Source organism: Microbacterium sp. MEC084, assembly GCF_004514465.2.
Taxonomy (GTDB): Bacteria; Actinomycetota; Actinomycetes; order Actinomycetales; family Microbacteriaceae; genus Microbacterium.
The window spans coordinates 1-50,547 of the sequence record NZ_MYFP02000017.1 but is presented as its reverse complement, the minus strand read 5'-3'; the positions used below and the strand labels follow the sequence as shown (position 1 = coordinate 50,547).

Below are 50,547 nucleotides of genomic sequence, written 5' to 3'. Positions count from 1 at the left end.
GCATCACGCCCAAGCGGACCCGTCCTTACCGCCCCCAGACGAACGGGAAGATCGAGCGATTCCATCGCACCATGGCCGACGGTTGGGCCTACGTGAAGCACTACAACAGCGAATCAGCCCGCCGAGCAGCCCTGCCGGCCTGGCTGCACTTCTACAATCACCACAGGCCCCACACCGCGATCGGGAAGCTCCCGCCCATCAGCCGGATCTCAAACAACCTGGCTGGGCAGTACAGCTAGGGCGTGTCTGGCAAATAGTTCGGCGGCGCGCTGAGAGCCTGTGATCGTGACGCGGTTTCAGGTGCTCTCGGATGCTCAGTGGTCGTTGCTCGAGGAGATGCTGCCGCGCCCGACCGGGCGCAAGGGGCGGCCGTTCGCGGACGCCAGGCTGATGGTCGAGGGCATCGTCTACCGGTATCGGTGCGGCATCGCGTGGCGGGATCTTCCCGACGTGTTCGGGCCGTGGCAGACGGTATGGACCTGGCATCACCGCCTGGCAATTGAGGGAACGTGGGACAAGGTGCTCGCCAAGCTCACCGCCGCTGCCGACGCGGCCGGGCTGGTGGACTGGTCGCTGTCGGTGGACTCCACGATCGCCCGCGCGCATCAGCACGCGACGAACACGAAGCGCCTCACAGGGGGCTGGATCGAATCACACGAATCCGGCCGACGAGCCGCCTGATCACGCGGTCGGCCGCTCCCGCGGCGGGCTCTCGACGAAGATCCACCAGCTCGTCGACGGCCACGGGCTCCCGCTGGTCGCGCTGCTCACGGCGGGTCAGGCCGGCGACTCGCCCATGTTCCTGCCGCTGATGGGACACCTGCGCGTCGCCCGTCCCCTCGGCCGGCCCCGCACTCGTCCGGACGCCGTCCGCGGCGACAAGGCGTACTCATCCCGCGCGATCCGCGGACACTTGCGCTCGCGCGGCATCAAGGCCGTGATCCCCGAACCGTCCGACCAGCAAGGACACCGCAAGCGCCGCGGCTCACGCGGCGGCCGCCCCGTCGGCCTCGACGCCGCCGACTACCGCAACCGCAATGTCATCGAGCGCCGCTACTGCCACATCAAGCAATGGCGCGGCCTCGCCACCCGCTACGACAAGCTCGCCGTCGTCTACCGCGCCGCCGTGATCCTCAACGCCGTCATCGCCTGGACCCGACAATTGTCAGACACGCCCTAGGCGGCCAGGTGCAGGCTGCCGCGGCGATCGGTCGCGGCGTGGCCGCCCGCCGGGATGGACTCGTCGTCGCCGATCTTGGCGTTCTTGGCGACGCGCGCACCGGCACCGACGCGCGTCCGCACGCCGATGTGCGCCCGCGCGCCGATGGTCGCCTTCGGGCCCACGTGCGCGTTGGCGTCGATGTAGGCGTCGGGTCCGATCAGCGCGTCCGACTCGACCCACGCGCCGCGAGCGACCGTGGCGCCGGCGGCGACCTGCGCGCCCGGCTCGATGTAGGCCCCGGCTTCCACGCGCGCGTCAGGATGCACCTTCGCGCCGTGCGCCACCAGGCCGCGTCCGTTGACGTGCTTCCGGTAACGCAGAGTCTCGCCGTGCTCGTTCTCGATGTCGACGTAGTTCTTGCCCACGATGCCTTCCCTCGGCCCCGGTCGAGGCCGGACATCGGGATCAACGGAGTGCGGTGACGGCTTATTCCCGGATCGGGGCGGGATTCCCGCTGTCCGGGCGTGTCGGATGAAACGGTTCGATGCGCCCCGTTTCCGTCCACCGGAGCGCCCCGGATTTGAGCAATCTGCACGCCGGATGAGGGGTCGCGTTCTCGTATCGTTGAGGCATGGCGAACGATGCGGCCGACCGCACCCCGGTCTTCGACTGGGAGCAGGCCCGGCACACGGTGGCGGACGACGTGCAGGGCATAGTGGTCGGCACGTTCGTCGCCGCGCTCGGGCTCTACCTGCTCAAGGCCAGCGGCGCCGTGACGGGCGGCACGGCCGGGCTCGCGCTGCTGCTCGACCAGGCGACGGACTGGCCGTTCTGGCTCATCTTCATCCTGGTGAACCTGCCGTTCGCCGTCCTCGCGTTCTGGAAGAGGGGCGCGCGGTTCACGATCCTCACCGCCGTCTGCATCGGCGGCGTCGCTGGCCTCTCCGTGCTCGACGGCGTGCTGCTGCCCGTGCACGACCTGAACCCGGTCTACGGCGTCTTCGCGGGCAACCTCCTCGCCGGCGTGGGGCTGCTCATCCTGTTCCGGCACGGCGCGAGCGTCGGCGGGGTCAACATCATCGCCCTGCTGCTGCAGGAGCGGACCGGTTTCCGGGCGGGCTGGACCCAGATGACGCTGGACGTCGTCGTGATCGTGTGCGCCCTGCTCGTGCTGCCCTGGTACATCGTGCTGCTGAGCGCGGCTGGCGCCGTGGTGATGAGCCTGGTGCTCGCCATGAACCACCGCGAGGGCCGCTACATCGGCCGCTGAGCCTCACCCCGCGGGCTGGCAGCGCGGGCACCAGTAGACCACGCGCTCGCGCGTCGGGTCGGCGCCCAGCGCGCCGCGCAGGATCGGCGTGCCGCAGCGGCGGCACGGCCGGTTCTCGCGCCCGTACACCCAGCGCTCGAAGCCCCGGCGGCTGTCGCCCGTGAAGACGCGCACCGGCAGTTCGACGTTGCGGCGGATCGTCCGCACACCGAGCTCCAGCAGCGCGGGCACGTCGGCGTCGGCCGCCGGACGCTCCGGATGCACTCCGCGCAGGAACAGCAGCTCGCTCGCGTACTCGTTGCCGAAGCCCGCGACGTTCCGCTGATCCTGCAACGCGACGTGGATGGCCCGGGTGTCGGCCGCCACGCGCCGGCTCGCCTCGGCGAGATCCCAGTCGGCGCCCAGGGGATCGGGGCCCAGGTGGCCCACGACCCGCGACTCGTCGCGCGTGGGCAGCACCTCGACCATCGCGAGGTCGAACCCGACGGTCTCCCACCCGCGGGCGCCGACGATCGCGCGGGCCTTGAACGCCGGCTTCCGCCAGCGCTCGCCGGTGCGGTACGCATGCCACTCGCCCTCCATCTTCAGGTGGGAGTGCAGGGTGCGGTCGCCGATCCGGTGCAGCAGGTGCTTGCCGCGCGCCGCGACCTCGTGGACGACCTCGCCGCGCAGGTCGGCGGTCGCGCTGCCCGGCACGCGGATCTCGAACCGCGTCACCACCTGCCCCGCGAGCGCCGCGGTGAGGCGCCGGGCGGTGCGGTGGACGGTGTCGCCCTCAGGCACGTGCCGCCCCCGCGACGGCCTTGCGCAGCGTGAGCCCCTTGGGCGACTCGACGAACCCCGCCTCGCGCAGCGCGCGCCCGACAGCCGTGCCGTAGACGAACTCGCCGTTGACCTGCTCGACCGTGAGCGTCTCGAGGCGCCGGGCACGCGCGGTGCCGGCGAGGTCATCGGCGGCGGCCCCGAGCACCTGCTCGTCGTCCGTGAACGCGAGCGCCGTGCGCCCGCCGCGCTCGAGGTACAGCACGAGCGCGCCGTCGACCAGCACGACCACGCCCCCGGCCTTGCGGCCGGGCCGGTGCCGCACGGCGTCGAGCGCGGGCCAGGGCAGGGCCGCGCCGTAGGGGTTCGCGGGGTCGGTCGCGGCGAGCGTCACGGCGCGCAGCGGCGCCGGATCCGGCAGGCCCGAGAAACGGCGCAGCCGGTCGATCGTGGGCGACGTCGCGAACTGGGCCGCGCCGAGCTTCTCGATCAGGTAGCCGCGGCGGCAGTGGCCCGCCTGCTCGAGGCCCGCCAGCACGCGGTACGCCTGCGCGAACCCGCCCGGAACGCCCTCGTTCTGCACCGCACCGCGCGTCACCACGCCGTAGCGGTCGAGCAGCAGCGACGCCGTCGCGGCGTGCCGCAGGGCGGCATCCGGCTCGGGCCGGGGCAGCAGCGACCAGCGCCCGCCCGACGCCTGCGGGCGCGGTGCGTTCGCCGCGAAGCTCGGTCGCGCGAGCGAGGCGCCCCGGTACATCCGCGCGCGGGGCGTGCGCCGGGCGGACCGGTGGGCCTGCGACCCCGCGCCGAGCAGCGAGCGGATCGGCGCGAACGTGTCGTTCGTGACGCGTCCCGCCCACACGAGGTTCCACAGCGCCTCGACGGTCGACGCCTCGTTCTCGGCCTGTGCGAGCTCGCGCAGCTGCGACGAGAAGTAGGCGCCGCCGCCGGCGAGCGCCGCGAGGATCCGCGCCTCGAGCGAGTCGGGGGCGATCTCGACCTCCGGCTCGGGGATGGTCAGCGGCGCCGCGTCCGAGGGGTGGAGGGCGATCCAGCCGTCGCGCCCGGGCAGCGAGCCGTGCCCCGACCACACCACCTCTCCGGTCGACGTGAGCTCGTCGAGCATCGCGGGCCCGTAGTCGCCGACGCGCGACGGCAGGATGAGCGACTCCCACGCGCTCGCGGGGATCGGCACGCCCGCGAGCTGGTCGACCACCGCGAGCACGCCGTCGACGCCCTCGAGCGGCCGGGTGACGTGCTGCCAGTCGGGAAGGAACCGCGCGTACGCATCGGGGGAGACGGGTTCGACGCTGCCGCGCAGGGCCGCGAGCGAGCGCATCCGGATGCGGCGCAGAGCCTCGGCGTCGCACCACTCCGGCTCGTCGCTCACCCCCGCGTCGGCCAGGTAGAAGCCGCTGACCAGCCGGCCCTGACCCTCGAGCCGCTGCAGCGCGTGGCGCGCGACGGCGGGGCCGATGCCGAGCCGCTCGGCCACGGCGGCGGTCGTGAACGGGCCGTGCGTGCGGGCGTACCGGGAGACCACGTCGCCGAGAGGATCGGGCAGCGGCTCCAGGAACGCCACGGGCACGCCCACGGGCAGCGCGACGCCGAGCGCGTCCCGCAGGCGCCCCGCATCCTCGATCGCGGCGTAGCGGTCCTGCCCCGCGATCGACACCCGGATGGCGCGGCGCGCGTCGACCAGCGCGTCGAGGTGGGCCTGCGCGCCGGCGGCCTCGGGGTCGGGCTCGAGCCGCTCGGCCACCTCCTCTGCCGACAGCGGCCCGAGCACGCGGAGCAGATCCGCCACGCCCTCCACGCCGCGCGCGCGCCGGTCGGGCGCGAGGCGCTGGGCCTCGGCCTCGAACTGCGCGATCACCTCGGGGTCGAGCAGCTCGCGCATCTCGACCTTGCCCAGCAGCTCGCTCAGCAGCGCCGGATCCACCGAGAGGGCGGCCGCGCGGCGTTCGGCCAGCGGCGAGTCGCCCTCGTACATGAACGCACCGACATATCCGAACAGCAGGTCGCGCGCGTAGGGCGAGGGCTGCGCGGGCTCGGTCTCGATCAGCCGGATGCGGCGCTCCCCGATGCTCCGCGCGATCCGCAGCAGCGCGGGGAGGTCGTAGACGTCCTGCAGCACCTCGCGCAGGGTCTCGAGGATGATCGGGAACGTCGGATGCCGCCGGGCGACCTCGAGCAGCTGCGCCGACCGCTGGCGCTGCTGCCACAGCGGGCTGCGCTTGCCGGGGTTCTGGCGCGGCATCAGCAGCGCGCGTGCGGCGCACTCGCGGAACCGCGAGGCGAACAGCGCCGACCCGCCGACCTCATCGGTCACGATGCGCTCGAGCTCATCCGGATCGAACACGAACAGCTCGGCGCCCGGAGGCTCCGATTCGGCGTCGGGGATGCGCGCGATGATGCCGTCGTCGCTCGCGACCGCCGACCCCTCGACGCCCAGGCGCTCCCGGATGCGCGCGTTGACCGCCAGGGCCCAGGGCGCGTGCACGTGCATGCCGTACGGGGAATGCAGGATGATCCGCCAGTCGCCCACCTCGTCGCGGCCGCGCTCGACGGTCAGCGTGCGGTCGGTGGGCAGCGTGCCGGTGGTCTCGCGCTGCTCGGCGAGGTAGCCGAGCAGGTTGCCGCGGGCGTTGTCGTCGAGCCCGGCCTCGCGCAGGCGCTGCTCGGCCTCCTCGGGCGCGGCCGACGTGAGCTCGCGCGCGAACCGGCCGAGGGCCTCGCCCAGCTCGGCGGGACGTCCGAGCCCGTCGCCGTGCCAGAACGGCACCTTGCCCGGCTGCCCGAACGCCGGCACGACGTTGACGCGGTCGTGCGTGATCTCGACGATCTTCCAGCTCGTGGTCCCCAGCGTGAACACGTCGTTCACGCGCGACTCGTAGACCATCTCCTCGTCGAGCTCGCCCACGCGCGCGTTCCGCGTCTCGCCCGCGATGAACACGCCGAACAGGCCCCGGTCGGGGATGGTGCCGCCGCTCGTCACGGCGAGCCGCTGCGCGCCCGGACGGCCGGCGATCGTGCCGGCGTCGCGATCCCACACCAGGCGCGGCCGCAGCTCGGCGAACTCGTCGGACGGGTAACGTCCCGCGAGCAGGTCGAGAGTGGCCTCGAACGCGCTGCGGGGGAGCGAGCGGAACGGCGCGCTGCGGCGCACGGTTTCGAACCAGTGCTCCACCTCGACCGCGCCGAGCGCCGTGGCGGCCACGGTCTGCTGCGCCAGGATGTCGAGCGGGTTCTGCGGCACCGCGATCGACTCGATCTGCCCGGCGAGCATCCGCTCGGTTACGATCGCCGTGTGCAGCACGTCGCTGCGGTGCTTGGGGAACAGCGCGGCCTTCGAGATCTCGCCCACCTGGTGACCGGCGCGGCCGACCCGCTGCAGGCCGCTGGCCGCGCTCGGCGGCGCCTCGACCTGGATCACCAGGTCGACCGCGCCCATGTCGATGCCGAGCTCGAGGCTGCTGGTGGCGACCACGCAGCGCAGGGCGCCCGACTTGAGCTCCTCCTCGACGATCGCCCGCTGCTCCTTGGACACCGACCCGTGGTGGGCCTTCGCGAGCACGGGATCGGCCCCGGCGGTCTGCCCCGCCTGCGCCTCCCTGGCGGCGGGGACCGCCGGCTCCGGGAGGTCGAGCCCCAGCCGCTCGCTGTAGATCTCGTTCAGCCGCGCCGTGAGCCGCTCGGCCAGGCGCCGGGAGTTGGCGAACACGATCGTGGACCGGTGCGCCAGGATCCGGTCGACGATCGCCTCCTCCACGTGAGGCCAGATCGATCCGGTCATCTCCGTCTGCTCGGGTTGAAACCACTCGCCGTCGTCGCCCGTCTCGGCCGCCGGGGTCGCGCCCGCCGCGGGCGGCGGATTCTGCATGTCGGCGATCGGCACGGTGACGCTCAGCTCGAACGTCTTCGACGCGCGGGGCGCGACGATGTCGACGGGCGCGGTGCCGCCCAGGAACCGCGCGACCTCGTCGATCGGGCGGACCGTGGCCGAGAGCCCGATGCGCTGCGCGGGCTTCTCGAGCAGGTCGTCGAGCCGCTCGAGGCTCACCGCGAGGTGGGCGCCGCGCTTGCTCGCCGCGACCGCGTGGACCTCGTCGACGATCACGGTGTGCACCTCGCGCAACGTCTCGCGCGCCTGGCTCGTGAGCATCAGGTACAGCGACTCGGGGGTCGTGATCAGGATGTCCGGCGGGTGGCGCACCAGGCGCTGGCGGTCGGACGACGGGGTGTCGCCCGAGCGCACGCCGACCGAGACATCCGGAGCTTCCACGCCCAGGCGGCGTGCGGCCTGCGAGATCCCGACGAGCGGCGACCGCAGGTTCCGCTCGACGTCGACGCCGAGGGCCTTCAGCGGCGAGACGTACAGGATGCGCGTGCGCTCCGAGCCCGGCTCCTTCTCGCGGAAGATCCGGTCGATGGCCCACAGGAACGCCGACAGCGTCTTGCCCGATCCGGTCGGCGCCACGACGAGCGCGTGCCGGCCCTGCGAGATCGCGTCCCACGCGCCCTCCTGGGCGCTGGTCGGCGCCCGGAAGGCGCCGCGGAACCACTCCCGCGTCGCGGGCGCGAACCGGTCGAGCACATCCATCGCCCTATCCTCCCGCGCACCACGGACATCGCGGCCACCCCTTGACGGCAATTGCCGTCTGCCCCGTGCTCGTTGAGCGAGCGAAGCGAGTCGAAACGTCCTGAAGCCTGCCCACCCGTCCGATCCCCCACCATGGATCCATGGACTCCGCCACGCGCGACGCGCTCGCCCGCATCCTCGCCGATGAGCGCGCCCGCACGGAGGCCGCCCTGCGGGCGCACGACGCGGCGCTCGAGGGCCTCGGCGCCGCGCGCGGCGACGCGACGGCCGACGACGAGCACGACCCCGAGGGCGCCACGCTCGCCGACGAGTGGTCGCGCCTCACCGGCCTCCGCGCCGCCGCCGTCCGCGAGCTCGAGGAGCTGGACGCGGCCCGGGCCCGCCTCGCCGACGGCACCTACGGCGTGTGCGAGGTGTGCGGCCGTGCCATCCCGCTCGGGCGGCTCGAGGTCCGCCCGACGGCCACCCGGTGCGTCGCCTGCGCGTCCTGACTACCGCGCCCCGTCCGCGGCACCCTCCAGCTGCTTCTCGAGGAAGACCCGGATGTCGGCGAGCTCCTGCTCCGAGACCGCGTGCCGCAGCATCGGGTAGATCCGGCCCACGAGGTCGCTGTGGCCCGGCAGCCAGTCGGTCGTGTGCAGCACGAGCCACGAGGGGATGACGTCGTCCATCGCGCCGCGGCCCCAGAACACGGGCGGGCGGCGCTCGGCGAGCGCGGCGTCGCCGGGCAGCTCGCCGGGCGTGACGTAGCCCGACAGGTTCACGACGAACGAGAACCGCTCGGGATCGAGCCGGAGGGCCTGCAGCGCGACCGCGCCACCCTGCGAGAAGCCCAGCAGAGCGACGCTCGACGCCTCGCCCGCAACCGCGTCGAGCCACTCGATCAGCCGCTCGGCGGCACGCGTCACATGTGCGGCATCGCGGCTCTCGAGCCCCTCGATCGGGTACCAGGAGCGACCCGGCGTGGGGAACGGCGGCTCGAGCGGCGCGCGGACCGCGGCGACCGCGAACGCCTCGGGCAGGTGCGGCGCGAGTGCGAACAGGTCGCGCTCGTCGGCGCCGTAGCCGTGCAGCAGCACGAGCAGCGGCCTTCCGGCGGGCTCGCCCGACCAGAGCACAGCGGATTCGTCGAGGACGGGGATCTCAGGCACGGGTCCATCTTGCCGCGGCGCGGATCAATGCGCGCAGCGCGTTGATGCGCGTCGCGGCAAGGTTGAGCGAGGGAGCGAAGCGAGCGAGCCGAAACCTGCCCCGATCCGGGGACATCCGTCGTCCGTTCCCGGTGGGTGCGGGTATACAGGAGACATGGCCGTTCGCACCCCCGACCCCGACCCGAACGAGAGCTCGGACGACGAAGACTTCGCCGCCGTGGGCGCGGCGGGCTTCGGCGGCGTGCCCGGCGGGTCGTCCAACCCGGCGTGGCTGACCGACATCGAGCTGGCCGAGATCCGGCGCCGGCTGCCGATGCTCTACGTCGAGGCGGTGCCGGTCCGTACCGACGGCACGGGCGCCGTGACCCAGGTCGGCATCCTGCTGCGCGCGACCCCGATGGGCGAGATCACGCGCACGATCGTGTCGGGCCGCGTGCGCTACGGCGAGACCGTGCGCGACGCGCTGTTCCGCCACCTCGAGAACGATCTCGGGCCCATGGCGTTCCCCCTGCTGCCGCCGTCGCCCGTGCCGTTCACGGTCGCCGAGTACTTCCCGATCCCCGGCGTGAGCGCGTACCACGACGACCGCCAGCACGCGGTGTCGCTCGCGTTCGTCGTGCCGGTCACGGGCACGTGCGAGCCGCGCCAGGACGCGCTCGAGGTGACCTGGATGTCGCCGGAGGAGGCGTGCTCCGACTCGCTCGCGGCCGAGATGGAGGGCGGCCGCTCGACGCTCGTCCGCACCGCGCTGGCCAGCGTCGGCGCGCTGCGCTGATCAGCCGCGCGTGGTCTCGGCCGCGATCGCGGCGACGAACGCGTCGACGTCGGCCTCGGTCGTGTCCCAGCTCGTGAGCCAGCGGACCTCGCCCGTGGCCTCGTCCCAGTCGTAGAAGCGGAAGCGCTCGCGCAGTCGGTCGGCGACGCCGGGCGGCAGCGTCGCGAAGACGCCGTTGGCCTGCGTCGGCTGCGTGAAGGCGACGCCCTGGATGGAGCCCGCGGCCAGTCCGGCCTCGACGCCCGCGCGCAGGCGGGCCGCCATCGCGTTGGCGTGCGCGCCGCTGCGCAGCCACAGGTCGTCCTCGAGCAGCGCGACGAGCTGCGCCGACACGAACCGCATCTTGGACGCGAGCTGCATGGCGCTCTTGCGCAGGTACGGGATGCCGTCCACGGCATCCGGGTCCAGGACGACGACCGCCTCGGCGCCGATCGCGCCGTTCTTGGTGCCGCCGAAGCTCAGCACGTCGACGCCCACGTCGCGCGTGAATGCCCGCAGCGGCATGTCGAGCGCGGCGGCCGCGTTCGCGATCCGGGCGCCGTCCATGTGCACGGTCAGGCCGAGCGCGTGGGCGCGATCCGCGATCGCGGCGATCTCGTCGACCGAGTACAGCGTGCCGAGCTCGGTCGACTGCGTGATCGAGACGACCTGCGGCACGGCCTGGTGCACCCCGCGGGATCCCGCCACCGCCTCGACCAGGTCGGGCGTGAGCTTGGCGTCCGGCGTCGCGACCGGGACGATCTTGAAGCCGCCCACCTTCTCCGGCGCCCCGCCCTCGTCGGTGTTGACGTGCGCGACGGCCGGCGCGATCACCGCGCCCCACCGGGTGACCATCGACTGCAGCGCGACCACGTTGGCGCCCGTGCCGTTGAACACCGGGAACGCCTCGACACCCTCGCCGAGCAGCTCCGAGAACAGCTCCTGCAGGCGCGCGGTCCAGGCGTCGTCCCCGTACGAGACCTCGTGGCCCCCGTTCGCCGCCGCGATGGCGGCGATCACCTCCGGATGGGCGCCGGCGTAGTTGTCCGAGGCGAAGCCGCGGCGGTCCGGATCGTGCAGGGCATCCACCCGATCAGCCTACGGGTGGCGTCAGGGGCCACACGGATACATCCCGCGACGGATGTGACCGTCGCCCCGGGACCGTACGGTGAGACGGATGGATGCGCGCGCGACGACCGAGGGGCTCCGGATGCCCCGGGGCTGGATCCGGGACGTCTCGCCCGGGCAGTGGCTCATCGACTCCGTGCTCGGCGCGGTCTTCGCGCTCGCGTCCCTCGCATGGCGCGGGCTGTACGGCGACATGTCGCCCGCGTGGTTCTTCCTCGTGGTCGCGTCGATGGTCGCCGCGCTCATGCTGAGCCGGGTGTCGCCACCGCTCGCCCTCGCGGTCGCGTGGGGCGGCGCGATCCTGCAGATGCTCGCGGGCCTGCAGCCGACGTTCGCGAACACGGCGATCTTCGTGGTGCTGTTCGCGACCGCGGCCTACGGCACGAGGGCCGTGTACTGGGCCGGCTTCGCCTCGGCGTTCGTCGGCGCCTTCACGATCGTCGCCTACCTGTACGGGGTCGCGTGGACGTCCCCGGACGTGCCGGGCCTGCTGTGGGACCGCCTCACCGCGGGCGTGCTGATGTTCGTGGCCGCGCTGTTCGCGCTGCTGCTGTCGTGGACGCTCGGCGCCCTCTACCGCTCGGTCGTGCGGGCGCGCGAGGGGCGCCTCGCCCAGCGCCATGCCGAGGAGCGCGCCGCCGCCGAGGAGGAGCGGGGCCGCATCGCGCGCGACATGCACGACGTCGTGGCGCACTCGCTCGCGGTCGTGATCGCGCAGGCCGACGGTGCGCGCTACGCGGCCGCGTCCGATCCGGATGCGGCGACGGCCGCGCTCGGCACCATCAGCCAGACGGCGCGGGCCGCGCTGTCGGACGTGCGGCTGCTGCTGACCCAGCTGCGCCACGGTCAGTTCGGGTCGGGCGGCGAGGCGGAGGGGCCGCAGCCGACGCTCGCCGACCTCGAGGGCCTGTACGCGCAGGTGCGCGCGGCCGGCGTGGACCTGCGCGTCGACGTCGATCCGGCGCCGCCCGGCACGCCGCCCGCGTCGGCGCAGCTCGCGGTGTACCGCATCCTGCAGGAGGCGCTCACGAACGCGCTGCGCCACGGCGACGGCGGGCCGGTCGACGTCGCGCTCGCGTGGCTCCCGGACCGCGTCGAGCTGATGGTCCGCAACGGCGTCCGCCCGGACGCGCGCCCGTCCGAGCCCGGCGGGCACGGCCTGATCGGCATGCGCGAGCGCGCGCAGCTGGTCGGCGGACGTCTCGACGCCGGCGCCGACGCCGGCGTCTTCACCGTGCGGGCCGTGCTTCCCGTGGAGAGGAGATCGGCATGATCCGCGTCGTGCTCGTGGACGACCAGGCGCTGTTCCGCGCCGGCATCCGGATGCTGGTCGCGTCGCAGCCCGACCTCGAGGTCGTGGGCGAGGCGGGGGACGGGCGCGAGGCGCTCGCCGTCGTCCGCGCGTCGCGTCCCGACGTGATCCTCATGGACATCCGGATGCCCGTCATGGACGGCCTCGCCGCGACCGCGGAGCTGCTGAAGGACCCGGATCCGGCGAAGGTCGTGATGCTCACGACGTTCGACCTGGACGAGGCGGCCGCCCGCGCCATCCGGCAGGGCGCATCCGGGTTCCTGCTCAAGGACGCCGAGCCGGAGTTCCTGCTCGCGGCGATCCGCACGGTCCACGCCGGCTCGAGCGTGATCGCCGCCGCCGCGACCCGCGACCTGTTCGCCCACTTCGCGGAGGCGCCGCGCCCCGTGCCTCCGGCCTACGGCGACCTGACCGAGCGCGAGCGGGAGATCTTCGCGCTCGCCGCGCGCGGCCTCAGCAACGCCGAGATCGCGGCACGCGAGTTCCTCAGCGAGGCCACGGTCAAGACCCACATCAGCCGCATCCTCACCAAGCTCGCCCTCCGCGACCGCGTGCAGCTCGTCGTCTTCGCCTTCGAGCACGGGCTCGCCTGAAAACGACGAAGCCGCCCCCTCGGATGAGGGAGCGGCTCCGTGTGAGGAGGGTTACTTCTTGAGGTCGAAGCGGTCGTTCTCCATGACCTTGACCCAGGCGGCGACGAAGTCCTGGACGAACTTCTCCTTCGCGTCGTCCGAGGCGTAGACCTCGGCGAGCGCGCGCAGCTCCGAGTTGGCGCCGAACACCAGGTCGACGCGCGAGCCGGTCAGGCCCGTGTTCGACGTGAAGGTCTGGGCGTCCTCCGACGGGGTCCACTCGATGCCGAGCTCGAGCAGGTTGACGAAGAAGTCGTTCGTCAGCGCGCCCGGGCGGTCGGTGAAGACGCCGAGGTCCGAGCCGTCCCAGTTGTTGCCGAGCACGCGCAGGCCGCCGACCAGCACGGTCATCTGCGGCGCCGAGACGCCCAGGTGGTTGGCGCGGTCGAGCAGCAGGTACTCGCTCGGCAGCTTCAGGAAGCCGCTGTCGTAGTTGCGGAAGCCGTCGGCCACCGGCTCGAGCCACGCGAACTGCTCGGGGTCGGTCTGCTCCTGCGTCGCGTCGACGCGGCCGGGGGTGAAGGGCACCTCGACCTCGACGCCGCCGGCCTGCGCGGCCTGCTCGACTCCCACGTTGCCCGCGAGCACGACCACGTCGGCGAACGACAGGCCGGACTCCGCCGCGACGCCCTCGAGGACGGTCAGCACGGGCTTCAGCTGCTCGGGGCGGTTGACCTTCCAGTTCACCTGCGGCTCGAGGCGAATGCGGCCGCCGTTCGCGCCGCCGCGCTTGTCGGAGCTGCGGAACGTCGCAGCCGCCTTCCACGCGGTCGAGACGAGCTCCTGCACGCTGAGGCCCGACTCCAGGATGAGCTGCTTCGCCTTGGCGATGTCGGCCGGCAGGGTCGAGCCGCCGTTCGCGGGCAGCGGGTCCTGCCAGATGAGGTCCTCGGCGGGCACCTCGGGGCCGAGGTAGCGCGCCTTGGGGCCCATGTCGCGGTGGGTCAGCTTGAACCACGCGCGGGCGAACGCGTCGGTGAACGCGGCCTGGTCGTCCTTGAAGCGGCGCGAGATCTTCTCGTACTCCGGGTCGAAGCGCAGGGCCAGGTCGCTCGTGAGCATGCGCGGCTCGCGCTTGCCGTCCGAGTGCGCCATCGGCACCATGTCGGCGCCCGCGCCGTCCTTCGGCCTCCACTGCTTGGCGCCGGCGGGCGACTCCATGAGCTCCCACTCGTACGCGAACAGGATGTGGAAGAACTCGTTGTCCCAGCGCGTCGGGTGGTAGGTCCACGTCACCTCGAGGCCCGACGTGACCGTGTCGTCGCCCTTGCCGGTGCCGTAGCCGTTCTTCCAGCCGAGGCCCTGGTTCTCGAGCGGGGCGGCTTCGGGGTCCGGGCCGAGCTTGTCGTCCGGGTGGGCGCCGTGCGTCTTGCCGAACGTGTGGCCGCCGGCGATCAGCGCGACGGTCTCCTCGTCGTTCATGCCCATGCGGCGGAACGTCTCGCGGATGTCGCGGGCCGACGCGAGCGGGTCGGGGTTGCCGTTGGGGCCCTCCGGGTTGACGTAGATGAGGCCCATCTGCACGGCCGCGAGCGGCGCCTCGAGCTCACGGTCGCCCGTGTAGCGCTCGTCGTCCAGCCAGACCTTCTCGGGGCCCCAGTACACGTCGTCGTCGGCCTCCCAGACGTCCGGGCGTCCGCCGGCGAAGCCGAAGGTGGGGAAGCCCATGGTCTCGAGCGCGACGTTGCCGGCCAGGATGAACAGGTCGGCCCACGAGATCTTCTGGCCGTACTTCTTCTTGACGGGCCACAGCAGGCGGCGCGCCTTGTCGAGGTTGCCGTTGTCGGGCCACGAGTTCAGCGGGGCGAAGCGCTGCTGGCCGGCGCCGGCGCCGCCGCGGCCGTCGTGCGAGCGGTAGGTGCCCGCCGCATGCCAGGCCATGCGGATCATGAACGGGCCGTAGTGGCCGAAGTCCGCGGGCCACCAGTCCTTCGACTCGGTCATGACCGCCGCGAGGTCGGCCTTCACGGCCGCCAGGTCGAGGCTGTTGAACGCCTCGGCGTAGTCGAAGTCCTCGCCCAGCGGGTTCGCCACGGCGGGGTTCTTCGCGAGGATCTTGAGGTTCAGCTTCTCGGGCCACCACTCGGCGTTGGCGGAGCCCATGGTCGGGTGGACGCGCTTGCCGGGGACGTCGGTCGCGCTGGGGCCGGTGCCCGGGAGGGCGGGTTCGCTGTCGACGGCCGCGGGCTGGACGGTGCCGGCGGGAGCCGATCCGGAGGATCCGCTGTCGTAGCCGAAGGGGCAGGAGCCGGTGCTCTCGGTCATTGTCGCCTTTCGTGGTGGATGGGACGGAACGGGTCAGGGGAGATCTGCGGACTCCGGGGGCGCGGCCTGGCATGACGCGCACAGCCCCCAGAAGATGAACTCGGCCTCGTCGATCGCGAAGCCGTGGTCGTCGGCCGGCACGGCGCACGGCGCGGAGCCGACCGCGCAGTCGACGTCGACGATGAGGCCGCACGAGCGGCACACGAGGTGGTGGTGGTTGTCGCCGACGCGGGACTCGTAGCGCGCGACCATGCCGTGCGGCTGGATGCGGCGCACCAGGCCCGCGCGGGTGAGCGCGTGCAGCGAGTCGTAGACGGCCTGGTGCGACACGGCGGGGAGCTTCTCGCGCACGACCCGGATGACCGTGTCGGTGTCGGCGTGCGCCGCCGTCTGCACGGCCTCGAGCGTCGCGAGCCGCGGCGCCGTGACGCGCAGGGAGGCCGCGCGGAGGGCCTCCTCCGGGGTGGCGTGCGCATGCATCACGGGATCACCGCCTTCCAGTCTTGAATGATTCAAAACTAGCTGCGGACGGGCGCCCTGTAAACCGCGCGGCGTGTCCCGGCGTGTCGCCGCGCGCCCGCCATCCGGACACAACGCAGGACCTGTCGCGCCTCCCGGGCGTGTCGACCGCGGAAATCCGCGCCCGGCGCACCGGACGCCGCGATCCGCTCCTGCGTTGTGTCGACGGAGGGGGCCCCGAGGATCATCCCCGCGATGTACGCGGATGCCCCCGCCGGCCGATCCGCCGCCCCCGTCCCGCTCCGTAGCGTCGCCGGTATGGAGATCACGACCACGGACCTCGGCCTCGCCGCCCGCGTCCAGAACCTCAGCAAGACCTACGGCGCGGGCGACGGCGTGGTGCGCGCCCTCGACGACGTCAGCGTCGGCATCCGGCGCGGTCAGTTCACCGCGATCATGGGCCCCAGCGGCTCGGGCAAGTCGACCCTGATGCACATCATGGCGGGCCTGGATGCGCCCAGCGCCGGCCGCGCCTGGATCGGCGACACCGAGATCACGGTCCTGCGCGACACCGAGCTGACGCTGCTGCGCCGCCGCCGCGTCGGCTTCGTGTTCCAGTCGTTCAACCTCGTTCCGACGCTCGACGTGCGCGGCAACATCCTGCTGCCGTTCGACCTCGACGGGCGGCGGCCTTCGCCCGCGGAGCGGGCCCGGATCGACGGGCTGATCGAGTCGCTGGGCCTCGGCCCGCGCCTCGGCCACCGGCCGCACGAGCTCAGCGGCGGCCAGCAGCAGCGCGTGGCGATCGCCCGCGCCCTCGCCACGGCGCCCGACCTGGTGTTCGCGGACGAGCCCACGGGCAACCTCGACTCCCGCACCGGCCGCGAGGTGCTCGCGCTGCTGGCGACCGCGAGCCGCGAGCACGGGCAGAGCATCGCGATGGTCACGCACGACCCGATCGCCGCGAGCCACGCCGACCGCGTGCTGTTCCTCGCGGACGGCCGCATCGCGGCCGACAAGCCCCGCCAGACCGCCGAGCAGATCTCGGCCCACATGCTCTCGGCCGAGGCGGCCCCCGTCGCGGCGGCGGTGCCGGCGGTTGCGTCGGCGGTGGCGCGATGAGCGCCGCGATCGCCACCGTCGTCCCGGACACCTCGGCCACGGCTCCGCGCGCCGCCGGCCTGGCGTTCCTGCGCGAGCGGGGCATGGGGGCGAGCATCCTGGTCGCGGCGCTGTCGAGCGCGTTCGGAGTGCTGCTCCTCAGCGCGACCGGATTCCTCGGCGCCCTGCTCGCGACCGACCCGTACATCGGCGATTCCGAGACGCTGCTCATCGTGATCGCGATCCTCAGCGGGATCCTGCTTCTGCTGGCGCTGTACGTGGCCGCGATCGTGACGGCCAACACGTTCTCGACGATCGTCGCGGGCCGCACGCGGCGGATCGCCCTGATGCGGTTGATCGGCGCGACCGCGCGCTCGCAGCGCGTGGAGGTCGCCCGCCAGGGCCTGGTCGTGGGCGCGATCGGCGCGGCGCTCGGCCTCGCCGTCGGCGTCGCGCTCGCCGCGGGCGGCGTCGCGGTGGCGACCGCGGTCATCCGAGACACCGGATACGAGGTCGCGCAGGCGTGGCTGCTTGTGCCGGCCGCGATCGTGACGCTCACGACGTGGGCCGCCGCGTGGGTGGGCTCGCGCCGCGTGCTCACGGTGACGCCGCTGCAGGCGCTCGGCGGATCGGTCGAGCGCGCGCACGACGAGTTCTCGCGGCCCGCGCGCAACGTCCCGGCGGCGGTGCTGGTCGGCGCCGGCACGCTGCTGCTCGTCGGCGGCGTCGTGCTCGGCGCCGTGACGCCCCTCGGCGTGCTCCCGGCGTTCCTCGGCGGCCTGCTGTCGTTCACGGGCCTGGTGGTCGGATCCACCGTCGTGATGCCGCCCGTGCTGCGGCTCGTGGGGCGGGCGTTCGGCGACTCGGCCGTCGCCCGGCTCGCGGCCGACAACGCGCTGCGGTACCCCGGGCGCACCAGCCGGATGGGCATCGGCGTCACGGTCGGCGTGACCCTCGTGACGATGTTCGCCGTGGCGGCGGAGAGCGCGCAGGCCGTGCTCGCGGCCAACTCGCAGGGGCTCGACCTCGGCCGCATCCCGGTGCTCGACCAGTTCGCCGCCGTGATGATGGTGCTCGTCGGCGTCTCGGCCGTGATCGCCGCCGTGGGTCTGGTGAACCTGCTCACGATCGGCGTCGTCCAGCGCCGCCGCGAGCTGGGCCTGCTGCGCGCTCTCGGCCTGTCCAACGCGCAGATCCGACGGATGGTGCTGCTCGAGGCCACGCACATCACGCTCGCGTCGGTCGCGCTCGGGCTCGTGCTCGGGGTGTTCTACGGCTGGGTGGGCGCGCAGTCCGTGCTCGGCTCCGTGTCGCTGGTCGTGGGCGCGCCGGGCGGCGCGATCGTGATGCCCGCCGTGCCGTGGCTGTTCGTGGCGGCGGTGGTCGTCGCGGCGGCCGCGCTCACACTCGTGGCGGCGGTCGTCCCGACGCGCCTCGCGACCCGCGTGGTCCCGGTCGAGGCGCTGCACGCCGAGTGAGGCTCCGCGCGCCGGATGCGTCGGGCATCCGGCGCGCGGCCGTCACTGTCTCCGACACAACGCAGGACTTCTCGCGCATCCCGGGCGTGTTCGGCCTGTTCTCGGGCCCGACACGCCGTCACCCCCGCCCAGGTCCTGCGTTGTGTCGCACGGACGGGCGCGTGACCGCTCAGATGCCGCGGACCATCCGGAGCTCGTGCAGCGTGACGCCGCCGACCTCGTCGTCCTTGCGGGCGCCGTCCAGCGCGAAGCCGATCTTCTCGTAGAACCGGATGGCGCGGGCGTTGCCCTCGAGCGCCCACAGGAACGCGGGCAGCTCGCCGAGGGCCGCGTCGGCCAGCAGTGCACCGGCGCCTGAGCCGTGCCGCTTCGGGTGCACGTACAGGGCCCACAGCTCGAGCGGCCAGGGCGGGTCGTCGCCCCGCGCCGGTCCCGACGAGCTGAAGCCGATCACCTCGTCGCCCTCGATGGCAACCCACGTCCGCCCCTGCTGGTCGAGGCCCTCCAGGATGGCGCGCCAGCGCGTGGTGCGGGCCGCGATGTCGAGCGAGTCCAGCACCGCCTGCTGCACGAGCCCCGCGTACGCGATCTGCCAGGTGCGGACGTGCACCCTCGCCAGGCCCTCGGCGTCGTCCGGCAGCGCCCGCCGGACGGCGATCTCACTCATCCGCGGCGTCCGGCTCGACCGGCTCCCCGTCGTACGCCCAGGTCGGGGCGAGGCGCTTCAGGCGCGCGCCGCGCCACTGCCACACGGCCCACAGGGCCGGCCACAGGAGCGGCGCGACCGCCCCGCGGATCACGAGGCGCTCGCGCCACAGCGTGCGCGACGGGTCGCCGGGCAGCGGCGCGACGGCCATCTGGTGGTCCCACGCGTCGAGGCCGGCGAGCGGGCCCGTCAGTGGGATGCCGGCGTCGCGCAGGATCCGCACGGGGCCGTTCGCGTCGGTCTTCGTCCGGTCGCGCATCGAGATCAGGTGCGCGCCGAGCCCGAGGCCCGCGGTCGAGTAGCGCACCGGGGCGTCCGAGCCGTGCTCCCACCGGACCGGCAGGCCGTCGGCCGCCATCGCCTCCACCCGCAGCAGGGGGCCGTAGAGCTCGGCGAGCGCGGCCGGCGAGTGCAGCGCGCGCCACGCTGCATCCGCATCGATGTCGAGCACCAGCTTCTGCAGGATCCGCATGCCGCCACTCTGGCATCCGCCCCCGCGTCGCGTCATCCCCGAATCCATGTCTCACTTCAACGCGGAATCCGGCCCCGATTCCGCGCCGAAGTGAGACACGGGTGCGGATGACGCCCCGCGACACACGGGATCGGCCGGCTTCGGATGCGCCCTACGCTGGGATCCGTGAGCTCGCCGTTCGATCAGTCCAGCTACCAGGTCCGCCTCGACTGGGGCCTCGAGGGGCTCCGTCGCCTCGCGCCCGCCGACGTGTACGTCGTCGTGGACGTCATCCGGTTCGCCTCCAACGCGGCCGCGACCGTCGCCGAGGGCGGCGAGGTCGTCGTCGCCGAGTCGCGGTGCCCCAACGGCGGCGCGATCTCGCGGGAGCTGGCCGAGCTGCCGCCGCGCGAGGACGGCGAGCGCCCGCTCGTCCTGGCGGCCGCGCTGCGCAACACCTCGGCCGTCGCGCGCGCGATCAAGGCCGAGCAGGAGCGCCGCAGCGCCCGCACCAGCATCGCGGTCATCGCCGCCGGCGAGCGCACGCCCGAGGGCGACCTGCGCTTCGCGGTCGAGGACCACCTCGGCGCGGGCGCCGTGATCGACGCGCTCACCCCGCTCGGGATCGACCATTCGTCGCCCGAGGCCGTGGCCGCCGCGGAGTCGTTCGCCGCGCTGCGCCGCGCCGTCAAGCACCTGCTCACGGCGAGCGGCTCCGGCCGCGAGCTCGAGGGCGACCCGCGGCACGAGCAGGTCCGCGCCGCAGCCAAGGTCGACGACCTCGACGCGGTCCCGGTCCTGCGCGACGGGGTGTATCGGGCGCTCTGAGGCCCCCGCCGTGCTCGTTGAGCGACGAGCGCCAGCGAGGAGTCGAAACGCGGCCGAGCTTCCCGACCGGTCGGGAGCCGCGGCGCCGTTTCGACTCGCTTCGCTCCACGCTCGCTGCGCTCGCACGACGGTCGACCTCCTCATACATGCCGATGGCGGCGGTCCCCCCGGACCGCCGCCATCGTCCCCCTCGCGTCGGATCAGCGCCGCGACGCCCCCGTGGGGATGGGCGCCGAGATGGGCGACGGGCCCTGGCCGTCCTCCGGCAGCTCCAGCAGCGAGTCCTCGATCCGGCCCTCGGGCACCTCGCCGTGGCCGTCGCCGACCATGGTGCGCTCGTCGAACGGCAGGTCGCCGCGCAGCACCTCGAGCGCGCGGTCGCGGTCGAACTCCTTGGTCCATGCGCCGATCACCACGGCGGCCACGGCGTTGCCGGTGAAGTTGGTCAGCGCGCGGGCCTCCGACATGAAGCGGTCGATGCCCGTGATCATGCCGACGCCGTCGACCAGGTCGGGGCGGTAGGTCTGCAGGCCGCCGGCCAGCGTCGCCAGGCCCGCGCCGGTCACGCCCGCGGCGCCCTTCGACGCGATGATCATGAAGACCAGCAGGCCGATCTGCTCGGGCACCGTGAGCGGCGTGCCCATCGCGGTCGCGATGAACAGCGACGCCATGGTCAGGTAGATCGCCGTGCCGTCGAGGTTGAACGAGTAGCCGGTCGGCACCGTGATGCCGGCCACGGGCTTCGAGACGCCGACGTGCTCCATCTTGGCGATCAGGCGCGGCAGCGCCGACTCGCTCGACGAGGTGCTCACGATCAGCAGGTACTCGCGGCCGAGGTACTTCATGAGCGAGAAGATGTTGATCCGCGCCGCGAACCACAGCACCGCCGCCAGCACGACGCCGATGAACAGGATGCACGTCACGTAGAAGCCGACCATCAGGGTCGCGAGCGAGACGACCGCGCCCCATCCGGTCGCGCCGACGACGCCGGCGATCGCTCCGAACGCGCCGATCGGGGCCACCCACAGCACCATCGTCAGCACGCGGAAGACCACGGTCTGGAACGACCGGATGGCGTCGAGCACCGGCTCGCCGCGCGAGCCCAGCTGCTGCAGCGCGAAGCCGACCAGGAGCGACACGAACAGCACCTGCAGCACCGACTCGCCCACGAGCGGCGACACCAGCGTGGTCGGGATGATGCCCAGGATGAAGTCGGTCGTCGACTGCGCCTCGCCCTCGACCTCGTATCCCGTGTTGCCGAGCTGCAGGCCCTCGCCCGGGTGCAGGATGTTGCCGACCACCAGGCCGATCAGCAGGGCGAAGGTCGACATCACCAGGAAGTAGGCCAGCGCGAGCCCGCCGACCTTGCCGACCGTGGCGGCCTTGGCGATCGAGCCGATGCCGAGCACGATCGTGCAGAAGATCACCGGCGCGATCATCATCTTGATGAGCGCGACGAAGCCCTTGCCGATCCAGGCCAGCGAGGCGCCGAGCTCGGGCCAGATCAGGCCCACCGCGATGCCGGCCACGACGGCGACGATCACCGCGATGTAGAGCCAGTGCTGCTTGTCGATGCCGCGTGTGCTCTTCGCGGCCGTTGGCGTCATTGCCATGGGGGTCTCCTCGGGTCGGGGCGCCCGCTCCGCCCGGATGGGGCGGATGCACAGCGCCGTCGGCGTGCGCCCCGATCCTCTCGGGACGGCCGCCGCCGTGGATATTTGCGTGCATAGTGTTCTCGGCCGGCACCGGCGCCGACCGGGCGGGGCGGCCGGCGGGCGGTCACAATGGGGAGCATGTCCCGACGCGGCGATCCGGCGGAGGCGGCGCGGCCCATCCGGGAGCGCCGCCGCAGCATCGCGCGCCGGTTCCTGATCGAGTTCGCGCTCGTGCTGCTCGCGGGGGCGGCCGTGGTGTTCGCGGGGCTCGCGTACGACGCCCACACATCGGCCCACGAGCGCGCGGCCGAGACGAGCGCGGATCTCGCCACGACGCTCGCGATCGACCCCACCGTGATCGAGGCGGTCGCCGCGGCGCACGAGCGCGCGGCGAGCGACCGCGACGGCTCGGTCGCCGCGGCGTCGTCCGTGCTGCAGCCGTACGTCGAGGGCATCCTGCGCGCGACCGACGTCGACTACGTCACGATCATGGACACCGACCGCACGCGCTACACGCACGCGAACCCGGAACGGATCGGCGGGCGGTTCCTCGGCACCATCGAGCCCGCTCTGGCGGGCGAGACGTTCACCGAGGTCTACGAGGGCACGCTCGGTCCCTCCGTGCGCGCGGTCACGCCGGTGCGCTCGGGCGGCGACATCGTCGGACTCGTGTCGGCCGGCGTCACGCTGCAGAACGTGACCGACGCGATCCTCGTGCGGCTGCAGCTGGTCGGGCTGTTCACGGTCGTGGTGGTCGGGCTCGGCGCGCTCGCCGCGTGGGGCCTGTTCCGGCGGCTCGACCGCGTGACCGACGGCCGCGACGCCGACGAGCTCGCCCGGCTGTTCGCGGCGCACGAGGCCGTGCTGCACTCGCTCGAGGAGGGGCTGCTCCTGATCGAGCGCCGCCCGGGGGAGCCGCCGCGCGTCGTGCTCGCCAACGACCAGGCGACCCGGATGCTCGACCTCGCGCGCACGCCGCCCTTCGCGGTCGACGACCCCGGGCTGCCGGATGGCGTCCGCGACCTGCTGACGGGCGCCGACCGCGAGGAGGTCGTGCGGCTCGCCGGCCGCGACCTGCTCGTCGCGCGCGACGGGACCGAGCTCGCGGGCCGCGACGCCGACATCCTGACCCTGCGCGACCGCACCGAGCTGCGGCGCGTGACGGGCGAGCTGTCGAGCGTGCGGACGATCTCGGATGCGCTGCGCGCTCAGGCGCACGAGTTCGACAACCGCCTCCACACGATCGCGTCGCTCATCGAGCTCGGCCGGCCCGACGAGGCGCTGCGGTTCGCCGCGTCCGAGCGCGACCTCGGCCAGCGGCTGGCCGACCGGGTGCTGCACGCCGTCGACGAGCCGGTCATCGCGGCGCTCATGCTCGGCAAGGCCGCGCAGGCGCACGAGCGCGCGGTCGAGATGCACTTCGAGACCCACCTCGCCCCGGGCACGCAGGGCCTGCAGCCGGCCGACGTCGTGACCATCCTGGGCAACCTGATCGACAACGCGATCGACGCCGCCGCGCGCCGCGCCGCCCGCACCGGGCAGACCGATGCGTGGGTCGAGGTGTACCTCGCGAGCGCGGACGACGGGTCGCTGGTGTTCCAGGTGACCGACAGCGGCGACGGCGTGCCCGAGGAGGAGCGCGAGCGGATCTTCCGTCGCGGGTACTCGACGAAGGACGCCGAGTCGCAGGCCCACGGCTACGGGCTCACGCTCGTGCGCCAGGTGGTCGAGGGCCTCGGCGGTACGATCGAGGTGACCTCGGCGCCGGGCGGCGGCGCCGTGTTCACGGCGATCCTGCCGGCGCCCGGGGCGCCCGCGATCGGGCCCGTCGCGCAGCCCACGGGGGTCGCGCGATGATCCGCGTGCTGGTGGTCGAGGACGATCCGCGCACCGCCGCCGCGCACGGCGAGTACGTCGGCCGGATCGAGGGCTTCGAGCTGGCGGGCATCGCCCACACCGCGAGCGCCGCCCGCCGAGAGCTGCGCGACGCGGTGGCCCGTGGCGAGCGCATCCACCTTCTGCTGCTCGACCTCAACCTGCCCGACGGGCACGGGCTGACGCTGTGCCGCGAGCTGCGGGCATCCGGCCTGGTGGTCGATGTGATCGCGGTCACCGCCGTGCGCGAGCTCGACGCGGTGCGGCAGGCGGTCGCGGTCGGCGTCGTGCAGTACCTGATCAAGCCGTTCGTGTTCGAGGTGTTCGCCCAGAAGCTCGCGGCGTACCGCGCGTTCTCCGACCGGATGACCGCCCCCGTGTCGACGCTGAGCCAGCGCGAGGTCGATGGCGCGTTCGCGGCGCTGCGCACCTCGAACGCCCCGGGACTGCCCAAGGGACTGTCGGAGGAGACGCTCGACGCCGTGTCGGAGCTGCTCGCCGCGAGCGAGCAGGCCCGCTCGGCCAGCGAGGTCGCCGAGGCGCTCGGCCTCTCCAGGGTCACGGCCCGCCGTTACCTCGAGCACCTCGCCGACCGCGGCGTGGCCGTCCGCGCCCCGCGTCACGGCTCCCGCGGCCGCCCCGAGCTCGAGTACTCCCGGCCGCGCGCGTAGGTGCAGCCGTCCGTCCGCTCCTGCGTTGTGTCGCCCGCCGGGGGTCCCACCCTGTGGTGGTTGAGCGAGGGAGCGGAGCGAGCGAGTCGAAACCCTCGAAGCCGCCGCTGGCGTGTGCCGCCCGGAGGTTCGTCGCGTTTCGACTCCGCTCGCTGGCGCTCGCTCCGCTCAACGACCTTGGGGGTTGGTCCCACCCTGTGGTGGTTGAGCGAGGGAGCGAAGCGACCGAGTCGAAACCCCTGAAGCCGCCGCCGGCTCAGAACCGCGTCGGTCCGACCGTCTCGTAGCGGATCCACGCGTCGAGTGGGCTCCGTCCCGACACCTCCCAGGAGCCGATCGTGCGGGCCTTGAACACCGCCGGGTTGTGGCTCGCGACCACGCGCGCGTTGCGCCAGTGGCGGTCCAGGGCCCTGGTGCGCTCGGTCGCCGACGCGCCGCCGATCTCGAACAGGCGGGTCGCCGCGGCGGGCACCTCGTCGGTCGCCAGCACCTGCGCGCGGTACACGGCGACCTCGGCCCGCTCCAGGAGGCCGCGATCCACGGGCTCTCCCGGCGGGGTCGCCGCGACGGCGGCATCCAGCCCCCGCGCGGCCTCGAGCGTCGCGGCCCGCACGGCGAACGCCGCGGTCGACAGCCGCCCGACCACCTCGAGCACCTGCGGGTCGTCCGCCGGGCGCGCGGTGTTCGCGTGGACGTAGCTGCGCGTGCGCGGGCGGACGAACGCGGCGGCGTCCCGCACGACCTCGTCCGCGATGCCCGCCAGCACGGCCACGAGGTACAGCTGGTAGAAGGCCTGGATGTGCGTCAGCGGCCCCTCGCCGTACACCGCGAAGTCGGCTTCGTCGACGCGCACGCCGTCGAACACGGTCGTCCCGCTCGCCGTCTGGCGCTGGCCGAAGCCGTCCCAGTCGTCGAGCACGCGGACGCCGGTGGCGTCGGTCGGGACCGCGAACGTGACCCGCCGCCCGTCGCGCGCGGCGGCGAGGTACACCCAGTCGGAGTACGCCGTGCCCGTGGAGTAGAACTTGCGCCCGTCGAGCCGCCAGCCCTCGTCGTCCTCCGTCACGGCGGTGCTGATGTCGGCCAGCGTCGTGCCGCTGAGCTCGCTCGTGGCGTTGCCGACCAGCGCGCCCCCGGCGATCCGCCGGATCCACTCGTCGCGGTCGGAGCCCGGCGCCCGCCGCAGCACGAGCTCCACGAAGCCGAAGTGACTGCGCAGCAGGTGCCCCACGTTGGAGTCCGCGGCCGAGAGCGCGATCACCAGCTCGATCGTGTCGGCGATCGACGCGCCGCCCGCCTCGGGCAGCCGGACCGCCCCGATCCCCGCGTCCGCCAGCGACCGCACGACGTCGTGCGGAGCGGCATCCGCGAGCTCCCGCTCGACCGCTCCCTCGCGGACCTCGTCGATCAGCGGCGCGAAGCGCTCTACGAGGCTCACGAGAACGCCCTCCGCCAGCGGCGCGCGGGATGGCGATCCGGCAGCTGGTCGTGGCCGAAGAGCTTGCGCCGCAGCGTGCCCTCCGCGTACTCGCGCTGCACGAGGCCGCGATCCTGCAGCGTGGGCACGACGTGGTCCACGAACTCCTCGTAGCTGCCCGGCAGCCACCAGTTCATGACGTTGATGCCGTCGACGCCGATGTCCTGCCACTGCTCGAGCTCGTCGGCGATCTGCTCGGGGGTGCCGACGACCCGCGCCCGCAGCTTCGCCGACAGTCCCGCGAGATCCCGGATCGTCGGCTCGCGGTCCGGGGACGCCTCGCGCAGCCACTGCAGGTGCGACTGGCCCAACTGCGTCTTGACCTGCGACAGGGGAGTGTCGGGATCCAGCGCGGCGCCCGTCTCCGGGTCGTAGCCGAGGTTCGAGTGCAGCAGGAACCCGTCGGGCGACAGCAGCTCGTCGATCTCGGCGGAGCGGCGCCTGGCCTCCTCCTCGGTCGACCCGATCACGAACGTGAGGCCCAGGAAGAACAGCAGGTCCTCGGGCAGGCGCCCGGCCGCCGCGACGTCGGCGCGCGTCGACGCGATCAGCTCGGCGGTCTTCTCGCGCGTGGATGTCAGGATGAACTGCGCCTCCGCGTTGCGCGCCGCGAACGCCCGTCCGGCCGGCGACGAGCCCGCCTGGAACAGCACGGGCGTGCGCTGGGGCGAGGGCTTCGACAGGTGCGGCCCGGCGACCCGGTAGCGCTGCCCGACGTGGTCGATCCGGTGGATGCCGGACGCGTCCGACACGACGCCCGCCGCCTTGTCGGCGCGGAACGCGTCGTCGTCCCACGAGCCCTCCCAGAGTTTGGCGACGACGTCGACGTACTCCTGCGCCCACGCGTAGCGCTCGTCGTGCTCCTCGAGCCGGTCGTGGCCGAAGTTGCGCGCGGCGCCGTCGAGCGCGCTCGTGACGATGTTCCATCCGATCCGGCCGCGCGACAGGTGGTCCAGCGTCGACACGCGCCGCGCGAACTCGAACGGATGCGCCTGAAGCACCGAGCTCGTGAACGCCAGCCCGAGGTGCTCGGTGTGGGTCGCCAGCGCCGCGGCCAGGATCGACGGATCGGCGTTGGGCACCTGCAGGCCCTCGCGCGCGTTCACGGTGTAGTCGCCGTCGGCCGGGCCGTACAGGCCCACCACATCCGCGAAGAACAGGGTGTCGAACCGGCCGCGCTCGAGCGTCTTCGCCAGGTCGATCCACATCCGCACGTCGTCGAACTCGTGCTGGCGCGCCTCGGGGTGACGCCACAGCCCGTGCTGGATGTGCGAGACCGTGTCCATCACGAACGCGGCGAGACGGAGCGGCGGGCGAACGGGCATGAGTCTCCCTCGGACGGCGGCAGCGGTGCCTCCATCCTGACCCGGCCCAGTGACCGGAGAGGGCTCTCCGTGACGCTGCGTTACGTCGCACGACGCCGTGTTGCGCGCGCCCTTGCCGACGGATCCGGGCGGCCAGCACGCTCGGGAGGACCCCCGGAAAGGAGACGCCATGACCAGCGCAGTCCGAACCGACGCCCCGAGCGCGCCGGCCGCCACTACGCCGAGCCCCGCGGCGACCCGCCGCGTCCTCGCCGCGAGCTTCGTCGGCACGACCATCGAGTGGTACGACTTCTACATCTACGCGCAGGCCTCCGCGCTGGTGTTCGGCGCGACGTTCTTCCCGTCCACCGACCCCACGGTCGGCCTGATCGCCGCATTCGCCACGTACGGCGTCGGATTCGCCGCCCGGCCGCTGGGCGGCATCATCGCGGGCCACCTCGGCGACCGGATCGGCCGCAAGCGTCTGCTCGTGTACTCGCTGATCCTCATGGGCGTGGCGACGTTCCTGATCGGCCTCCTTCCGGGCTACGAGGTGTGGGGCATCGGAGCGGTCATCGGCCTGGTCGTGCTGCGTCTGGCGCAGGGCCTGTCCGTGGGCGCCGAGTGGGGCGGATCCGCGCTCCTGTCGACCGAGCACGCGTCCCACCGGCGCCGCGGGTTCTTCGGCTCCTTCACGCAGGTCGGCTCGGCCGCGGGCCTGCTGCTCGCCACGGGCGCACTCGCGGTGGCTCAGGCGGCGTTCGGTCCCGAGGCGTTCGCGGCGTGGGGCTGGCGCGTGCCGTTCCTCGCGAGCGCCGTGCTCGTCGTGATCGGCCTGGTGATCCGGCTCGGCGTCGAGGACGCCCCCGAGTTCCAGCGCCTGCGTGAGGCCGGCGAGGTCCGCCGGCTGCCGGTCGTGGCCGTGCTGCGCGAGGCGCCGCGCGGAGTGCTCGTGACGATCGGCCTGCGCCTCGTGCAGCCCGCGTGGTTCTCGATCCTGACCGTGTACTCGCTGAACTACCTGAAGGAGCAGCGCGGCGACGCGCAGATCGGCGTGACCATCCTGATCGCGGTCGCGGCCCTGAGCGTCTTCACCACCCCGCTGTGGGGCTGGCTGAGCGACCGGTACGGGCGCCGCACGATCGCGATCGCGGCGGCGGCCGGCATCGGCATCCTGGTGTGGCCCTTCTTCGGGATCCTCGAGTCCGGCTCCCCGATCTGGGTGTGGGCGGTGTTCGTGCTCGGGATGAACGTGCTCCATGACGCGATCTACGGACCGCAGGCGGCATGGTTCGCGGAGCAGTTCCCGACCGACCTGCGCTACTCGGGCGTCTCGCTCGGGTACCAGGTGGGCAGCATCTTCTCGAACGGCCTGACGCCGCTGCTCGCGGTGCTGTTCGTGCAGTGGGCCGGGGGTGACACCTGGCTGCTGTCGGCGTTCATCGCGTTCTATGCGGTGCTGAGCATCCTGGCGGCCGCGAAGGCGGTGGACCGCTCGGCGCGCACCGCGCGCGGCGCGCGCCCGTCGGCCGTGGCCGAGGAGCTCGCTCCCGCGTGAGCCCCGGTCGTCGAGCGGAGCTCGCTGGTGCTTGCTCCGCCCGGCGGCCCGGAGGCGTCACCGCGGAGTCGCCGCAGCCAGCCGGGTCGCCGCGGTGATCTCGCGGCGCGCCCAGGCGAACGCGTGACGCGCGTCGAACCGCGGCGAGCACTTGGCGCACGACATGGCGCGCGTCGGGCGGCGATGCCGGTACGCAGTGTGGCCGGCTGGGCAGACCCCCACCCAGGGGGCGAGCTCGTTCGCGGTCTCGCCGTGATGCGTCGTGCCGCCCACGTAGCCCAGCTCGCGCGCGACGCGCTTCCACTCGGGGCCGTGGCCCGCGGCGGGACCGGCGAGGGCGTGCGCGACCTCGTGCAGCAGGGTCTGGTGGTTGGTCTCGTCGTCGTAGCGCGCGGCCAGGTAGCGCGACACCGAGATGCGCTTGCGCGTGTAGTCGCACAGTCCGGCGCGGCGCTTGGCGTTGTCGAAGCCGAACGTCCACGCCGGATCGAGGTGATGGACGATCAGGGCGTTGGCCCAGACCCGCACGCGCTCCAGATCCGACACATCCGAAACGCTATCCGGGGCGTCGGACATCCGGCGCACCGGCCGCCGCGCGTCAGGCGATGGCGCTCTGGTGGCGGCGCCGGTCGGCCGCCTCGATGCACTGCACGACGGGCTCGAGCTCCTCATCGCTGGCGCCGGACTCCTGGCGCAGGAACAGCGTCTGCTTGAAGTCGGCGCGTGCGCCGTGGATGTCGCCCGCGTCGTAGCGGTTCTTGCCGCGGTGCGAGAGCGCGAACGCGGCGATGCTGTTCCAGCTCTGGCCGAGGGCCTCGTCGATGCAGGTCGACAGCTCCGCCTCGGCCGCGGCGTGCTTGCCGAGCCAGTGGTTGACGCTCGCGTGCAGGATGCGGGCGCGCAGCAGGTCCTTCCGCGTGCCCGACATGCGCGCCAGGCGCACCGCCTGCTCCGACAGCGGCAGCGACTCGTCGAGGCGGCCGAGCACCTTCAGCAGCCACACCTGCTCGAGCATCGCCGGAAGGCTGCGCAGGTGGCCGATCTCGTCCAGGCGGCGGGCGCACTCAACGGGGTCGACGATCTCACGCAGCGACTCGTTGTCGTACCCGTGGATGTAGCTCACTCGCCTGGCTCCCTTCCCGCGCTCGCGATGTCTCGCGTCCCTCGCGACCCGCCTGTCCAGTGTCCCCGAGACATCCGCGAGCCGCAGCAGGGCACGCCCAGGACATCCGGATCGGTCAGCGCTCGAACAGCACCTGGCTCGGCTTCGGCGAGTCGGTCGCGTCGCCGTCGACCGCGGGACGCGCGCCCTGGATGAACGCCGCCACCTCGGCTCCCTGCGCCACCTTCGCCGGATGCGGGCCCGCCGCCATGAGCCGCGGCAGCCACTCGGTCGGCAGGGGAGCGGCCGACGCCGCGATCACGAGGTTGCCGAACCGCCGGCCCTTGAGCACCTGCACCTCGGCGAGCACGACGACCTCGGGCAGCACCTCGCGGATGGTCGCCACCTGGCGGCGCGCGAACGCCAGCCCCGACCCGTCCGCGACGTTCACCAGCAGGACGCCGCCCGGCGCGAGCAGGCGCGCGGCCGCGCGGTAGAACTCCACGGTGGTCAGGTGCGCGGGGGTCTGCGCGCCCGAGTACACGTCCGAGACCAGGAGGTCGACGGATCCGGCCATCGCCGCAGGCAGGCGCGACAGCCCGTCGCGCGCGTCGCCGATCCGGATCCGGATGCTCGCGCCTCGGGGCAGGGGCAGGTTCTCGCGCACCAGGTCGACGAGCGCCTGCTCGATCTCGATCACCTGCTGCCGCGAGCCCGGCCGCGTCGCCTCGATGTACCGCGGGATCGTCAGCCCGCCCGCGCCGAGGTGCACCGCGGTGAGCGGCCCCTCGGGCAGCTGGTCGATCACGGCGCCCATCCGCGCGACGTACTCGAAGTGCAGGTGGCGCGGGTCCGACGGATCCACGTGGGACTGCGGCGTCCCGTCGACGTCGACCTCATACCCCGCGACGTACGGGCTCGGGATGATCCGCGCGATCCGCCCGTCGGACAGCCGCGCCGACGGCGTCTCCGCCTCGCCCCGCCGCTGCCGCCCCATGCGTCTCAGGGTACGGCTCCCCCTCACCCTCGGTCGTTGAGCGAGCGAGCCCTCACTCTCGGTCGTTGAGCGGAGCGAAGCGGAGTCGAAACGTCATGAAACATCCCGACCGATCGAACCCCATAGCCTGGCCGGATGGAACGGGGACGGATCGCGCTCGCCGGCGTGACGACCGCGCTCGTCGGCTTCGCGAGCTCTTCCGCCGTGGTGCTGACCGGGCTCGAGGCGGTCGGCGCGACGCGCGCGCAGGCCGCCTCCGGGCTCGTCGCGCTGTGCCTCACCCAGGCGCTCGGCATGCTGTGGCTCGCGCAGCGCACCCGGATGCCCGTCGTCCTCGCCTGGTCGACGCCCGGCGCGGCGCTCCTCGCCACGGCCGCGGTGCCCGAGGGCGGATGGCCCGCCGCGGTGGGCGCCTTCCTCGTCGCGGGCGTGCTCATCGTGCTCACGGCCCTGTGGCCGGGGCTGTCGCGGCTCGTCGCCGCCATCCCCGCGCCGATCGCCCAGGCCATGCTCGCGGGAGTTCTCGTCGGCCTGTGCCTCGCGCCGGTGCGCGGCGTCGTCGAGGATCCCTTCGCCGTCGCGCCGGTCATCCTGGTCTGGCTCGTCCTGATGCGGCTCGCCCCCACCTGGGCGGCGCCCGCGGCCTTCGCGGTCGGCCTGGTGATCCTGGCCATCGAGGCGGTCGTGCGCGGGGGTGCGGATGGGCCCGTCCTCCCGGTTCTCGAGCCGATGGCACCCGCCTTCACCTGGTCAGCGGTGCTGGGTCTGGCGCTGCCCCTGTACATCGTGACCATGGCGTCGCAGAACGTCCCCGGCGCGGCGGTGCTCGGCTCGTACGGATACCGCGCCCCGTGGCGCGAGAGCATGGCGGTCACGGGCGTCGGCACCGTCCTCGGCGCGCCCTTCGGCGGCCACGCGATCAACCTCGCCGCGATCACCGCGGCGCTCGCCGCCTCCCCCGACGCCCATCCGGACAAGGCGGAGCGCTGGCGGGCCGTGCGCGTCGCCGCGGTCCTCTATCTCGTCCTCGCGGCCCTGGCGACCGCGATCACCACGCTGGTGGGCGTCGCGCCGGTCGTCCTGGCCGCGGTCGCCGGCGTCGCGCTCATCCCGACCCTCGCCTCGTCCCTGCGCGCCGCCATGGCCGAGGACGGAGGCCGCATCGCGCCCGCGATCGCGTTCGTCGTCGCCGCGAGCGGCATCTCGATCCTCGGCATCGGCGCCGCCTTCTGGGCGCTCGCCGCGGGCCTCCTCGCCCACGCCGTCCTCCGCCGTCGGTGACGCGAGGTCGATCGACGCGCGGCCGCCGCGATCGCGAGACCGCATCCCTCCGCCGAGACAGCAGCGGACCACTGCGGGCTCGCGCCGGGGATGCAGTCTCGCGCGGGCGTTGCAGTCTCGCCCCCGCCGTCCGGCGCCGCCGCTGGACGACCGTCGCTCAACGAGCGGCCCGCGACCCGGAATCGCGCGGGTTTATACCGGAGGGGGGAACCTTCGTCAAGGATCCGCTGGACAACGCGTGTCGGGCGTCCTATAGTGGGTATTTGCGCTCCTTGGATTCCCCCATGCCTTCATATGGTGGTCGGCTGGTGCTCATGATCCCCGCAGATAGCGGCGTGTGGTCTGGGTGTACGGGATGTACGGAGTCGCACCTCACCTGTCGACAAGGAACTCAGCGGCCCCGCCACGGTCGCTCATGGAGGTAATCCCCTTGGCTGCTGCGCGCAACGCAACCACCACCACTCCCAAGAACGGCCGCGGGGCATCCCGCCTCTCGTTCGCCAAGATCTCCGACACGCTCACGGTCCCCGACCTGCTGGCGCTGCAGACCGAGTCGTTCGACTGGCTGGTCGGCAACGAGGCCTGGAAGGCCCGCGTCGCCGAGGCCAAGGCCGCCGGCCGCAACGACGTCCCCGAGCGGAGCGGACTCGAGGAGATCTTCGAGGAGATCTCGCCGATCGAGGACCTGAGCGAGACCATGCAGCTCTCGTTCACGAACCCGTACCTCGAGCCCGAGAAGTACTCGATCGAGGAGTGCAAGGACCGCGGCAAGACCTACGCGGCCCCGCTCTACGTCGAGGCCGAGTTCATGAACCACCAGACCGGTGAGATCAAGACCCAGACGGTCTTCATGGGCGACTTCCCGCTGCAGACCGACAAGGGCACGTTCATCATCAACGGCACCGAGCGTGTCGTGGTGTCGCAGCTCGTGCGCTCGCCCGGCGTCTACTTCGACAAGACCCCCGACAAGACGTCCGACAAGGACATCGTGTCGGCGCGCGTCATCCCGAGCCGCGGCGCGTGGCTCGAGTTCGAGATCGACAAGCGCGACCAGGTCGGCGTCCGCATCGACCGCAAGCGCAAGCAGTCGGTCACGGTCTTCCTCAAGGCCCTCGGCATGACCAGCGAGGAGATCCTCGCCGAGTTCGCCGGCATCGCGTCGATCGAGGAGACCCTCGCGAAGGACACGATCCTCACCAAGGAGGACGCGCTCCGCGACATCTACCGCAAGCTCCGTCCGGGCGAGCAGGTGGCCGCCGAGGCCGCCCGCGCGCTGCTCGACAACTTCTACTTCAACCCGAAGCGCTACGACCTGGCCAAGGTGGGTCGCTACAAGATCAACCAGAAGCTCGGGATCGACCGTCCGCTGAGCGACTCGGTGCTGACCGTCGAGGACATCGTCGCGACGATCAAGTACCTCGTCCGCCTGCACCGCGGCGACGAGACGTTCGAGGGCGTGCGGGGCGGCAAGCCCGCCGAGCTGCGCCTGTCGGTCGACGACATCGACAACTTCGGCAACCGCCGCATCCGCGCGGTCGGCGAGCTCATCCAGAACCAGGTCCGCACCGGTCTGTCGCGCATGGAGCGCGTCGTCCGCGAGCGCATGACCACGCAGGACATCGAGGCGATCACGCCGCAGACCCTGATCAACGTGCGCCCCGTCGTGGCCGCGATCAAGGAGTTCTTCGGCACGTCGCAGCTGTCGCAGTTCATGGACCAGAACAACCCGCTCGCGGGCCTGACCCACAAGCGCCGCCTGTCGGCGCTGGGCCCCGGCGGTCTGTCGCGTGAGCGCGCCGGCGTCGAGGTCCGCGACGTCCACCCGTCGCACTACGGCCGCATGTGCCCGATCGAGACGCCGGAAGGCCCGAACATCGGTCTGATCGGCTCGCTCGCCTCGTTCGCGCGGATCAACTCGTTCGGCTTCATCGAGACGCCCTACCGTCGCGTGGTCGACGGCAAGGTCACGAACGAGATCGACTACCTCACGGCTGCCGAGGAGGAGGCGTACATCGTCGCCCAGGCCAACGCGCCGCTGAAGGCCGACGGCTCGTTCGCCGAGGACCGCGTGCTCGCGCGTCAGGTCGGCGGCGAGGTCGACCTGGTCCCCGCCGAGGAGATCGGCTACATGGACGTCTCGCCGCGCCAGATGGTGTCGGTCGGCACGTCGCTGATCCCGTTCCTCGAGCACGACGACGCGAACCGCGCCCTCATGGGTGCGAACATGCAGCGCCAGGCCGTGCCGCTGCTCCGCTCGGAGGCGCCGCTGGTCGGCACGGGCATGGAGAACTACGCCGCGATCGACGCCGGTGACACGCTCATCGCCGACAAGGCCGGCGTGGTCGTCGAGGTCTCGGCCGACTACGTCCGCCTGCAGCTCGACGAGGGCGGCACGCGCGACTACTTCCTGCGCAAGTTCGACCGCTCGAACCAGGGCAACAACTACAACCAGCGTGTGATCGTCGACGCGGGCGACCGCGTCGAGGTCGGCGAGGTCATCGCGGATGGCCCCGCCACCGAGAACGGCGAGCTCGCGCTGGGCAAGAACCTCCTGGTCGCGTTCATGAACTGGGAGGGCTACAACTACGAGGACGCCATCATCCTCAGCCAGAACCTGGTGAAGGACGACACCCTCACCTCGATCCACATCGAGGAGTACGAGGTCGACGCCCGCGACACCAAGCTCGGCAAGGAGGAGATCACGCGTGACCTCCCCAACGTCAGCCCGGAGCTGCTGAAGGACCTCGACGAGCGCGGCATCATCCGCATCGGCGCCGAGGTGCGTCCCGGCGACATCCTCGTCGGCAAGGTCACGCCCAAGGGCGAGACCGAGCTCTCGGCCGAGGAGCGCCTGCTCCGCGCGATCTTCAACGAGAAGAGCCGCGAGGTCCGCGACACGTCGCTGAAGGTGCCCCACGGTGAGCAGGGGACCGTCATCGCGGTCAAGGAGTTCAACGCCGAGGAGGGCGACGACGAGCTCGGCTCGGGCGTCAACCGCCGCGTCGTGGTCTACATCGCCCAGAAGCGCAAGATCACCGAGGGCGACAAGCTCGCCGGCCGCCACGGCAACAAGGGCGTCATCTCGAAGATCCTGCCGGTCGAGGACATGCCGTTCCTCGCCGACGGCACGCCGGTCGACATCATCCTGAACCCGCTCGGCGTCCCCGGCCGCATGAACTTCGGCCAGGTGCTCGAGCTGCACCTCGGCTGGATCGCGGCGCAGGGCTGGAAGATCGAGGGCATGCCGGAGTGGGCGAAGCACCTGCCCGAGGAGGCCCTCGAGGCCGCCCCGCGCACCAAGGTCGCGACCCCGGTGTTCGACGGCGCGCACGAGGCGGAGCTGGCGGGTCTGCTCGACTCGACCCTGCCGAACCGCGACGGCGACCGCCTCATCGACAGCTCGGGCAAGACCCAGCTGTTCGACGGCCGCTCGGGTGAGCCGTACCCGTTCCCGATCTCGGTCGGCTACATGTACATCCTGAAGCTGCACCACCTCGTGGACGACAAGATCCACGCGCGCTCGACGGGTCCCTACTCGATGATCACGCAGCAGCCGCTGGGTGGTAAGGCGCAGTTCGGCGGCCAGCGCTTCGGTGAGATGGAGGTGTGGGCCCTCGAGGCCTACGGTGCGGCGTACGCGCTGCAGGAGCTCCTGACCGTCAAGTCCGACGACATCCTCGGCCGCGTCAAGGTGTACGAGGCGATCGTCAAGGGCGAGAACATCCCGGAGCCCGGCATCCCCGAGTCGTTCAAGGTGCTCATGAAGGAGATGCAGTCGCTCTGCCTGAACGTCGAGGTGCTCTCGGCCGACGGCACGGCGGTCAACCTCCGCGACACCGACGACGAGGCCTTCCGCGCGGCGGAGGAGCTCGGCATCAACATCTCGAGCCGCTTCGAGTCCGCCTCGATCGACGAGATCTAAGCCCGGCCGATACAGAGATTTCCAAACAGGAGACATCAATTGCTCGACGCAACCACTTTCGATGAGCTTCGCATCGGCCTGGCCACCGCCGACGACATCCGTCGTTGGTCCTTCGGTGAGGTCAAGAAGCCCGAGACCATCAACTACCGCACTCTGAAGCCCGAGAAGGACGGTCTGTTCGGTGAGCAGATCTTCGGCCCCTCGCGCGACTGGGAGTGCGCCTGCGGCAAGTACAAGCGCGTGCGCTTCAAGGGCATCGTCTGCGAGCGCTGCGGTGTCGAGGTCACCAAGAGCTCGGTCCGCCGCGAGCGCATGGGCCACATCGAGCTCGCCGCGCCCGTCACGCACATCTGGTACTTCAAGGGCGTGCCCTCGCGCCTGGGCTACCTGCTCGACATGGCGCCGAAGGACCTCGAGAAGGTCATCTACTTCGCCGCCTACATGGTGATCTCCGTGGACGAGGATGCGCGTCACCGCGACATGCCGACCCACGAGAACAACCTGCGTCTCGAGATCAAGAACATCGGCGACCGCCGCGATGCCCGCATCGCCGCCCGCCTCCAGAAGCTGGAGGAGGAGCTCGCCGCTCTCGAGGCCGAGGACGCCAAGGCCGACCAGAAGAAGAAGGTCAAGGACGCCGCCGAGAAGGAGATGGCGACGATCCGCAAGCGCGCGGACGAGCAGGTCGCCAAGCTCGAGCGCATGTGGGACGAGTTCCGCAACCTCGAGGTCGGCCAGCTCAAGGCGGAGGACGACGTCTTCCAGGAGCTGCAGGACCGCTTCGGCCAGTACTTCGAGGCCCACATGGGCGCCGAGGCGATCCAGCGTCGCCTGGCCGAGTTCGACCTGGCCGCCGAGGCCGAGTCGCTGCGCCTGCAGATCACCGAGGGCAAGGGTCAGCGCAAGATCCGCGCGATCAAGCGCCTGAAGGTCGTCTCGTCGTTCCTCTCGACCGGCATGTCGCCGGCCGCGATGGTCCTCGACGTGGTCCCGGTGATCCCGCCGGAGCTGCGCCCGATGGTCCAGCTGGACGGCGGCCGCTTCGCGACCTCCGACCTGAACGACCTGTACCGCCGCGTGATCAACCGCAACAACCGTCTGCGTCGCCTCATCGACCTCGGTGCCCCCGAGATCATCGTGAACAACGAGAAGCGCATGCTGCAGGAGGCCGTCGACGCGCTGTTCGACAACGGCCGCCGCGGTCGTCCCGTCACCGGCACCGGCAACCGCGCCCTGAAGTCGCTGAGCGACATGCTCAAGGGCAAGCAGGGTCGCTTCCGTCAGAACCTGCTCGGAAAGCGCGTCGACTACTCGGGCCGTTCGGTCATCGTCGTCGGCCCGCAGCTCAAGCTTCACCAGTGCGGTCTGCCCAAGCAGATGGCGCTCGAGCTGTTCAAGCCGTTCGTGATCAAGCGCCTGATCGACCTCGGTCACTCGCAGAACATCAAGGCCGCCAAGCGCTCCGTCGAGCGCACGCGCCCTGAGGTCTGGGACGTGCTCGAGGAGATCATCCGCGAGCGTCCGGTGCTGCTGAACCGCGCCCCCACGCTGCACCGTCTGGGCATCCAGGCGTTCGAGCCGCAGCTCGTCGAGGGCAAGGCCATCCAGCTCCACCCGCTCGTCTGCGCGGCCTTCAACGCCGACTTCGACGGCGACCAGATGGCCGTCCACCTCCCCCTCTCGGTGGAGGCGCAGGCCGAGGCGCGCATCCTGATGCTCGCGTCGAACAACATCCTGAAGCCGTCGGACGGCCGCCCGGTGACCCTGCCCGCGCAGGACATGATCATCGGTCTGCACCACCTGACCACGCTGAAGGACGGCGCCAAGGGCGAGGGCCGCGTGTTCGGCTCGGTGGCCGAGGCGATGCTCGCGAAGGACGAGGGCACCCTCGACCTGCAGGCGAAGATCCGGATCCGCATCCCGGGCCTGACCTTCCTCGAGGGCCAGGCGCCCGAGGACTACGAGACCAAGGGCCTCGTGGACACCTCGCTCGGCCAGGCGATCTTCAACGACCAGCTGCCGAAGGGCTACCCCTTCGTGCGTGAGCAGGCCGACAAGGGCAAGCTGTCGCAGATCGTCAACAAGCTGGCGGAGGAGTACCCGAAGACCGAGGTCGCGGCCACGCTGGACCGCGTCAAGGACGCCGGTTACTACTGGGCCACGCGCTCGGGTGTCACGGTGTCGCTGAGCGACGTCATCACGCCCGCGAACAAGGCCGAGATCATCGCCAAGTACGAGCAGCAGGCGGCCAAGGTCACCTCGCAGTACGAGAAGGGCCTCACGACCGACGCCGAGCGTCGTCAGGAGCTCATCAAGATCTGGACCGAGGCGACCGACGAGGTCCAGAAGGAGATGCGCGCCGCGTTCCCCGAGGACAACACCATCAACCGCATGGTGTCGTCGGGCGCCCGTGGTAACTGGCTGCAGATCCGCAACATCGCGGGTATGCGAGGCCTGGTGAACAACCCGAAGGGTGAGATCATCCCCCGCCCGATCATCTCCTCGTACCGCGAGGGTCTGTCGGTGGCGGAGTACTTCATCGCGACGCACGGTGCCCGCAAGGGTCTGGCCGACACGGCCCTCCGTACGGCCGACTCGGGTTACCTCACGCGTCGTCTCGTGGACGTCTCGCAGGATGTCATCATCCGCGAGGACGACTGCGGCACCTCGAAGGGCCTGGAGTACCCGATCGCCGCGTTCGACTCGACCGGCACGCTGGTCAAGGACGCGAACGTCGAGAACGCCGTGTTCGCCCGCACCCTCGCGGTCGACGTGGTGGCCGAGGACGGCACCGTTCTCGCCGCCGCCGGCTCGGACGTGGGCGACGTGCTCATCGACCGCCTGGTCGAGGCGGGCGTCGAGTCCATCAAGGTGCGCTCGGTGCTCACCTGCGACTCGGCCGTCGGCGTCTGCGCGCAGTGCTACGGCCGCTCGCTCGCGACCGGCAAGCTCGTCGACATCGGCGAGGCCGTCGGCATCATCGCGGCCCAGTCGATCGGTGAGCCCGGCACGCAGCTGACGATGCGCACCTTCCACACCGGTGGTTCGGCGTCGGCGGACGACATCACGCAGGGTCTGCCCCGCGTGCAGGAGCTGTTCGAGGCCCGCACCCCCAAGGGCGCGTCGCCGATCGCCGAGGCCGCCGGCCGCGTCACGATCGACGAGACCGAGAAGGCCAAGAAGGTCATCATCACGCCCGACAACGGCGACGAGCCCGTCGTCTACCCGGTGCTGAAGCGTGCGACGCTCCTCGTCGAGGACGGCCAGCACGTCGAGGTCGGTCAGCCCCTCCAGGTCGGCACGCTCGACCCGAAGGAGATCATGCGCGTGCAGGGTGCCCGCGAGGTGCAGAAGTACCTCGTCGGCGGCGTGCAGGGCGTGTACCGCTCGCAGGGTGTGCCGATCCACGACAAGCACATCGAGGTCATCGTCCGCCAGATGCTCCGGAAGGTCACCGTGGTCGACCACGGCGAGACCGACCTGCTCCCCGGCGAGATGGTCGACCTGCGTCGCTACCAGGACATCAACCGTGCGGCCGTGGCCGAGGGCAAGCGCCCCGCGTCGGGTCGTCCGGAGCTGATGGGTATCACGAAGGCGTCGCTCGCGACGGAGTCGTGGCTGTCGGCCGCCTCGTTCCAGGAGACGACGCGCGTCCTCACCGAGGCCGCCATGCAGGGCAAGCGCGACCCGCTCGTCGGCCTCAAGGAGAACGTGATCATCGGAAAGCTGATCCCCGCCGGCACGGGCCTTGCGAAGTACCGCAACGTCACGGTCGAGGCGACGGAGGAGGCGAAGAGCGAGCGGTACCCCAACCGCATCTTCGCGTCGGACGGCGCCTTCGCGGACGGCGACTACACCTACGTCGACTTCGACGCGTTCTCGACGGACGACTTCACGCCCGGCACCTACAACTGAGCGTGAACGGATGAGAAGGGCCCCGGCTTCGGCCGGGGCCCTTACTCGTGGGCGGGTTACTGGGTTTCGACTCGCTTCGCTCGCTCAACCACCACGCGTGCTGGTTGAGCGAGGGAGCGAAGCGACCGAGTCGAAACCCGCCGCGCATCCTCCGGTGCCAACCCCGGCGAGGCTCCCCGGCCGCGTCCGGTCGGACCGGTACCCTCGGGCAAGGCAGGGGACCGTCCCCGACATCGTGAGGAGTGCTTCGAATGAGTGACGCCCAGGGTCGTGACCGCGAGCCCATCACCGGCGAGCCCATCGAGGGATCGGCCGAGCCGGCGCCCACGGCGGATGACGCCGCCCGATCCGAGCACGCCGACACCGACGCCTCCGGCGCCGACGGCGCGGCGACCGAACCCGCCACGGGCGACCCGGGCGCCGAGGGCGAGCCCTCCGCCCGCACGTCCGACACCGGCGACATCCCCGCGTCGCGCCGCGAGTTCAGCAACACCGGGGCGATCGACACGGTGGCGTCGCCCCAGGACGATGCGGCCGTGACGCGGCCCGCGGCTGACGAGACGCCCGCCGCCGAGGAGCCCGACTACGCGGCGCTCGCGGCCGACCTCGACGCCCTCGAGAACCGGGGCGCGACGACCACGCTGCCCACGCGCTCCGCCGACGCGGGCGAGCCCGCGAAGAAGCCCGACCCCTGGTTCGAGCCCGCCGACACCACGCAGACCTTCACGGCCAGCGACGCGTACGACGCGCCGCCCGCCGAGCCCGCGATCACCGCGAGCGAGCCGGTCGCTCCCGAGCACGCCGCCCCCGCGGCGCCGCCGGCGCAGCTGCCGATCTTCGTGCAGGCCCCCGAGCCGCCGCGCGCCAAGGGCAACCGCGGTGCGTCCGGCGCGATCGGCATCCTCGCCGCGCTGGTGTTCGCGGTGCTGTACTTCGGCGCGACGCTGGGCTACCGCGCGCTGCTCGGCCAGGTGTCGACGGACAACGTCGCCGACGCGTCGCTCGAGCTGCTCACCTCGTTCGAGCTCTGGGTGCCGGTCGTCGTCTTCTTCCTGGGCTTCTGGCTGCTGGGCGCCCTCGTCAACCGCGCGCGCTGGGCCGCGTGGGTGCTCCTCGGGGTCTTCGTCGGCGCGATCGCGTACCTCGGCCACATCGCCGGACAGCTGGTGCAGGCGCCGTTCTGGAACATCACGCCCAGCGAGGGCTTCCAGCTCGTCGAGGAGCAGCTGCTGTCGCCGCTGGCGATCGCCGCGTTCGTGTTCGGCCGCGAGATCACCATCTGGTTCGGCGCCTGGGCCGCCCTCCGCGGCGCCCGTGTGACCGAGCGCAACGCCGAGGCGCAGGCCGAGTACGAGCGCACGCTCGAGGCCGGTCCCAAGCTGAGCAGGTGAGGTCGCCGCGAACAGCATGACGTCGCCGGGAGCGCCCGGGAGGTTCCCTCCCGCGGCGCTCCTCGCGTTCGCGGTCGCGGGTTACGTGGCGCTGGTCGTGTTCGCCTCGGGCCTGCTCAGCCTCGCGACCGACCGGGACGTGATCGCGACGCCCGGGCTGAGCCCCGTCCCCGGCCCGCTCGCCGCCGGCGTCGCCGCGCTGGCGTTCGCCGCATCCCTGTGGCCCGCGCTGCGGCAGGAGCACCCGAAGTACACCGCCGTGATCGGCGTCGCGCTGTTCACGGCGCTCGCGCACCTGGCCGCCCTCTGGATCCTGGCGCTCGTGTTCGGCGCGGACGTGGCGACCGCGACGGGCGCGGTCGGGGGAGCGGCCACGAGTTGGACCTCGGCGGTCTTCGCCGGGGCCGCGGTGGTCGCCGGATGGGCCGCCCTCGCCGTCCGCCGCACCCACGCCCACCGCCCCCAGTGGCCCTGGGAGCAGGACGAGGACGGGGAGTAGGGGCGGCGGGGCGGTGCGTTTCGTCTCCGCTTCGCTCCGCTCAACGACCGCCACTCAACGACCGCAGTAACAGAGATGCCGGTCGTTGAGCGGAGTGAGCGCCAGCGAACGGAGACGAAACGGTCCAGGCGTCCTGCGGCGCTGAGCGCCCTCCCGCGCCTACGCTTATGGCGTGGAGCGCTCACTCGAGACGCAGGTGAGCCAGGCGGTCGACGCCTGGCTGCGCTGGGTGCCGCGCTGGGAGCCGGCCACGCACCGCGGCCGGGTCGCGCCGTGCCGGCGCTGCCTCGGGTCGCCCATCCTGTCGTCCGCGGGCCTGGGGTCGGATGTGCCGCACGGCGTGCAGCACGGGCTCTCGACCAGGATCAAGACCATCGTCGACCAGGCGGTCGCCGAGTACACGTCGCGCAACCTTCCGATGCTCCAGGCCGAGCTGGATCAGCAGGCCGCCCGCAACCGCGCGCGCAGCTACCGGCCGACTGAGGGTCTCGACCCCGAGTTCGAGGGGCTGCCGCTCGACCCGGATCCCGTGCCGGGCGCCCCGTTCCTGTTCACCCTGTCGGGCCTCGCGAGCGAGGAGGAGGCGCAGGTGCCGAGCCTGCCGCCGCTCTCCGAGGAGGCCAAGGCGGCGCTGCGCCGCGAGGTCGCGCTGGCCGACGAGTACGCCAACCTGATCGGCCGCGAGGTGTGCGGCATCCTGCTGCATCACCGACTGCGCATCCACGCCGCGGTCGTCGAGTTCGTCGAGCCGCAGATCGAGGCCATGCTCGCCGAGCTGTCCCAGACGCTCGACGCCCCGTTCGACCCGCACGATCCGGGGGACGGCCTGGCGCTCTGAGCGCTTGCACCGACGGTGTCCCGGAGGGTGGAGCGACACGCCGTGAGCCGTGCGATGCGCTATCATGATTCGGTGTGCGTGTAGGCGCGCCCGCTTGCGTGCGCGTGAACCACACATAGGGAACGACCTGCGAACAGGTCACCCCCACGGCATACCCACCACCTCAAACGCTCGACACATCCTGTCGCGCGGGTGGGTCTACGTGAAACCGCGTCGCAACACCGAGCAACACGTCGCGATGCGGGGAACAACCCGCTGTCACCGTGCAGCCCAACTAGGAGAGAACGTGCCAACCATTCAGCAGTTGGTTCGCAAGGGCCGTTCGCCGAAGGTCTCGAAGACCAAGGCGCCCGCCCTGAAGGCGAACCCGCAGCAGGCGGGTGTCTGCACCCGCGTCTACACGACCACGCCCAAGAAGCCGAACTCGGCCATGCGCAAGGTCGCCCGTGTGAAGCTCCGCAACGGCACCGAGGTCACCGCCTACATCCCGGGCGAGGGCCACAACCTGCAGGAGCACTCGCTCGTGCTGGTCCGCGGTGGTCGTGTGAAGGACCTCCCCGGTGTCCGCTACAAGATCGTCCGCGGTGCGCTCGACACCCAGGCTGTCAAGAACCGTAAGCAGGCTCGCAGCCGCTACGGCGCGAAGAAGGGCTGAGTCAGATGCCTCGTAAGGGACCCGCCCCGAAGCGCCCCGTCGTCAACGACCCGGTCTACGGCGCTCCGATCGTCACGCAGCTCGTGAACAAGATCCTCGTCGACGGCAAGAAGTCGATCGCCGAGAACATCGTCTACACCGCCCTCCAGGGCGTCGAGGCGAAGAACGGCCAGGACGCCGTCGCGACGCTCAAGAAGGCGCTCGACAACGTCCGCCCGACCCTCGAGGTCCGCAGCCGCCGCGTCGGCGGCTCGACCTACCAGGTGCCGGTCGAGGTCAAGCCGCACCGCGCGAACACGCTCGCGCTGCGCTGGCTCGTCAGCTACGCCAAGGGCCGTCGTGAGAAGACGATGACCGAGCGTCTGATGAACGAGATCCTCGACGCCTCGAACGGCCTCGGCGCCGCCGTGAAGCGTCGCGAGGACACGCACAAGATGGCCGAGTCGAACAAGGCCTTCGCGCACTACCGCTGGTAAACAGCACCCCGCATCCACGGATGCGGATCCGCCGGCCCCGGATGACGGGACCCGCCGTCCGGGGCCGGCACCCACGCTCTACTCCACACCACACGTAAGGAACCGCAAGTGGCACAAGAGGTGCTCACCGACCTCAAGAAGGTCCGCAACATCGGCATCATGGCGCACATCGATGCCGGTAAGACCACGACGACCGAGCGCATCCTGTTCTACACGGGCGTCAACCACAAGATCGGTGAGACGCACGACGGTGGCGCCACGACCGACTGGATGGAGCAGGAGCAGGAGCGTGGCATCACGATCACGTCCGCTGCTGTGACGTGCTTCTGGAACAACAACCAGATCAACATCATCGACACCCCCGGCCACGTGGACTTCACGGTCGAGGTGGAGCGCTCGCTCCGCGTGCTCGACGGCGCGGTCGCCGTGTTCGACGGCAAGGAGGGCGTGGAGCCCCAGTCGGAGACGGTGTGGCGTCAGGCTGACAAGTACAACGTGCCCCGCATCTGCTTCGTCAACAAGATGGACAAGCTGGGCGCCGACTTCTACTTCACGGTCGACACGATCGTCAACCGCCTGAAGGCCAAGCCGCTCGTGCTGCAGCTGCCGATCGGCGCCGAGAACGACTTCGTCGGCGTCGTCGACCTGGTCGAGATGCGCGCGCTCGTGTGGCCCGGCGACGCCAAGGGCGACGTGACCATGGGCGCCAAGTACGAGATCACCGAGATCCCGGCCGACCTGGCCGACAAGGCGGCCGAGTACCGCGAGAAGCTGCTCGAGACGGTCGCCGAGACCGACGAGGCCCTGCTCGAGAAGTACTTCGGCGGCGAGGAGCTCTCGGTCGAGGAGATCAAGGGCGCGATCCGCAAGCTCACCATCGCCAGCGAGGTCTACCCGGTCCTCTGCGGCTCGGCGTTCAAGAACCGCGGCGTGCAGCCCATGCTCGACGCGGTCGTCGACTACCTCCCGTCGCCCCTCGACGTGCCGGCCATCGAGGCCCACGACCCGAAGGACGAGGAGAAGATCATCGAGCGTCACGCCGACGCCTCGGAGCCCTTCGCCGCGCTGGCCTTCAAGGTCGTGTCGCACCCCTTCTTCGGTCGTCTGACCTACATCCGCGTGTACTCGGGCTCGCTCGAGTCGGGCGCGCAGGTCGTCAACTCGACCAAGGGCAAGAAGGAGCGCATCGGAAAGATCTTCCAGATGCACGCCAACAAGGAGAACCCGGTCGACTCGGTCACCGCGGGTCACATCTACGCGGTCATCGGCCTCAAGGACACGACCACGGGCGACACGCTCTCGGACGCCGCCAACCAGGTCGTCCTCGAGTCGATGACGTTCCCGGAGCCGGTCATCGAGGTCGCGATCGAGCCCAAGACGAAGGCCGACCAGGAGAAGCTGGGCCTCGCGATCCAGAAGCTCGCGGAAGAGGACCCGACGTTCCGCGTCGAGAACAACGCCGAGACCGGTCAGACCGTCGTCAAGGGCATGGGCGAGCTGCACCTCGACATCCTCGTGGACCGCATGAAGCGCGAGTTCAAGGTCGAGGCCAACGTCGGCAAGCCGCAGGTGGCGTACCGCGAGACGATCCGCAAGGTCGTCGAGCGTCACGACTACACGCACAAGAAGCAGACCGGTGGTTCGGGTCAGTTCGCGAAGATCCAGTTCAAGCTGGAGCCGCTCGAGGTGACCGCCGACAAGACCTACGAGTTCGTCAACGAGGTCACCGGTGGCCGCATCCCGCGCGAGTACATCGAGCCCACCAACCAGGGCTTCCAGGACGCGATGAACACGGGTGTCCTCGCGGGCTACCCGATGGTCGGCGTCAAGGCGACCCTGGTCGACGGCGCCTCGCACGACGTCGACTCCTCGGAGATGGCGTTCAAGATCGCCGGCTCGATGGGCTTCAAGGAGGCCGTCCGCAAGGCGAACCCCGTGCTGCTCGAGCCGCTCATGGCGGTCGAGGTCCGTACTCCCGAGGAGTACATGGGCGACGTCATCGGCGACCTGAACTCGCGTCGCGGTCAGATGCAGTCGATGGAGGACGCGCAGGGCGTGAAGGTCATCAAGGCCCTCGTCCCGCTGTCCAGCATGTTCGGCTACATCGGCGACCTGCGTTCGAAGACGTCGGGCCGCGCTGTCTACTCGATGGAGTTCGACAGCTACGCCGAGGTCCCGAAGGCCGTCGCCGACGAGATCATCCAGAAGGGCAAGGGCGAGTAATCGCCTCAGCCTGATGGGCTCGGCGGGGGCCGCCCGAGGGKGGCCCCCGCCCCGAAAACTTCATATCGAGTCTCTACTAGACTGAAGAACATCCCCGGACAGAACCGGTCGCAATCCAGCGCCCGGCCATGATCCATGAACCGTCCTGAGGAGGACCCAGTGGCTAAGGCCAAGTTCGAGCGCACCAAGCCGCACGTGAACATCGGAACGATCGGTCACGTCGACCACGGCAAGACGACGCTCACCGCGGCGATCTCGAAGGTGCTCGCCGACAAGTACCCGTCGGACGTCAACGTCGTGCGCGACTTCTCGTCGATCGACTCGGCTCCCGAGGAGCGCCAGCGCGGCATCACGATCAACATCTCGCACGTCGAGTACGAGACGCCGAAGCGCCACTACGCTCACGTCGACGCCCCGGGTCACGCCGACTACATCAAGAACATGATCACCGGTGCCGCCCAGATGGACGGCGCGATCCTGGTGGTCGCCGCGACCGACGGCCCGATGGCCCAGACGCGTGAGCACGTCCTGCTCGCCAAGCAGGTCGGCGTTCCCTACCTGCTCGTCGCGCTGAACAAGGCCGACATGGTCGACGACGAGGAGATCCTGGAGCTCGTCGAGCTCGAGGTCCGCGAGCTGCTCTCGTCGCAGGGCTTCCCCGGCGACGACGCTCCGGTCGTCCGCGTCTCGGGCCTCAAGGCTCTCGAGGGCGACGAGAAGTGGGTGCAGTCGATCGTCGAGCTCATGGAGGCCGTCGACGAGTCGATCCCGGACCCGGTGCGCGACCGCGACAAGCCGTTCCTGATGCCGATCGAGGACGTCTTCACTATCACCGGCCGTGGCACGGTCGTCACGGGCCGCGCCGAGCGTGGCACGCTGGCCATCAACTCCGAGGTCGAGATCGTCGGCATCCGCCCGACGCAGAAGACCACGGTCACGGGTATCGAGATGTTCCACAAGCAGCTCGACGAGGCCTGGGCCGGCGAGAACTGCGGTCTCCTGCTCCGTGGTCTGAAGCGCGAGGAGGTCGAGCGCGGCCAGGTCGTCGTGAAGCCGGGTTCGGTCACGCCGCACACGAACTTCGAGGGCACCGCGTACATCCTGTCGAAGGACGAGGGTGGCCGCCACAACCCCTTCTACACGAACTACCGCCCGCAGTTCTACTTCCGCACCACGGACGTGACCGGCGTCATCTCGCTGCCCGAGGGCACCGAGATGGTCATGCCCGGTGACACCACGGACATGACGGTGGAGCTCATCCAGCCCATCGCCATGGAGGAGGGCCTCGGCTTCGCGATCCGTGAGGGTGGCCGCACCGTCGGCGCCGGCACGGTGACGAAGATCATCAAGTAAGTACCTCCAGTACTCGCTTCGGGAGCGGGGTCGGATCTTCGGATCCGGCCCCGCTTTCGTGTTCTCTGGGGGTCGTGGAGCGGAGCGACGCAGGGCCCCCGGTCGTTGAGTGGAGCGAAGCGGAGTCGAGACGTCTCCGAACTCGCCCTGCGCGCTCCGCTCCTCCACAGCCCGACCCGCTACCGTGCCCCACATGACCGACGTCCTCGGCCCGAAGCCCCCGCGCAGTCACGCCCGCATGTGGGTCACCACCCTGCTGCTGCTCGTCTATGCGGGCTTCGTCTCGCTCGTGACCCTGTGGCCGGATCCGTCCGACCTGGAGTTCGGCAGCATCGCAGAGCGCGTGCTGCGCGTGCTCCACCGCTTCGGCGTGCCCGAGTGGTTCGGATTCAACGAGCTCGAGTTCGCGGCGAACGTGGCGATGTTCGTCCCGCTGGGCTTCCTGCTGGGGCTGGCCCTGCCGCGACGCGCGTGGTGGCTGGCGCTGTTCCTGCTGCCCGGATACTCCGGCTTCATCGAGTTCACGCAGGCGACGGTGCTCGAGTCCCGCGTCTCCACGCTGCTCGACGTCTTCGCCAACACGAGCGGCGGCTACATCGGCCTGCTGCTCGCGATGATCCTGCGCGCCATGATCCACGCGCGCGACCGCCGGTTGATCGCCCGCGCCATCTGGGAGCGCGACGCGGAGCTGATCGCCGCGCGGCGTCGGCCGGTGCCGCCGGCCCTCGCCGAACCGTGGGACGACCCCGCCGAGCGCATCTTCGGCGCGCCCAGGGCACGTACGGCGGACGACGTCCCCACGATGCAGCTGCCCATCGAGCGCTGACCGTCACCGGGCCGCGCGACGCGGGCCGGTTCGGAGTCCGAACCCTCACGCGGTAACGTCGAGGAGACCCGAGGCCCATCCGACCCGCCGCTGCGCGCAGACCCCGGAGTGAGATGTCGATCAAGACCTGGTTCGCCGAGCACCTCAATCCGAAGCAGTGGACCGTGAAGACGCGCGTCGTCGTCGCGAGCGTCACGGCCCTCGCCCTCGCCGGAGGCGGCGTGGGCGCGGCGTTCGCGCTTCGCTCCCCGGCGGCGCCCGTGGCGTCTCCGTCGGCGACGCCCACCGCCACGGCCTCGCCCACGCCGACTCCCACTCCGACGCCGACTCCGACACCAGTGTCATTGCCTCGAACCGCCGTTGCGGACGGAACGGTGCCCGGTTGGACGCTCGCGGACTCGACGGAGTTGGCACTTGTCGCACCGCAGGTGGGGGACGCGGCACACGGACACATCGCACTCGAGATCGATGCACCGGAGGTGCCCAATGCGCGCATCGCGGCCCGGACCACGGTGGCGGTGCGACCAGGCGCCGAGTACGCCTTCAGCGCTTCGGTGCGTGTTCTCGAAGGTCTCCCGGTCGATTCGTCCGCCACACTGAATGTCGGGACTGCTCGCGTGCCTCTCCCAAAGCTCGACGCCGGCTGGCAGTCGATTGAGGTGACCTATCAAAGCGGCGTTGAAGAGAGCCAGACCGATATCGCGCTCGTCGTGGAGGGCGCGGTCCGGGGCCTCTCCATCGACGCGGTTTCGCTGGTAGATGCCGCGGGTACCGAGCTCGTGCCAAACGGGTCCTTTGAGGAAGTGGAGGTCGATTGGGGGATCCGGAATCGTGCGCTGGTGCTTCAGGAGCGCACCGCCACGCTGGCGGTTCGAATGGCGCCAGGCGACGCGACATGGCGCGCATCGGATGCGGACGGCAATGAGGTCGCCAGCGGCAGAAGGGCCTTGACCGGAGGGTTGTCAGCGCTTCCGCTGACAGGGCTCGAGCAGGGTTACTACGACGTCACGGTGACCGATTCATCCGGTGACGCGGTTACCGCCCCGGTTGGCATCGTGGACATGCCGGGCAGACACGTGCCAATCGATCCTCGTATCGGAGTCCAGATCCACGCACAGAAGGACTTCAACGCGGGCGGACCCTATGCGGCGGCATCGGTGGGCCTCGGCATGATGCGAACAGATGACGCCTGGCACGTTACCGAACGCAGCCCTGGCAGCTACACCTTCAATCCTGCGTTCGACACGGCTTTCGCCGAGGCGGCGGCGCTGGGCGTTGACCGATTGCTGATCGTGGGTCGTACCAATCCGCTCTATGACGGCAATCAGACGCCGTTTACGGAGCACGCGATCGCGGCGTACGGCCGTTATGCGGCTGCACTCGCGGGACATTTCGATCTCTCCGCTATCGAGGTGTACAACGAGTTCAACATCCCTGCGTTCAACAAGGGGCCGTGCGGTCGAACTGCGGCGTGCTACGCACCGTTGCTCAGGTCGGCGCACGAAGCTATCAAAGCCGCGCGGCCGGACCTTCCTGTGGTTGGTGGCGTCACGGGAAATTTCGATGCAGGGTGGTTCAACGAACTCTGGCAGGCAGGTGGACTTGGTCACCTCGACGTTGTGAGTTTCCACCCGTATCAGGTGTACGGCAGCCCTGAAGGCCTCACCGGTCTCCTTGGTGAGGCGCGTACGGGCATGGAACGGGCGGGAGGAGTCAAGCCGATCTGGCTCACCGAGCTGGGGTGGACGACGAAGACCGGGGACGTCACATACGAACAGCAGGCAGAGATGGTCATTCGTTCGCAGGTGACAGCGCTTGCTGGCGGGGTCGAGCGTTTCCTCTGGTATGACCTCATCAACGACGGGCCGCACAGGGAGATGCACGAGGAGAACTTCGGGCAGTTCACCCAGAAGATTGCCGGGGTGGCGGCCTTCCCGCCCAAGCCCGCCGCGTTCACCCAGGCACTCTTCATCAGCACCCTTGCGGGCAAGGAGTTCCAGTCATTCGACGATCTCGGAGTCGAGGGCGTGAGGTCGGCGGTGTTCAGTGATGACGAGACGGTCCGGTATGCGTGGTCGAGGCTTGGCCCCGCGGAGGTGCAGTACCGGGCCGACGGGCCCGTCAGCGTCACGAACGCGCACGGAAAGGTGGAGCTGCTCGAGCCGCAGGGCGGCAAGATCACAGTGAGCTTGACAGCCACGCCCGTGATTCTGCGCGGCCCCCTAGGGCGTGTCTGACAAATAGTTCGGCGGCGCGCTGAGAGTCTGAGGTCGTGACGCGGTTTCAGGTGCTCTCGGATGCTCAGTGGTCGTTGCTCGAGGAGATGCTGCCGCGCCCGACCGGGCGCAGGGGACGGCCCTTCGCGGACGCGCGGTTGATGGTCGAGGGCATCGTCTACCGGTATCGGTGCGGGATCGCGTGGCGGGATCTGCCGGAGGTGTTCGGGCCGTGGCAGACGGTATGGACC

At 71.4% G+C, this 50,547-nt stretch carries 41 protein-coding genes; 26 read left to right on the top strand and 15 right to left on the bottom strand.

What is annotated here, in order from left to right; genetic code table 11:
• A partial coding sequence (locus B5M43_RS12360) for an integrase core domain-containing protein (protein WP_230668047.1) occupies positions 1 to 239 on the top strand: 239 nt, incomplete at its 5' end.
• A 46-nt stretch (positions 240 to 285) separates the two neighbouring features.
• Positions 286 to 1,180 (top strand): IS5 family transposase gene (locus tag B5M43_RS12355; protein WP_230668043.1). Its coding sequence is split into 2 segments (ribosomal slippage): positions 286 to 636 and positions 638 to 1,180, totalling 894 coding nucleotides; the frame shifts between segments, so codons are not numbered across the junction.
• Here B5M43_RS12355 and B5M43_RS12350 read toward each other — a convergent pair.
• On the bottom strand, positions 1,177 to 1,587 hold the full coding sequence (locus B5M43_RS12350) for a transferase (protein ID WP_055992031.1): 411 nt from the start codon (positions 1,585 to 1,587) through the stop codon (positions 1,177 to 1,179). The genes B5M43_RS12355 and B5M43_RS12350 overlap by 4 nt on opposite strands.
• A gap of 206 nt (positions 1,588 to 1,793) precedes the next feature.
• On the opposite strand from B5M43_RS12350, the gene B5M43_RS12345 reads away from it, so the two are divergent.
• Positions 1,794 to 2,432, top strand: a complete 639-nt coding sequence (locus B5M43_RS12345; RefSeq protein WP_134746146.1) for a YitT family protein — start codon at positions 1,794 to 1,796, stop codon at positions 2,430 to 2,432.
• 3 nt (positions 2,433 to 2,435) lie between these two features.
• On the opposite strand, the gene B5M43_RS12340 is transcribed toward B5M43_RS12345, so the two are convergent.
• A complete protein-coding gene (locus B5M43_RS12340) occupies positions 2,436 to 3,215 on the bottom strand; it encodes a DNA-formamidopyrimidine glycosylase family protein (protein WP_055992037.1) in 780 nt (259 codons plus the stop codon).
• Positions 3,208 to 7,797 carry an ATP-dependent helicase gene (locus B5M43_RS12335; RefSeq protein ID WP_134746145.1) on the bottom strand — a complete coding sequence of 1,530 codons (4,590 nt, stop codon included), beginning with the start codon at positions 7,795 to 7,797 and terminating at the stop codon, positions 3,208 to 3,210. The genes B5M43_RS12340 and B5M43_RS12335 overlap by 8 nt, the downstream gene beginning before the upstream one ends.
• Positions 7,798 to 7,937: 140 nt before the next feature.
• Between B5M43_RS12335 and B5M43_RS12330 the strand changes: the two genes are divergently transcribed.
• Positions 7,938 to 8,288 (top strand): TraR/DksA C4-type zinc finger protein, encoded by a 351-nt coding sequence (locus B5M43_RS12330; RefSeq protein ID WP_134746144.1) that lies wholly within the window; start codon positions 7,938 to 7,940, stop codon positions 8,286 to 8,288.
• Here B5M43_RS12330 and B5M43_RS12325 read toward each other — a convergent pair whose 3' ends face one another.
• The gene (locus B5M43_RS12325; RefSeq protein WP_134746143.1) at positions 8,289 to 8,948 is read right to left on the bottom strand and encodes an alpha/beta hydrolase; all 660 of its coding nucleotides are present in this window, start codon (positions 8,946 to 8,948) and stop codon (positions 8,289 to 8,291) included.
• Between the two features lie 154 nt (positions 8,949 to 9,102).
• Here B5M43_RS12325 and B5M43_RS12320 point away from each other — a divergent pair, with 154 nt between their 5' ends.
• Positions 9,103 to 9,723 carry an NUDIX hydrolase family protein gene (locus B5M43_RS12320; protein WP_134746142.1) on the top strand — a complete coding sequence of 207 codons (621 nt, stop codon included), beginning with the start codon at positions 9,103 to 9,105 and terminating at the stop codon, positions 9,721 to 9,723.
• On the opposite strand, the gene B5M43_RS12315 is transcribed toward B5M43_RS12320, so the two are convergent.
• Positions 9,724 to 10,791 carry a low specificity L-threonine aldolase gene (locus B5M43_RS12315; protein WP_134746141.1) on the bottom strand — a complete coding sequence of 356 codons (1,068 nt, stop codon included), beginning with the start codon at positions 10,789 to 10,791 and terminating at the stop codon, positions 9,724 to 9,726.
• A gap of 88 nt (positions 10,792 to 10,879) precedes the next feature.
• Here B5M43_RS12315 and B5M43_RS12310 point away from each other — a divergent pair, with 88 nt between their 5' ends.
• Together B5M43_RS12310 and B5M43_RS12305 are read left to right on the top strand one after the other, a co-directional pair.
• Entirely contained in the window at positions 10,880 to 12,103 is a 1,224-nt protein-coding gene (locus tag B5M43_RS12310; protein ID WP_230668042.1) for a sensor histidine kinase, read from the top strand.
• Complete coding sequence (locus B5M43_RS12305; RefSeq protein WP_055992053.1) at positions 12,100 to 12,735, top strand: response regulator transcription factor; 636 nt, start codon at positions 12,100 to 12,102, stop codon at positions 12,733 to 12,735. The genes B5M43_RS12310 and B5M43_RS12305 overlap by 4 nt, the downstream gene beginning before the upstream one ends.
• A 51-nt stretch (positions 12,736 to 12,786) precedes the next feature.
• Here B5M43_RS12305 and katG read toward each other — a convergent pair whose 3' ends face one another.
• Positions 12,787 to 14,877, bottom strand: coding sequence for a catalase/peroxidase HPI (gene katG, locus B5M43_RS12300; RefSeq protein WP_134746150.1), 2,091 nt, complete (start codon positions 14,875 to 14,877; stop codon positions 12,787 to 12,789).
• 195 nt (positions 14,878 to 15,072) lie between these two features.
• On the bottom strand, positions 15,073 to 15,519 hold the full coding sequence (locus B5M43_RS12295) for a Fur family transcriptional regulator (protein WP_134746149.1): 447 nt from the start codon (positions 15,517 to 15,519) through the stop codon (positions 15,073 to 15,075).
• A 297-nt stretch (positions 15,520 to 15,816) separates the two neighbouring features.
• Between B5M43_RS12295 and B5M43_RS12290 the strand changes: the two genes are divergently transcribed.
• Together B5M43_RS12290 and B5M43_RS12285 are read left to right on the top strand one after the other, a co-directional pair.
• Positions 15,817 to 16,620, top strand: a complete 804-nt coding sequence (locus B5M43_RS12290; protein ID WP_055992493.1) for an ABC transporter ATP-binding protein — start codon at positions 15,817 to 15,819, stop codon at positions 16,618 to 16,620.
• The gene (locus tag B5M43_RS12285) at positions 16,617 to 18,077 is read left to right on the top strand and encodes an ABC transporter permease (protein WP_134746140.1); all 1,461 of its coding nucleotides are present in this window, start codon (positions 16,617 to 16,619) and stop codon (positions 18,075 to 18,077) included. Before B5M43_RS12290 ends, B5M43_RS12285 begins: the two co-directional genes overlap by 4 nt.
• 169 nt (positions 18,078 to 18,246) lie before the next feature.
• On the opposite strand, the gene B5M43_RS12280 is transcribed toward B5M43_RS12285, so the two are convergent.
• Both B5M43_RS12280 and B5M43_RS12275 read right to left on the bottom strand, forming a co-directional pair.
• Positions 18,247 to 18,744 (bottom strand): GNAT family N-acetyltransferase, encoded by a 498-nt coding sequence (locus B5M43_RS12280; protein ID WP_134746139.1) that lies wholly within the window; start codon positions 18,742 to 18,744, stop codon positions 18,247 to 18,249.
• Positions 18,737 to 19,255, bottom strand: a complete 519-nt coding sequence (locus tag B5M43_RS12275) for a hypothetical protein (protein ID WP_055992063.1) — start codon at positions 19,253 to 19,255, stop codon at positions 18,737 to 18,739. Before B5M43_RS12275 ends, B5M43_RS12280 begins: the two co-directional genes overlap by 8 nt.
• Positions 19,256 to 19,420: 165 nt before the next feature.
• Between B5M43_RS12275 and B5M43_RS12270 the strand changes: the two genes are divergently transcribed.
• Positions 19,421 to 20,062: a 2-phosphosulfolactate phosphatase gene (locus tag B5M43_RS12270; RefSeq protein ID WP_230668041.1), complete on the top strand. Its 642-nt coding sequence runs from the start codon at positions 19,421 to 19,423 to the stop codon at positions 20,060 to 20,062.
• 200 nt (positions 20,063 to 20,262) lie between these two features.
• On the opposite strand, the gene B5M43_RS12265 is transcribed toward B5M43_RS12270, so the two are convergent.
• Positions 20,263 to 21,675 carry a cation:dicarboxylate symporter family transporter gene (locus tag B5M43_RS12265; RefSeq protein ID WP_230668040.1) on the bottom strand — a complete coding sequence of 471 codons (1,413 nt, stop codon included), beginning with the start codon at positions 21,673 to 21,675 and terminating at the stop codon, positions 20,263 to 20,265.
• A gap of 180 nt (positions 21,676 to 21,855) precedes the next feature.
• Here B5M43_RS12265 and B5M43_RS12260 point away from each other — a divergent pair, with 180 nt between their 5' ends.
• Positions 21,856 to 23,574, top strand: coding sequence for a sensor histidine kinase (locus B5M43_RS12260; protein ID WP_055992067.1), 1,719 nt, complete (start codon positions 21,856 to 21,858; stop codon positions 23,572 to 23,574).
• Positions 23,571 to 24,263, top strand: coding sequence for a response regulator (locus B5M43_RS12255; protein ID WP_134746137.1), 693 nt, complete (start codon positions 23,571 to 23,573; stop codon positions 24,261 to 24,263). Before B5M43_RS12260 ends, B5M43_RS12255 begins: the two co-directional genes overlap by 4 nt.
• Positions 24,264 to 24,519: 256 nt before the next feature.
• Here the strand turns inward: B5M43_RS12255 and B5M43_RS12250 are convergent, their stop codons facing one another.
• A complete protein-coding gene (locus tag B5M43_RS12250; RefSeq protein WP_230668039.1) occupies positions 24,520 to 25,701 on the bottom strand; it encodes an acyl-CoA dehydrogenase family protein in 1,182 nt (393 codons plus the stop codon).
• Positions 25,698 to 27,065: an LLM class flavin-dependent oxidoreductase gene (locus B5M43_RS12245; protein WP_134746136.1), complete on the bottom strand. Its 1,368-nt coding sequence runs from the start codon at positions 27,063 to 27,065 to the stop codon at positions 25,698 to 25,700. Before B5M43_RS12245 ends, B5M43_RS12250 begins: the two co-directional genes overlap by 4 nt.
• A 169-nt stretch (positions 27,066 to 27,234) precedes the next feature.
• Here B5M43_RS12245 and B5M43_RS12240 point away from each other — a divergent pair, with 169 nt between their 5' ends.
• Positions 27,235 to 28,602, top strand: coding sequence for an MFS transporter (locus B5M43_RS12240; protein WP_134746135.1), 1,368 nt, complete (start codon positions 27,235 to 27,237; stop codon positions 28,600 to 28,602).
• Positions 28,603 to 28,659: 57 nt separating this feature from the next.
• Here B5M43_RS12240 and B5M43_RS12235 read toward each other — a convergent pair whose 3' ends face one another.
• From B5M43_RS12235 to B5M43_RS12225, 3 genes are all read right to left on the bottom strand, one after another.
• Positions 28,660 to 29,148, bottom strand: a complete 489-nt coding sequence (locus B5M43_RS12235; protein ID WP_134746134.1) for a SprT-like domain-containing protein — start codon at positions 29,146 to 29,148, stop codon at positions 28,660 to 28,662.
• Positions 29,149 to 29,200: 52 nt separating this feature from the next.
• Positions 29,201 to 29,725, bottom strand: a complete 525-nt coding sequence (locus B5M43_RS12230; RefSeq protein WP_134746133.1) for a hypothetical protein — start codon at positions 29,723 to 29,725, stop codon at positions 29,201 to 29,203.
• Positions 29,726 to 29,840: 115 nt separating this feature from the next.
• Positions 29,841 to 30,701 (bottom strand): spermidine synthase, encoded by an 861-nt coding sequence (locus tag B5M43_RS12225; protein WP_134746132.1) that lies wholly within the window; start codon positions 30,699 to 30,701, stop codon positions 29,841 to 29,843.
• Positions 30,702 to 30,836: 135 nt separating this feature from the next.
• Here B5M43_RS12225 and B5M43_RS12220 point away from each other — a divergent pair, with 135 nt between their 5' ends.
• From B5M43_RS12220 to B5M43_RS12160, 13 genes are all read left to right on the top strand, one after another.
• On the top strand, positions 30,837 to 31,982 hold the full coding sequence (locus tag B5M43_RS12220; RefSeq protein ID WP_134746131.1) for a benzoate/H(+) symporter BenE family transporter: 1,146 nt from the start codon (positions 30,837 to 30,839) through the stop codon (positions 31,980 to 31,982).
• Between the two features lie 430 nt (positions 31,983 to 32,412).
• Positions 32,413 to 35,904, top strand: coding sequence for a DNA-directed RNA polymerase subunit beta (locus B5M43_RS12215; protein WP_230668038.1), 3,492 nt, complete (start codon positions 32,413 to 32,415; stop codon positions 35,902 to 35,904).
• A gap of 39 nt (positions 35,905 to 35,943) precedes the next feature.
• Positions 35,944 to 39,819, top strand: a complete 3,876-nt coding sequence (locus tag B5M43_RS12210; protein ID WP_134747120.1) for a DNA-directed RNA polymerase subunit beta' — start codon at positions 35,944 to 35,946, stop codon at positions 39,817 to 39,819.
• 251 nt (positions 39,820 to 40,070) lie between these two features.
• A complete protein-coding gene (locus tag B5M43_RS12205) occupies positions 40,071 to 41,210 on the top strand; it encodes an ABC transporter (RefSeq protein WP_230668037.1) in 1,140 nt (379 codons plus the stop codon).
• A 16-nt stretch (positions 41,211 to 41,226) separates the two neighbouring features.
• Positions 41,227 to 41,709 carry a hypothetical protein gene (locus tag B5M43_RS12200; RefSeq protein WP_134747123.1) on the top strand — a complete coding sequence of 161 codons (483 nt, stop codon included), beginning with the start codon at positions 41,227 to 41,229 and terminating at the stop codon, positions 41,707 to 41,709.
• Between the two features lie 172 nt (positions 41,710 to 41,881).
• Complete coding sequence (locus B5M43_RS12195; RefSeq protein ID WP_134747125.1) at positions 41,882 to 42,547, top strand: spermidine/putrescine ABC transporter substrate-binding protein; 666 nt, start codon at positions 41,882 to 41,884, stop codon at positions 42,545 to 42,547.
• Between the two features lie 286 nt (positions 42,548 to 42,833).
• On the top strand, positions 42,834 to 43,202 hold the full coding sequence (gene rpsL, locus B5M43_RS12190) for a 30S ribosomal protein S12 (protein WP_018171438.1): 369 nt from the start codon (positions 42,834 to 42,836) through the stop codon (positions 43,200 to 43,202).
• Between the two features lie 5 nt (positions 43,203 to 43,207).
• On the top strand, positions 43,208 to 43,678 hold the full coding sequence (rpsG, locus tag B5M43_RS12185) for a 30S ribosomal protein S7 (RefSeq protein WP_055992108.1): 471 nt from the start codon (positions 43,208 to 43,210) through the stop codon (positions 43,676 to 43,678).
• Positions 43,679 to 43,786: 108 nt separating this feature from the next.
• Positions 43,787 to 45,901: an elongation factor G gene (gene fusA, locus B5M43_RS12180; protein ID WP_134747127.1), complete on the top strand. Its 2,115-nt coding sequence runs from the start codon at positions 43,787 to 43,789 to the stop codon at positions 45,899 to 45,901.
• A 159-nt stretch (positions 45,902 to 46,060) separates the two neighbouring features.
• A complete protein-coding gene (gene tuf, locus B5M43_RS12175; protein ID WP_055992114.1) occupies positions 46,061 to 47,254 on the top strand; it encodes an elongation factor Tu in 1,194 nt (397 codons plus the stop codon).
• A gap of 193 nt (positions 47,255 to 47,447) precedes the next feature.
• Entirely contained in the window at positions 47,448 to 48,080 is a 633-nt protein-coding gene (locus tag B5M43_RS12170) for a VanZ family protein (protein WP_134746103.1), read from the top strand.
• 113 nt (positions 48,081 to 48,193) lie between these two features.
• On the top strand, positions 48,194 to 50,317 hold the full coding sequence (locus B5M43_RS12165; RefSeq protein ID WP_134746104.1) for a glycosyl hydrolase: 2,124 nt from the start codon (positions 48,194 to 48,196) through the stop codon (positions 50,315 to 50,317).
• Positions 50,318 to 50,352: 35 nt separating this feature from the next.
• The coding region (locus tag B5M43_RS12160) for a transposase (RefSeq protein ID WP_230668036.1) at positions 50,353 to 50,547 on the top strand (195 nt) is incomplete at its 3' end.

Bases quoted from the DNA above. Each gene is read 5' to 3' on its own strand.
- B5M43_RS12345 (WP_134746146.1), top strand. From the start codon at position 1,794: ATGGCGAACGATGCGGCCGACCGCACCCCGGTCTTCGACTGGGAGCAG.
- B5M43_RS12335 (WP_134746145.1), bottom strand. From the start codon at position 7,797: ATGGATGTGCTCGACCGGTTCGCGCCCGCGACGCGGGAGTGGTTCCGC.
- B5M43_RS12330 (WP_134746144.1), top strand. From the start codon at position 7,938: ATGGACTCCGCCACGCGCGACGCGCTCGCCCGCATCCTCGCCGATGAG.
- B5M43_RS12320 (WP_134746142.1), top strand. From the start codon at position 9,103: ATGGCCGTTCGCACCCCCGACCCCGACCCGAACGAGAGCTCGGACGAC.
- B5M43_RS12310 (WP_230668042.1), top strand. From the start codon at position 10,880: ATGGATGCGCGCGCGACGACCGAGGGGCTCCGGATGCCCCGGGGCTGG.
- B5M43_RS12305 (WP_055992053.1), top strand. From the start codon at position 12,100: ATGATCCGCGTCGTGCTCGTGGACGACCAGGCGCTGTTCCGCGCCGGC.
- katG (WP_134746150.1), bottom strand. From the start codon at position 14,877: ATGGGCTCCGCCAACGCCGAGTGGTGGCCCGAGAAGCTGAACCTCAAG.
- B5M43_RS12295 (WP_134746149.1), bottom strand. From the start codon at position 15,519: ATGCATGCGCACGCCACCCCGGAGGAGGCCCTCCGCGCGGCCTCCCTG.
- B5M43_RS12290 (WP_055992493.1), top strand. From the start codon at position 15,817: ATGGAGATCACGACCACGGACCTCGGCCTCGCCGCCCGCGTCCAGAAC.
- B5M43_RS12285 (WP_134746140.1), top strand. From the start codon at position 16,617: ATGAGCGCCGCGATCGCCACCGTCGTCCCGGACACCTCGGCCACGGCT.
- B5M43_RS12280 (WP_134746139.1), bottom strand. From the start codon at position 18,744: ATGAGTGAGATCGCCGTCCGGCGGGCGCTGCCGGACGACGCCGAGGGC.
- B5M43_RS12275 (WP_055992063.1), bottom strand. From the start codon at position 19,255: ATGCGGATCCTGCAGAAGCTGGTGCTCGACATCGATGCGGATGCAGCG.
- B5M43_RS12265 (WP_230668040.1), bottom strand. From the start codon at position 21,675: ATGGCAATGACGCCAACGGCCGCGAAGAGCACACGCGGCATCGACAAG.
- B5M43_RS12260 (WP_055992067.1), top strand. From the start codon at position 21,856: ATGTCCCGACGCGGCGATCCGGCGGAGGCGGCGCGGCCCATCCGGGAG.
- B5M43_RS12255 (WP_134746137.1), top strand. From the start codon at position 23,571: ATGATCCGCGTGCTGGTGGTCGAGGACGATCCGCGCACCGCCGCCGCG.
- B5M43_RS12245 (WP_134746136.1), bottom strand. From the start codon at position 27,065: ATGCCCGTTCGCCCGCCGCTCCGTCTCGCCGCGTTCGTGATGGACACG.
- B5M43_RS12240 (WP_134746135.1), top strand. From the start codon at position 27,235: ATGACCAGCGCAGTCCGAACCGACGCCCCGAGCGCGCCGGCCGCCACT.
- B5M43_RS12225 (WP_134746132.1), bottom strand. From the start codon at position 30,701: ATGGGGCGGCAGCGGCGGGGCGAGGCGGAGACGCCGTCGGCGCGGCTG.
- B5M43_RS12220 (WP_134746131.1), top strand. From the start codon at position 30,837: ATGGAACGGGGACGGATCGCGCTCGCCGGCGTGACGACCGCGCTCGTC.
- B5M43_RS12205 (WP_230668037.1), top strand. From the start codon at position 40,071: ATGAGTGACGCCCAGGGTCGTGACCGCGAGCCCATCACCGGCGAGCCC.
- B5M43_RS12200 (WP_134747123.1), top strand. From the start codon at position 41,227: ATGACGTCGCCGGGAGCGCCCGGGAGGTTCCCTCCCGCGGCGCTCCTC.
- rpsG (WP_055992108.1), top strand. From the start codon at position 43,208: ATGCCTCGTAAGGGACCCGCCCCGAAGCGCCCCGTCGTCAACGACCCG.
- B5M43_RS12170 (WP_134746103.1), top strand. From the start codon at position 47,448: ATGACCGACGTCCTCGGCCCGAAGCCCCCGCGCAGTCACGCCCGCATG.
- B5M43_RS12165 (WP_134746104.1), top strand. From the start codon at position 48,194: ATGTCGATCAAGACCTGGTTCGCCGAGCACCTCAATCCGAAGCAGTGG.